General features: G+C 36.7%; 64 protein-coding genes (2 of these 64 running past the window's edge). 24 read left to right on the top strand and 40 right to left on the bottom strand.

Annotation, left to right across the window (positions count from 1 at the left end):
* On the bottom strand, positions 1-1,469 hold the 5' portion of the coding sequence (locus tag AVFI_RS18800) for a bifunctional acetate--CoA ligase family protein/GNAT family N-acetyltransferase (RefSeq protein WP_188863652.1). It extends 1,210 nt beyond the left edge of the window; the window shows 1,469 of its 2,679 coding nt (coding positions 1-1,469); it begins with the start codon at positions 1,467-1,469; its stop codon lies beyond the left edge, outside the window.
* Positions 1,470-1,693: 224 nt separating this feature from the next.
* On the opposite strand from AVFI_RS18800, the gene AVFI_RS18795 reads away from it, so the two are divergent.
* The 3 genes from AVFI_RS18795 to AVFI_RS18785 all read left to right on the top strand — a co-directional run bounded on the left by AVFI_RS18795 (position 1,694) and on the right by AVFI_RS18785 (position 4,627).
* Positions 1,694-2,260 (top strand): SPOR domain-containing protein, encoded by a 567-nt coding sequence (locus AVFI_RS18795; protein ID WP_012535643.1) that lies wholly within the window; start codon positions 1,694-1,696, stop codon positions 2,258-2,260.
* Positions 2,261-2,311: 51 nt separating this feature from the next.
* Positions 2,312-3,304: a D-alanine--D-alanine ligase gene (locus AVFI_RS18790; protein ID WP_054775763.1), complete on the top strand. Its 993-nt coding sequence runs from the start codon at positions 2,312-2,314 to the stop codon at positions 3,302-3,304.
* Positions 3,305-3,398: 94 nt separating this feature from the next.
* Positions 3,399-4,627, top strand: a protein-coding gene (locus AVFI_RS18785; protein WP_408580437.1) for an IS3 family transposase whose coding sequence is annotated in 2 segments (ribosomal slippage) — positions 3,399-3,762 and positions 3,762-4,627 — 1,230 coding nt in all. Because the reading frame shifts where the segments join, the coding sequence is not laid out codon by codon here.
* A 17-nt stretch (positions 4,628-4,644) separates the two neighbouring features.
* Here the strand turns inward: AVFI_RS18785 and AVFI_RS18780 are convergent.
* The gene (locus tag AVFI_RS18780; RefSeq protein ID WP_065624871.1) at positions 4,645-5,565 is read right to left on the bottom strand and encodes a tyrosine-type recombinase/integrase; all 921 of its coding nucleotides are present in this window, start codon (positions 5,563-5,565) and stop codon (positions 4,645-4,647) included.
* Between the two features lie 143 nt (positions 5,566-5,708).
* Between AVFI_RS18780 and AVFI_RS18775 the strand changes: the two genes are divergently transcribed.
* From AVFI_RS18775 to AVFI_RS18755, 5 genes are all read left to right on the top strand, one after another.
* A complete protein-coding gene (locus AVFI_RS18775; RefSeq protein WP_017019435.1) occupies positions 5,709-6,059 on the top strand; it encodes a DUF3319 domain-containing protein in 351 nt (116 codons plus the stop codon).
* Between the two features lie 39 nt (positions 6,060-6,098).
* Positions 6,099-6,410 (top strand): stress response translation initiation inhibitor YciH, encoded by a 312-nt coding sequence (gene yciH, locus AVFI_RS18770; protein ID WP_012534898.1) that lies wholly within the window; start codon positions 6,099-6,101, stop codon positions 6,408-6,410.
* A gap of 311 nt (positions 6,411-6,721) precedes the next feature.
* On the top strand, positions 6,722-8,080 hold the full coding sequence (locus tag AVFI_RS18765) for an ISNCY family transposase (RefSeq protein ID WP_199414927.1): 1,359 nt from the start codon (positions 6,722-6,724) through the stop codon (positions 8,078-8,080).
* Positions 8,081-8,181: 101 nt separating this feature from the next.
* Positions 8,182-9,369 (top strand): hypothetical protein, encoded by a 1,188-nt coding sequence (locus AVFI_RS18760; protein ID WP_188864008.1) that lies wholly within the window; start codon positions 8,182-8,184, stop codon positions 9,367-9,369.
* The gene (locus AVFI_RS18755; RefSeq protein WP_188864009.1) at positions 9,362-9,763 is read left to right on the top strand and encodes a hypothetical protein; all 402 of its coding nucleotides are present in this window, start codon (positions 9,362-9,364) and stop codon (positions 9,761-9,763) included. The genes AVFI_RS18760 and AVFI_RS18755 overlap by 8 nt, the downstream gene beginning before the upstream one ends.
* Positions 9,764-10,114: 351 nt before the next feature.
* Here the strand turns inward: AVFI_RS18755 and AVFI_RS18750 are convergent, their stop codons facing one another.
* The 6 genes from AVFI_RS18750 to AVFI_RS18725 form a co-directional block, all read right to left on the bottom strand.
* Positions 10,115-10,399, bottom strand: coding sequence for a hypothetical protein (locus AVFI_RS18750; RefSeq protein WP_054776349.1), 285 nt, complete (start codon positions 10,397-10,399; stop codon positions 10,115-10,117).
* Positions 10,400-10,479: 80 nt separating this feature from the next.
* On the bottom strand, positions 10,480-10,701 hold the full coding sequence (locus AVFI_RS18745) for a hypothetical protein (RefSeq protein WP_236782113.1): 222 nt from the start codon (positions 10,699-10,701) through the stop codon (positions 10,480-10,482).
* A gap of 870 nt (positions 10,702-11,571) precedes the next feature.
* Complete coding sequence (locus tag AVFI_RS18740; protein WP_054776352.1) at positions 11,572-11,841, bottom strand: hypothetical protein; 270 nt, start codon at positions 11,839-11,841, stop codon at positions 11,572-11,574.
* Positions 11,842-11,918: 77 nt separating this feature from the next.
* Positions 11,919-12,161: a hypothetical protein gene (locus AVFI_RS18735; protein ID WP_054776351.1), complete on the bottom strand. Its 243-nt coding sequence runs from the start codon at positions 12,159-12,161 to the stop codon at positions 11,919-11,921.
* Positions 12,162-13,064: 903 nt separating this feature from the next.
* On the bottom strand, positions 13,065-13,334 hold the full coding sequence (locus AVFI_RS18730) for a hypothetical protein (RefSeq protein ID WP_054776352.1): 270 nt from the start codon (positions 13,332-13,334) through the stop codon (positions 13,065-13,067).
* 77 nt (positions 13,335-13,411) lie between these two features.
* A complete protein-coding gene (locus AVFI_RS18725) occupies positions 13,412-13,654 on the bottom strand; it encodes a hypothetical protein (RefSeq protein ID WP_054776351.1) in 243 nt (80 codons plus the stop codon).
* Positions 13,655-14,636: 982 nt separating this feature from the next.
* On the opposite strand from AVFI_RS18725, the gene AVFI_RS18720 reads away from it, so the two are divergent.
* On the top strand, positions 14,637-14,915 hold the full coding sequence (locus AVFI_RS18720; RefSeq protein ID WP_012535165.1) for a hypothetical protein: 279 nt from the start codon (positions 14,637-14,639) through the stop codon (positions 14,913-14,915).
* Positions 14,916-14,978: 63 nt separating this feature from the next.
* Here the strand turns inward: AVFI_RS18720 and AVFI_RS18715 are convergent, their stop codons facing one another.
* A complete protein-coding gene (locus AVFI_RS18715) occupies positions 14,979-15,128 on the bottom strand; it encodes a hypothetical protein (RefSeq protein WP_017019437.1) in 150 nt (49 codons plus the stop codon).
* Positions 15,129-15,419: 291 nt separating this feature from the next.
* Here AVFI_RS18715 and AVFI_RS18710 point away from each other — a divergent pair, with 291 nt between their 5' ends.
* Positions 15,420-15,986, top strand: a complete 567-nt coding sequence (locus AVFI_RS18710; protein WP_005422752.1) for a PhnA domain-containing protein — start codon at positions 15,420-15,422, stop codon at positions 15,984-15,986.
* Between the two features lie 74 nt (positions 15,987-16,060).
* Here the strand turns inward: AVFI_RS18710 and AVFI_RS18705 are convergent, their stop codons facing one another.
* From AVFI_RS18705 to AVFI_RS18660, 10 genes are all read right to left on the bottom strand, one after another.
* Positions 16,061-16,678, bottom strand: a complete 618-nt coding sequence (locus AVFI_RS18705) for a hypothetical protein (RefSeq protein ID WP_236781468.1) — start codon at positions 16,676-16,678, stop codon at positions 16,061-16,063.
* Positions 16,679-16,850: 172 nt separating this feature from the next.
* Positions 16,851-18,227 (bottom strand): Re/Si-specific NAD(P)(+) transhydrogenase subunit beta, encoded by a 1,377-nt coding sequence (pntB, locus tag AVFI_RS18700; protein ID WP_005422758.1) that lies wholly within the window; start codon positions 18,225-18,227, stop codon positions 16,851-16,853.
* Between the two features lie 11 nt (positions 18,228-18,238).
* Positions 18,239-19,795, bottom strand: coding sequence for a Re/Si-specific NAD(P)(+) transhydrogenase subunit alpha (gene pntA / locus AVFI_RS18695; RefSeq protein ID WP_155662744.1), 1,557 nt, complete (start codon positions 19,793-19,795; stop codon positions 18,239-18,241).
* Positions 19,796-20,053: 258 nt separating this feature from the next.
* Positions 20,054-20,329 carry an HlyU family transcriptional regulator gene (locus AVFI_RS18690; RefSeq protein ID WP_017019440.1) on the bottom strand — a complete coding sequence of 92 codons (276 nt, stop codon included), beginning with the start codon at positions 20,327-20,329 and terminating at the stop codon, positions 20,054-20,056.
* 79 nt (positions 20,330-20,408) lie between these two features.
* Positions 20,409-20,963 (bottom strand): OmpA family protein, encoded by a 555-nt coding sequence (locus tag AVFI_RS18685; protein ID WP_017019441.1) that lies wholly within the window; start codon positions 20,961-20,963, stop codon positions 20,409-20,411.
* Between the two features lie 109 nt (positions 20,964-21,072).
* Complete coding sequence (locus AVFI_RS18680) at positions 21,073-22,197, bottom strand: ABC transporter permease (RefSeq protein WP_155662742.1); 1,125 nt, start codon at positions 22,195-22,197, stop codon at positions 21,073-21,075.
* 3 nt (positions 22,198-22,200) lie between these two features.
* Positions 22,201-23,316, bottom strand: a complete 1,116-nt coding sequence (locus tag AVFI_RS18675; protein WP_236781467.1) for an ABC transporter permease — start codon at positions 23,314-23,316, stop codon at positions 22,201-22,203.
* A 28-nt stretch (positions 23,317-23,344) separates the two neighbouring features.
* The gene (locus AVFI_RS18670) at positions 23,345-24,328 is read right to left on the bottom strand and encodes an HlyD family secretion protein (protein WP_065597499.1); all 984 of its coding nucleotides are present in this window, start codon (positions 24,326-24,328) and stop codon (positions 23,345-23,347) included.
* A 4-nt stretch (positions 24,329-24,332) separates the two neighbouring features.
* Positions 24,333-25,709, bottom strand: coding sequence for a TolC family protein (locus AVFI_RS18665; RefSeq protein WP_054776234.1), 1,377 nt, complete (start codon positions 25,707-25,709; stop codon positions 24,333-24,335).
* Between the two features lie 96 nt (positions 25,710-25,805).
* The gene (locus AVFI_RS18660) at positions 25,806-26,267 is read right to left on the bottom strand and encodes a TetR/AcrR family transcriptional regulator (protein WP_005422766.1); all 462 of its coding nucleotides are present in this window, start codon (positions 26,265-26,267) and stop codon (positions 25,806-25,808) included.
* Positions 26,268-26,726: 459 nt separating this feature from the next.
* On the opposite strand from AVFI_RS18660, the gene AVFI_RS18655 reads away from it, so the two are divergent.
* Positions 26,727-27,023: a YfcZ/YiiS family protein gene (locus AVFI_RS18655; RefSeq protein WP_005422768.1), complete on the top strand. Its 297-nt coding sequence runs from the start codon at positions 26,727-26,729 to the stop codon at positions 27,021-27,023.
* 52 nt (positions 27,024-27,075) lie between these two features.
* On the opposite strand, the gene AVFI_RS18650 is transcribed toward AVFI_RS18655, so the two are convergent.
* Positions 27,076-28,304, bottom strand: a protein-coding gene (locus tag AVFI_RS18650; RefSeq protein ID WP_408580437.1) for an IS3 family transposase whose coding sequence is annotated in 2 segments (ribosomal slippage) — positions 27,076-27,941 and positions 27,941-28,304 — 1,230 coding nt in all. Because the reading frame shifts where the segments join, the coding sequence is not laid out codon by codon here.
* A 101-nt stretch (positions 28,305-28,405) separates the two neighbouring features.
* Complete coding sequence (gene cspE / locus AVFI_RS18645; RefSeq protein ID WP_005422769.1) at positions 28,406-28,612, bottom strand: transcription antiterminator/RNA stability regulator CspE; 207 nt, start codon at positions 28,610-28,612, stop codon at positions 28,406-28,408.
* Positions 28,613-28,809: 197 nt separating this feature from the next.
* Here cspE and AVFI_RS18640 point away from each other — a divergent pair, with 197 nt between their 5' ends.
* Both AVFI_RS18640 and AVFI_RS18635 read left to right on the top strand, forming a co-directional pair.
* Positions 28,810-29,424, top strand: coding sequence for a hypothetical protein (locus tag AVFI_RS18640; RefSeq protein WP_017019446.1), 615 nt, complete (start codon positions 28,810-28,812; stop codon positions 29,422-29,424).
* 39 nt (positions 29,425-29,463) lie between these two features.
* Positions 29,464-30,387 carry a LysR family transcriptional regulator gene (locus AVFI_RS18635; RefSeq protein WP_005422771.1) on the top strand — a complete coding sequence of 308 codons (924 nt, stop codon included), beginning with the start codon at positions 29,464-29,466 and terminating at the stop codon, positions 30,385-30,387.
* Between the two features lies 1 nt (position 30,388).
* Here the strand turns inward: AVFI_RS18635 and AVFI_RS18630 are convergent, their stop codons facing one another.
* A complete protein-coding gene (locus tag AVFI_RS18630; protein ID WP_054776203.1) occupies positions 30,389-31,516 on the bottom strand; it encodes a 1-acyl-sn-glycerol-3-phosphate acyltransferase in 1,128 nt (375 codons plus the stop codon).
* 138 nt (positions 31,517-31,654) lie between these two features.
* Here AVFI_RS18630 and AVFI_RS18625 point away from each other — a divergent pair, with 138 nt between their 5' ends.
* Positions 31,655-32,317 carry a hypothetical protein gene (locus AVFI_RS18625; RefSeq protein ID WP_054776204.1) on the top strand — a complete coding sequence of 221 codons (663 nt, stop codon included), beginning with the start codon at positions 31,655-31,657 and terminating at the stop codon, positions 32,315-32,317.
* A 37-nt stretch (positions 32,318-32,354) separates the two neighbouring features.
* Here the strand turns inward: AVFI_RS18625 and AVFI_RS18620 are convergent, their stop codons facing one another.
* Together AVFI_RS18620 and AVFI_RS18615 are read right to left on the bottom strand one after the other, a co-directional pair.
* Positions 32,355-32,864 (bottom strand): hypothetical protein, encoded by a 510-nt coding sequence (locus AVFI_RS18620; RefSeq protein ID WP_017019450.1) that lies wholly within the window; start codon positions 32,862-32,864, stop codon positions 32,355-32,357.
* A gap of 6 nt (positions 32,865-32,870) precedes the next feature.
* Positions 32,871-33,383: a nicotinate-nicotinamide nucleotide adenylyltransferase gene (locus tag AVFI_RS18615; RefSeq protein ID WP_054776205.1), complete on the bottom strand. Its 513-nt coding sequence runs from the start codon at positions 33,381-33,383 to the stop codon at positions 32,871-32,873.
* Between the two features lie 154 nt (positions 33,384-33,537).
* Between AVFI_RS18615 and nadE the strand changes: the two genes are divergently transcribed.
* On the top strand, positions 33,538-34,368 hold the full coding sequence (nadE, locus tag AVFI_RS18610; RefSeq protein WP_065604625.1) for an ammonia-dependent NAD(+) synthetase: 831 nt from the start codon (positions 33,538-33,540) through the stop codon (positions 34,366-34,368).
* Here nadE and AVFI_RS18605 read toward each other — a convergent pair.
* Entirely contained in the window at positions 34,365-34,649 is a 285-nt protein-coding gene (locus AVFI_RS18605) for a GIY-YIG nuclease family protein (protein ID WP_065597492.1), read from the bottom strand. The two genes, nadE and AVFI_RS18605, sit on opposite strands and share 4 nt — an antisense overlap.
* Positions 34,649-35,302 carry a YceH family protein gene (locus AVFI_RS18600; RefSeq protein ID WP_188863895.1) on the bottom strand — a complete coding sequence of 218 codons (654 nt, stop codon included), beginning with the start codon at positions 35,300-35,302 and terminating at the stop codon, positions 34,649-34,651. The genes AVFI_RS18605 and AVFI_RS18600 overlap by 1 nt, the downstream gene beginning before the upstream one ends.
* Positions 35,303-35,453: 151 nt before the next feature.
* On the opposite strand from AVFI_RS18600, the gene AVFI_RS18595 reads away from it, so the two are divergent.
* Positions 35,454-35,873, top strand: coding sequence for a bactofilin family protein (locus tag AVFI_RS18595; RefSeq protein WP_005422780.1), 420 nt, complete (start codon positions 35,454-35,456; stop codon positions 35,871-35,873).
* Between the two features lie 99 nt (positions 35,874-35,972).
* On the top strand, positions 35,973-36,281 hold the full coding sequence (locus tag AVFI_RS18590; RefSeq protein WP_005422781.1) for a DUF496 family protein: 309 nt from the start codon (positions 35,973-35,975) through the stop codon (positions 36,279-36,281).
* Positions 36,282-36,346: 65 nt separating this feature from the next.
* Here the strand turns inward: AVFI_RS18590 and AVFI_RS18585 are convergent, their stop codons facing one another.
* The 4 genes from AVFI_RS18585 to AVFI_RS18570 form a co-directional block, all read right to left on the bottom strand.
* On the bottom strand, positions 36,347-36,790 hold the full coding sequence (locus AVFI_RS18585; protein WP_012535121.1) for a PAS domain-containing protein: 444 nt from the start codon (positions 36,788-36,790) through the stop codon (positions 36,347-36,349).
* Positions 36,790-37,794, bottom strand: coding sequence for a response regulator (locus AVFI_RS18580; RefSeq protein WP_012535315.1), 1,005 nt, complete (start codon positions 37,792-37,794; stop codon positions 36,790-36,792). The genes AVFI_RS18585 and AVFI_RS18580 overlap by 1 nt, the downstream gene beginning before the upstream one ends.
* 135 nt (positions 37,795-37,929) lie before the next feature.
* Positions 37,930-38,295 carry a hypothetical protein gene (locus AVFI_RS18575; protein ID WP_017019455.1) on the bottom strand — a complete coding sequence of 122 codons (366 nt, stop codon included), beginning with the start codon at positions 38,293-38,295 and terminating at the stop codon, positions 37,930-37,932.
* A 324-nt stretch (positions 38,296-38,619) separates the two neighbouring features.
* The gene (locus AVFI_RS18570; RefSeq protein WP_011263448.1) at positions 38,620-39,171 is read right to left on the bottom strand and encodes a DUF3332 domain-containing protein; all 552 of its coding nucleotides are present in this window, start codon (positions 39,169-39,171) and stop codon (positions 38,620-38,622) included.
* Positions 39,172-39,487: 316 nt separating this feature from the next.
* On the opposite strand from AVFI_RS18570, the gene AVFI_RS18565 reads away from it, so the two are divergent.
* From AVFI_RS18565 to AVFI_RS18555, 3 genes are all read left to right on the top strand, one after another.
* Positions 39,488-40,726 carry an L-lactate MFS transporter gene (locus AVFI_RS18565; protein WP_012534661.1) on the top strand — a complete coding sequence of 413 codons (1,239 nt, stop codon included), beginning with the start codon at positions 39,488-39,490 and terminating at the stop codon, positions 40,724-40,726.
* Positions 40,727-40,835: 109 nt separating this feature from the next.
* Positions 40,836-43,190, top strand: a complete 2,355-nt coding sequence (locus AVFI_RS18560) for a fatty acid cis/trans isomerase (RefSeq protein ID WP_155662739.1) — start codon at positions 40,836-40,838, stop codon at positions 43,188-43,190.
* 67 nt (positions 43,191-43,257) lie between these two features.
* On the top strand, positions 43,258-43,896 hold the full coding sequence (locus AVFI_RS18555) for a hypothetical protein (RefSeq protein ID WP_236782102.1): 639 nt from the start codon (positions 43,258-43,260) through the stop codon (positions 43,894-43,896).
* On the opposite strand, the gene AVFI_RS18550 is transcribed toward AVFI_RS18555, so the two are convergent.
* From AVFI_RS18550 to AVFI_RS18540, 3 genes are all read right to left on the bottom strand, one after another.
* Entirely contained in the window at positions 43,888-44,262 is a 375-nt protein-coding gene (locus tag AVFI_RS18550; RefSeq protein WP_054776206.1) for a hypothetical protein, read from the bottom strand. The genes AVFI_RS18555 and AVFI_RS18550 overlap by 9 nt on opposite strands.
* Before the next feature lie 192 nt (positions 44,263-44,454).
* Entirely contained in the window at positions 44,455-45,858 is a 1,404-nt protein-coding gene (locus tag AVFI_RS18545) for an FAD-dependent oxidoreductase (RefSeq protein ID WP_155662738.1), read from the bottom strand.
* 178 nt (positions 45,859-46,036) lie between these two features.
* Positions 46,037-46,270, bottom strand: coding sequence for a hypothetical protein (locus tag AVFI_RS18540; protein WP_012535185.1), 234 nt, complete (start codon positions 46,268-46,270; stop codon positions 46,037-46,039).
* A gap of 163 nt (positions 46,271-46,433) precedes the next feature.
* Between AVFI_RS18540 and AVFI_RS18535 the strand changes: the two genes are divergently transcribed.
* The 3 genes from AVFI_RS18535 (at position 46,434) to AVFI_RS18525 (ending at position 51,047) form a co-directional block, all read left to right on the top strand.
* A complete protein-coding gene (locus tag AVFI_RS18535) occupies positions 46,434-48,080 on the top strand; it encodes an ABC-ATPase domain-containing protein (RefSeq protein ID WP_155662737.1) in 1,647 nt (548 codons plus the stop codon).
* A 110-nt stretch (positions 48,081-48,190) separates the two neighbouring features.
* A complete protein-coding gene (locus tag AVFI_RS18530; RefSeq protein WP_065624874.1) occupies positions 48,191-49,213 on the top strand; it encodes an IS110 family RNA-guided transposase in 1,023 nt (340 codons plus the stop codon).
* A 466-nt stretch (positions 49,214-49,679) separates the two neighbouring features.
* The gene (locus AVFI_RS18525; protein ID WP_065621611.1) at positions 49,680-51,047 is read left to right on the top strand and encodes a YjiH family protein; all 1,368 of its coding nucleotides are present in this window, start codon (positions 49,680-49,682) and stop codon (positions 51,045-51,047) included.
* Positions 51,048-51,445: 398 nt separating this feature from the next.
* On the opposite strand, the gene AVFI_RS18520 is transcribed toward AVFI_RS18525, so the two are convergent.
* Complete coding sequence (locus tag AVFI_RS18520; RefSeq protein ID WP_005422827.1) at positions 51,446-51,694, bottom strand: DUF3297 family protein; 249 nt, start codon at positions 51,692-51,694, stop codon at positions 51,446-51,448.
* Positions 51,695-51,896: 202 nt separating this feature from the next.
* Here AVFI_RS18520 and AVFI_RS18515 point away from each other — a divergent pair, with 202 nt between their 5' ends.
* Positions 51,897-52,124: a PAS factor family protein gene (locus AVFI_RS18515; RefSeq protein WP_054776268.1), complete on the top strand. Its 228-nt coding sequence runs from the start codon at positions 51,897-51,899 to the stop codon at positions 52,122-52,124.
* 71 nt (positions 52,125-52,195) lie between these two features.
* Here the strand turns inward: AVFI_RS18515 and AVFI_RS18510 are convergent, their stop codons facing one another.
* From AVFI_RS18510 to AVFI_RS18485, 6 genes are all read right to left on the bottom strand, one after another.
* Positions 52,196-52,726 (bottom strand): beta/gamma crystallin-related protein, encoded by a 531-nt coding sequence (locus AVFI_RS18510; protein ID WP_054776267.1) that lies wholly within the window; start codon positions 52,724-52,726, stop codon positions 52,196-52,198.
* A 193-nt stretch (positions 52,727-52,919) separates the two neighbouring features.
* Positions 52,920-53,495: a hypothetical protein gene (locus AVFI_RS18505; RefSeq protein WP_065639681.1), complete on the bottom strand. Its 576-nt coding sequence runs from the start codon at positions 53,493-53,495 to the stop codon at positions 52,920-52,922.
* A gap of 299 nt (positions 53,496-53,794) precedes the next feature.
* Positions 53,795-54,397 (bottom strand): putative adenosine monophosphate-protein transferase Fic, encoded by a 603-nt coding sequence (locus tag AVFI_RS18500; RefSeq protein ID WP_054776266.1) that lies wholly within the window; start codon positions 54,395-54,397, stop codon positions 53,795-53,797.
* Positions 54,390-54,845, bottom strand: a complete 456-nt coding sequence (locus AVFI_RS18495) for a YhfG family protein (protein WP_236781465.1) — start codon at positions 54,843-54,845, stop codon at positions 54,390-54,392. The genes AVFI_RS18500 and AVFI_RS18495 overlap by 8 nt, the downstream gene beginning before the upstream one ends.
* 210 nt (positions 54,846-55,055) lie before the next feature.
* The gene (locus AVFI_RS18490) at positions 55,056-55,523 is read right to left on the bottom strand and encodes a hypothetical protein (protein WP_054776265.1); all 468 of its coding nucleotides are present in this window, start codon (positions 55,521-55,523) and stop codon (positions 55,056-55,058) included.
* A gap of 150 nt (positions 55,524-55,673) precedes the next feature.
* Positions 55,674-55,782: the 3' end of a ClbS/DfsB family four-helix bundle protein gene (locus AVFI_RS18485; protein WP_054776264.1), read on the bottom strand. It continues 407 nt past the right edge of the window; the window shows 109 of its 516 coding nt (coding positions 408-516); the start codon falls outside the window, past its right edge — the gene reads right to left on this strand; the stop codon is at positions 55,674-55,676.

Here is a 55,782-nt window from a genome sequence, read left to right as displayed (position 1 = left end):
AGGTTATGCGTAACACAGTTCTCTAACCATTCACGAGCCATTTGTGCGTCATGCTTACTAATGTGACCGGATGACACAGGAGTCTCTATTAATAACCCTTGGTTTCTATGGTATTCAACCAGATGCAAAAATGCAGATACAGCACTTTCAGGTGTTCTATATGTTGGTATTCCGGCTTGCGTAAAGAGTAATCGAGCTTCTTTTGAAGAGGTTTCTCCTGACCAGTTCGTCAATATGGTAAATTTTGCTTTTCGTTTATGGTTTTGAATCAAGCTTATTAATTTTTCAGACGTTTTTGTTGCGTTTGAAACCGCTGATGGGCTGTGCATAATGAGTATGGCATCACAATCATCACTGTCTAACAGGGCATTAACCGCATTACAATAACGTGTGTCATTGGCATCACCTCCAATATCAATAGGATTAGCGTGGGACCAGTTTTCAGGTAGTGTCTTATTTAACTTTTGGATTAATGTTTCACTAAAATCCGCTAATTTTCCACCTTGTTGCATGAGACTATCAACGGCCATGATTGCTGGACCGCCACCATTGGTCACTATTGCCAATCGATGACCTCTAAATGGAATAGGGTGTGCAAGTGTTTCTACAGCAGCGAAAAGCTCGTGAGTATTAGATACTCTAAGCATTCCAGCTCGTCTGATTGCAGAATCGTAAACCGCATCCAAACTCAATTGACCATTGGTATGTAATTGAGCCGCTTTACTTCCTGCGACAGAACGTCCACTTTTAACCACTAATATACGACGATTACGAGCGGCTGCACGGGCGGCGGACATAAATTGACGAGCATCTTTAATTGAATCTATATACAGAAGAATGGCTTCTGTTTTTGAATCGGTACAAAGGGTGTCGAGCAGTTCACTGAAATCAATATCAAGCCCATCACCTAGTGAAACAAAAGCTGAAAACCCAATGTTCTTTTCATTTGCCCAATCTAAAATTGTCGTACATACCGCAGCTGATTGCGATATGAATGCAATGTTTCCTTTGTTGGCGTTGATAGGTGAGAAAGAGGCATTTAAATTAATCCACGGAAGAATAATCCCTAGGCTATTAGGACCCAAGATCCGCATATTATATTTGGCTGCAATACGTTTTGCTTCATAAGGCAAAGGTTCACCTATTCCATTACAGTACAAATTCATATCTGACGATAAGATAATGGCGCAACGAACGCCTTTTTCCCCAAGTTCTTCAAGAATAGAGACGTTCTTTTTTGCTTCGGTACACAAAATGGCAAAATCAGGTGTAATAGGTAATTCAGAAATTTCTTTATATGCCAAGATGCCACACACAGATTTATAACTTGGGTGAACAGGCATTATTGGCCCATTAAAACCACCTTCTAATAAGTTACGCATTACAATATGTCCTGCTCTATCAGGGTGTGTGGAAGCACCAATAACAGCGATGGATTCGGGGCGCAGTAATTGTTTTAAATCTGGCATATAAACGTCCTTTATTCCTTTATATAAGAATAAGATAGCTGAGTAGTATAGATTTGACGCGAATGAAAGCAAATAAACGAAGACCAGCGCACAAAATAACCAAAAAAATCAAGTATTGAGCACAAAGATATGAGTAATTTGGTTCTTCATTAGCTAAAGACTTGATTGTATTTAGCATCGGGTGCAGAATTACGGTAACAGCATGACTATTATTGTGAATTAAAATGAAAAGAATCATTCCTATTACGTTAACCGCACTGCTAGCAGGATGTACAAGCAGTTCGTATACCACAAACATTACTACTGATTCATCTGAAGAGGTGTATCAAGTTTCTCAGCCGATTGAGCAAGAAGAAACCACTTTTGAAGAAACAGAGGTTGTTGCTGTAGCTGAAGCTGAAGTAGAGAAACCTGTTGTAAAATTAACACCAGAAGAAGCGGCTTCTCCTGAAGCAACAGACGCTGCTGTTAAGATTTTACCACCAACGGAAAAGCAACAAGATATGCATAACCGTTATGGTTATACACTTCAAATTTTGGCTCTAAGTCGTAAGACTGACCTTTCTACTTACGCTGCTAAACTTTCTGGCGAGCAGCCTGTGTGGATGAACCGTAAAACAGTAAACAATATGCCTTGGTATACAATTTTATACGGTGATTACGCAACACCTGCAGAAGCACGTGCTGCAATTAAACAACTTCCTGCTGACATTCAAGCGTACGGCCCGTTTGTAAGAAGTATTAATAGCATTAAACAATCAGATAATCCTGAATTACATAAGTTAAATTAATCATAATCGGTGCATCTAAATATGCACCGATTGCTTTTTATAGTGAAAATTATGACTCATATCCTTTTACTTTGTGGCGGTGGCGGCACTGAACACGAAGTTTCATTAGTTTCTTCAAAATATATCGCTCAACAACTTTCTGAACTTGATTCCTTTGAGATCACGCATCTTGAGATTAAAGATGAAGGTTGGTTTCATATTGAATCTGGCTTGAAGTACGAATTACGTTCAGACAAAACATTATTAAGCGGTGAGACAGTTAGCTCTCCAGTGGATTACGTTGTTCCGTGTATTCATGGTTACCCTGGTGAAACCGGCGATATTCAATCTATGTTAGATATGCTTAGCATTCCGTACTTAGGATGTGATGCAGAATCAAGTACAAATAGCTTCAATAAGATCACATCTAAGCTTTGGTATGATGCGCTTGGTATCCCAAATACACCGTACTTATTCTTAACTGAAAATAATGAAGAAACCCATCAGTCAGCATTAGCTGCATTTAAGCAATGGGGCGGGCTATTTGTAAAAGCGGCATGTCAGGGTTCATCGGTTGGTTGTTACAAGGTAACTTCTGAGGAAGAGCTAGCGCAAGCAATTAATGGTGCCTTCGGCTATTCACAACAAGTGTTGGTTGAAAAAGCGGTAAAACCTCGTGAACTTGAAGTTGCAGCATACGAAATTGATGGGCAACTATTTACGACGGCTCCAGGTGAAGTAACGGCACCTGATGGTGCTTTTTATACGTATGACGAAAAATACGGTAGCGGTAGCCATTCAACGACATCTTTAGATGCACAGAATCTTACAGAAGAACAAGTTAAGCTGATCGATCAATACAGCCGTAAAGTATTCACTCAAATGAAACTTAAAGACCTTTCTCGTATTGATTTCTTCCTAACGGATGATAATGAAATTTACTTAAATGAAGTGAATACGTTCCCAGGAATGACGCCAATTTCAATGTTCCCTAAGTTGTTAGAACATAATGGCGATTGCTTCAAAACTTTCTTGCAAAAAGCAGTGCTTAACGCAATTAAGTAAGTTCGTAAGACTTAAATAAAAAAGCCTGATAATTCAGGCTTTTTTTGTTTTAATGTCTCGTCCTGAAATGTGTTTACACATTTAGGACTTTTATATGACAAATCAAGAAAAAACAAAGAATAAGCGAACTCAACGCGATTATTCATTAGGCTTTAAATTGCAGCTTGTTGCCGCTATAGAAAAAGGCGATATGACCTATAAGCAAGCTCAAAACATTTATGGCATTCAAGGTCGATCTACCGTACTTACTTGGTTAAGAAAACACGGTAAGATGGACTGGTCTCAATCACCTAAGATTATTATGCCTAAATCCCCGAAAGCGAAAGAATCGCCTGCACAAAAAATTAAACGTTTAGAGCGAGAGCTTGATGATGAAAGAATGCGTAATTTATTACTTAATGAAGTAGTGAATATCATGGACGCAGAACATGGTGCAGGCCTTAGAAAAAAGTATATTGCCAAGGAGCAAGAAGTCTTCAAAAGCAGAAAATGATCAGCTTAGAGCGAGCTAGTCAGCTACTTGGCATTACAAGACAATGTATATACCAACAAGAACGTAGAGCTCTGAAACGTGCCGTTGAACTTTCACCGGTTAAAAATATGGTGCAAGAAATTCGTCGATATATGCCTCGTATTGGAGGTAAAAAATTATATTTTTTACTTAAGCCCAAATTCATCACTCATGGCATAAAGTTAGGCAGAGATAACTTTTTTTCCTATTTAAGAAATGAGTGCTTATTAGTAAAACCTAAACGAAGTTATACAAAAACTACCTATAGTAAGCATTGGATGAAAAAACATCCTAATTTACTTAAAGAAGTAACACCTCAAGCATCTGAAGAGGTTTTTGTTAGTGATATCACTTACGTTCAATCACAAAAAGGTATTCATTATTTATCTTTAGTAACAGATGCTTATAGTCGAAAGATAATGGGATATGAATTAAGTGATGAAATGAAAGCTACTGATGTAGTCAAAGCTCTTGATATGGCGATAGATAGCCGTCAATATCAAAGGAGTACGATTCATCATTCAGACCGAGGATTACAGTATTGTTCAAAGGTTTATCAGGAAAAATTGAATAAAAATGATATTAAGCCATCAATGACGGATGGTTATGATTGCTATCAAAATGCATTAGCAGAGCGAATAAATGGGATACTTAAACAAGAGTTTCTTTTGTATGACTGTAAAGATTTAGAGGAGTTAAGGCATTTAGTTGAAGAATCTATTTTTATTTATAATGAAATGCGGCCACATTTAAGCTTGGGAATGAGTACACCAAATCAAGTACACAAAAAAGCCAAGTGCGTACGCACTTAGCTTTCAATTAAAAATCGTCAACGTATTTTAGGACGAGACATAAATACAGATTTTTGTCTCTCTGAACGTTCATTATTACCAATATATTGGTTGGGCATTGCTGGGCTTACCCAACGTCCCATCTCTTGTATCTCATGAATTGAATAGCCACGCAGTGCGAGTTCTTTTGTTGCACCTACACGTGCAGATAAACCTGAAAAGTTTACTTCATGGTTCAATAACTCATTTGCTCGACGAAATATACGGTATATAGAAGAATCATTTAAACCGTTAATCGCCACATTTTGATGTCTGTCTATAGCTCTAAATAAATGACCATCATGGATATTTGAATGTTGAAGCCATCTATTGAGTAACTCGGTCGTTTCTTCTGAAATGGCGTAATAATTTTGATTGATTTGTACCAAGCATGAATTTGTCTCGTCGTTAAAACAAATATCGTCAAGTTGTAAGTCTCGAAGCTCTCCACGCTTTAGTAGTAATTCAAACATTAAATGCCAAATAGCAAGATCACGAATGTCTTTGAGTTCAACTGAGTTGAATAATTGATGTCTGAGTTCATCCAGCATATCAGAGGAAATACCTTCCGTTTGTTTATTATCATTAACCTTATCGACGCGTATTTTTCCTAGTGCAGACTTTACCTGAATGGATTGTGTTGGGTCTTTATACTCAAATGCAGTATGAATATGAGATATCGAAATCAATGCACGTTTTATTGAAGCAAGCTTTTTCACTTTTGCTTGTTTTTCTATGAAGATGCGTATAGCCGTTGTAGAGGCGGGTAGAGCAATAACATTATTCAACTGGCAAAATTCGACAAAATTATTCCAATCATTTTTGAAAGAAATAAGGCTGTTTTGAGAATATGATTTCGTCAAACATGCCGCTAATGTTTCAGTGTCTAATTGTGTTGATAGGAAGTGATTTTTATCCATTCTAATGCACCATAACTTCTTTGTTTTTATAAATATAACACAGTTTCATATTTGAGGTAAGATCACGAAAAACAAAGAATTAACTAGCATTTAGTACTGATTTATTTAACCCTTAACTTATGTTGAAACACGAAGAGAAAACTATGAAGAAGACATTATATAAAGGATTCTTTATTGAGAACAAAACAGGTATTCCGGATGATTGGAAGGTTTTGATAAGAACTCATGTGTTACACGGTCACTTAAGTGCGGTTAAAAAAAGCATCGATTGGTGGAATGAAACTGGCACGATTATCGATCCAAAAGAATTTGGAGACATGGGTGAATCCGCTCTTAATGAAAAGCGCAGTCAGTTTAAATCCGAAGAATATAAAGGATTTACTATTAAGAATGATACGGGTGAACCTAAGACTTGGTACTGCTTATATCAAGGTAAATTAGCAAAAGGCTCGTTAACTGCAATTAAAAGCTTTTTGGATAAACATGAAAAATAAATTACAATCTTAATATCTTTAAAAAATCCGAGATTAATTATGTCTTTAGTATATTCAACAGATGTTGGCCGAATTAAACAAGAAGAACCAAAAGTAGAACGTCCAAAAGGCGACGGCATTGTTCGTATTCAACGTGAAACCAAGGGTCGTAAAGGCAAAGGAGTTTGCGTTGTAACTGGTTTGGATATGGAAGATACTCAGCTTAAGTTACTTGCAGCTCAGCTTAAAAAAGTATGTGGTTGTGGCGGTTCTGTAAAAGATGGCGACATTGAAATCCAAGGTGATAACCGCGAAAAGATTAAAGACTTTCTAACCAAACAAGGCCACACAGTTAAATTAGCTGGTGGCTAACAAAACGTTGTTAGAGTTAAGCTAATAATCAAACGATGAATACGAAGTATTATTGAATGATTATTAGCTATTTTATGGTAAATAGCATTATGGTTAAATACCTTGAAAGCAATAAAGAACAAAGGGGATAATCTGCAATAACGTATTACCCATCACTAAATCCTATTTAACATAAGGTATATAATGCGCACTAGCTATGTAGGAGCAAAGTAGTAATGTCACTTTTTAGCAAGATTAAATTGTCTCTTTAGCGTACAGTAATGATTGTATATTATTTGTTCAGCTACGGAGTTAACGAGATGTTGATTACTATGAGTGACCAAGATATAAATCGTTTTAAAGTGATCCAAGATGTGTGTGAACGTCGATTAAAACGCGCTGATGCTGCGACTTACCTAAACCTCAGCGTTCGACAAGTTCAACGGTTAATGACTCGCTTGCGTGAATATGGTGCGGCTGGGCTTGTTCATTTGTCACGAGGAAAGCCGAGTAACCATCGTTATCCACCTGAGCACCGAGCAAAGATATTAACTATTATTCGTGAGCGTTATGCCGACTTTTCCCCGACATTAGCTCGTGAAAAACTCATCGAACTGCATGATATCCACATTTCTAAAGAAACGCTTAGGCAATGGATGATCGCAGAGCAACTATGGACCCCGCATTCACAGCGAAAACCTAGAGTTTATCAACCCCGTTATCGTCGAGATTGCCTTGGTGAACTGATCCAAATTGACGGCTCTCATCATGATTGGTTTGAAGGTCGTAGCTCAAAATGTTGTTTATTGGTTTTCATTGATGATGCTACGGGACGCTTGATGAATTTAAGATTCAGTGAAACGGAATCGGCTTTTGATTATATGATGGCCACACGTGAATACATTGATGAGCATGGTAAACCGGTGGCATTTTATAGCGACCGACATGCCATTTTTCATTCTAGTAATAAGCAAGCCGTTGAGTCTAAACATCCTACTCAATATGGTCGTATGCTGCATGATTTGGGGATTGAATTAATATGTGCGAATAGCTCTCAAGCAAAAGGACGTGTTGAACGAGCGAATTTAACACTACAAGATCGTTTAGTTAAAGAGATGAGATTGCAGCATATAAATACGATTGAGGAAGCCAATGCATGGCTACCCTATTTCATTGCTGATTTTAATCAACGATTTGCAAAACCTGCAAATTATCCTAAAGACATGCACCGTCCAGTACGCGAAAGTAAAGATGAACTCACTGATATATTCTCGTGGCAAGAAATAAGAAAACTGAGTAAATCATTAACATTTCAATATGATAAAGTCGTTTATTTAATTGAAAATACAGAAGAAAATGCTAAGTTAGTGAATGAAAGCGTTAAAGTGCTGGATTACCCTGATGGTACAATTTCAATTCGTTATGGATATCGAACCTTAAACTTTAAAGTATTCGACAAACTTGCAAAAATAGATCAAGGGCGTGTTGTTGATAACAAGCGTTTAGGGCAAGTGCTTAAATTTGCACAACAAAAACAAGAAGAGTTTGAAAAAAATCAGGCTCGTGAGCGCAGTAAAAATGCACCGAAAAGAACGGCACAAAAACGAGCCATCGCACAACAATTGAGGGCGTTAAATCCTGTACTTGCTGATCCTTCTACATTTAAGGCAAGTACTTCAAAGAAAGCATAACCATACAAAATGACAGGTAAAAAAGTGTTTTTGTTTGGTGTATTTAGGCGTTTTGATTTTTAGTTATCTGGTAGTATTAACTCTTTTATTGGAGTTTTAATATGCCGCCACCTAAAGGTCGAAGCTTTCCATTTGCCCCACGTCACTCTGCTGATTGGTTAGTGAGTCATGTGACGTACGACCAAGCCGTCGATATGTTTTTTAATCAGACAGCAACACAACAGAATTTAGGGCATGATCCTTTGGTTTACTCAAAGGTATTTAGAGGCGTGACATACGCAACGATCCAAGAAGCTCAACAAGTGTTTACTGAAACGATGAATGCAGAGTATGAAGCGAGAGAGCAAAGGGATTTAGCGGATGAAAATCGAGGGTGTAAAGCATCTAAAATTCTTAATGATAATATTCGAAATCGTATAGTACCAACTGAAGACGGTTTAGAGTCATTAACCGCATATCGAAAGCCATTTGGTGAAAAATGTTTATCTCCCCTTTCTTTGTTTACCCAATCGCTCGATGGTGAATCAAACAGTCATACTCAAGCGAGCCAGAGTTTTGTTAATAATGAGACTCAAGGTAATGCCTCTTTCCAGCCAGAAATTAATCCTAAAAATGCTTATTGGCCTCCTTATAATTTTCTCGCGGAAGACGGAGAAAAAGAAATTCATGTTACTTATACGCAAGATGTTATTGAGACAACCGTTCTTGCTCCTGAAGAATGGACAGAATTTTTTGATATGCTCGATAAAACTCAAAATATAGGTGGCGCGGCTACTGGTGTTTACGATGCGTTTGATACCGCTAAAAAATTAGGTGGATTTGGTGTCACTGCTTATGTAAAAACGCATAATGGCGTTGATTACTTAATATTGAAAGGCTATAAACAACACATGAAAACGTTACTCGCAGGTAATCGTTTTAAAGCCTCTAATCCTCAAGTTGTTAAACTGGGCTTGGGGGCTTTAGATTCCGTTAAGGGCATGGCTCGTTATGTGAAAGTTACCGCTCCAATGGAGATATTGGTGGGCTCAGCCATTAACGTTTTACAGTATGTATTAAACGATGAATATACCCTAAGAAAGTTAGGTGTTGATCAGGCTAAGTTGCTTATTAATGTTTTAGCTGTGGCAGGTACTGCTTTAGCTATAGGTACTTTGGCAGCACCTACAACTTTCTTAGGCAGCGCAATAATTTTAGTAACAGCTAGTTTTGGTATTTGGACTGTTGATCAGATTACTGATTTTGAAAAGAAACTTGTCAATTTTGTTTTAGAGAATTTCGATGCGTAAGTTATTATTATCACTGTTCTTAATTGTTCCATTTACTTATGCATCATATGGAACAATTGAGCCATTATTATTACCTATAGAACAAGTTAATAAGGTATTGTTTAGCAGTTTTGCTATGCCCTTGATAGCAACATGGGGGATTACTATTTTTGGTTTTATATCACTTTTAATGTCTGTAAAGTCTCTGATTACAAAAAATGAATATAAAAGTGCTATGAAATCGTTTTATATCTCTCTATTGCTTGGCTTTATTGTAGGAATAAGTGTTAACTATGCTAATTATTACTTAGTGATAAAGCCTAATAACATGATTGAATGTCCTAAGAAAATAGGCTACAAGAAAAATCTTATGCGCGATTACGTAAAAGACATTTCACAGTGTGAGAAATTTTAAGTATTACTGATACTCATTCATCTCTTCCCCCTCTAACTCAACTATCCATAAGACCTCTTTCATGAGGTCTTTTTCATACTCCCTATTCTTATTACTTTCAATATAAAGAATAAGGACATTTCTATCTTGCCCTAAAGAGGACATTTTAAAATAGGATTGACAAGCTAATAAATGGTTATGGGAGCTTAAAACGGCTCACAGAGCGTTTAAATGGCATTTATGCCAATACTCTTGCAAAAAAAAGCCCATCACATGGATGGGCCTATATACTATATGGATGCGTATTGTTGATTATATGAACACAACATGAACGCATATTCAAGTTCATCGAGTCATTTTCTATGAATGAAGCTACTGTGTTTTAAGTAAAGAATCTCCAGTAGAACCCAAAAAAGTTAATTTAAAACTGATGCTTTCAATTAACTCTAAACGTAATGTTTTTAATTCTAATTCGAGTGCATTTGGGATGATGTCCATTGAATCCAAGAATATATTCAAATTTTTCAACCTCTCAACTTCAATTTGAATATTTGAAAGATTAAATAAATTTTCGCATGATTTTTTTTCATGGATTAAAACTGACACATCTGTTGAAGCGTTGTTTTGTATTGCGTTATTTACCATACTAGTATTCATGTGATATTTCCTATTTATTAAGTGCGGATTGTCATTACATCTAGGGACGTTGGCGCGTCCCTAGATGAGTTTTAAAATATTTAAACGATCTTTGAAGACCTAATGCAAGAAAGCATATAGCGTTTCAAAACAGAACTTGTAGAAGCCTGGTTAGCTTTACATAATTGTTTAAATGCCTCTTTAAGCTCAGAATTGCATCTAAAATTAAAATTAGAATCAAGCTCATCACTAAACTCAATATCCCTTCTTGCGTCGGCCGCATTTGTCATGCGATGTATACGTTGCATAAAATCTTCAGACATGTTTTATATCCCATTTGTAAGTGCATTGCGATTACAAAAATAATAACCGAGTCTTTTTGCAATTGCAATGAAATTACAATGTAATTGCAAATTGATTTTTGAGAGAAATTTCACATTGAATAAACCATTGTTTTAAATGACTTTTTAAATTGCTAATGTCATATTTACACAAGAGTACACTATTAAAGATAGTGTACTCTCGAACACTTCTTCCTCCTCCTCGCTCAGCCTTCGCTCTTCGTCGGTCGTCGTTGCCCGTTCGTTTTCGTGAAGAATAAAGCTAGTTGGAAGTTGCTGGTCAAAGAAAAAAGCGCTTATTAGGGAATAGCTGTTTTCTTTGGAGAGTTAATCTCCAAATACACTAATCCTTAGTAGGCGCTTTTGTTTGGGCTGAACTAATTTACACTATGAAAGTTAGACTGGTGTGCAGTAGCTTTTGAGTTGGTCGGCGTTGCTGCATTGGCGATTCTGTATTGCTGCGCAATGTTCTCGATGGCCAAGAACGCAGCGACCCATTAACGAAATTTAGGCGCGGTATGTCATTTTTTAACATACTGGTATGTTATCGATGACAAACTAGCTCGCATTATACGATTTATGTTACGGGTTAACTTCAAAAAACGATTTTCACGATGAGCATTAAAAAGGCCTGCAAGCAGACCTCCTAATTAAAGCATATCCCTCACCCACGTTTTGTATTCAGTTAAGCAGAGCAAACCGCTCAACATAAATCATGGGATATAATGCGCACTAGCTAATAAATGGTTATGGGAGCTTAAAACGGCTCACAGAGCGTTTAAATGGCATTTATGCCAATACTCTTGTGAAAAAAAAGCCCATCATGGATGGGCTCTAATATATGGAAATAAATTAATGTGTATTATTTGTAACTTTAACGCCATATGAACATAACATTAATCTACATTCAAGTTCTTCGAGTAATTTATGTGCATCTTCAGAAATCGAATCCTTAGAATCACTTTCAGTGAATTCATAAAATGATTCTTTAAAATGTTCAAAACGCTCCCTAACTAAATCGATGCTTGATAACTTTTCGCATGATTTATTCTTATGCATAAATGGTAATGAGGTGCTTTCTGGGTTGATATCTGTAGTTTGATTAACGATACTATTTTTCATGAGTGATTCCTTTAATTTGCGTTAAGTGGTTTCATTTTTTAAAAGGGAGTGTTACAGCACTCCCTTTTTTGCTTTCTTTATTTTGGTAGTGACCAGGTTCTAATTGAATTTTCCATTAATGATCTAATTGCTGCTGAAACGGTAACTTTATTCTCCTTACATAACTTTTCAAAAGACTCCTTAACCTCAGAGTTACAACGAGTAAGAAACTTGTCATCCAATTCAGCTGGATAATCTTTCTGTTGCAAGTATTCAACGCCAAGAAGATATTCTTGACGTTCAGCTTGAAGCTTTTCCATTTTCTCAAAAAAAGAACTCATATTGCCCTCCATAGTGCGAATTTTAATTATTCAATAATGCAAATTTAAACAATTTGTATATCTCTTGTATATGCAAATAATATAAAACAAGGCGAATATAAACGCAATAGATATACATGAGATATACATCGCAAAAAATAAGGGAATTTAAAGAAAAAATAAGTAATTGTTTTAAAAGGTTTTAAGTGGTGGTTTTGTAAAATCCGCACAAGAGTACACTATTAAAGATAGTGTACTCTCGAACACTTCTTCCTCCTCCTCGCTCAGCCTTCGCTCTTCGTCGGTCGTCGTTGTCCGTTCGTTTTCGTGAAGAATAAAGCTAGTTGAAAGTTGCTGGTCAAAGAAAAAAAGCGCTTATTAGGGAATAGCTGTTTTCTTTGGAGAATTAATCTCCAAATACACTAATCCTTAGTAGGCGCTTTTGTTTGGGCTGAACTAATTTACACTATGAAAGTTAGACTGGTGTGCAGTAGCTTTTGAATTGGTCAGTGTTGCTGCATGGGCGATTCTGTATTGCTTCGCAATTTCGCTAAAAACAAAAAAGAACGTTTTTGAATCCCTACTTGCTTTAAAAACAAAGACTTAAAAAGCAAAAGACCAGGGGCAAACTAGCTCGCATTATACGATTTATGTTACGGGTTAACTTCAAAAAACGATTCTCAAGATGAGCATTAAAAAGGCCAGACAAGCTGACCTCCTAATTAAAGCATATCCCTCACCCACGTTTTGTATTCAGTTAAGCAGAGCAAACCACTCAACATAAATCATGGGATATAATGCGCACTAGCTAATAAATGGTTATGGGAGCTTAAAACGGCTCACAGAGCGTTTAAATGGCATTTATGCCAATACTCTTGTGAAAAAAAAGCCCATCATGGATGGGCTCTAATATATGGAAATAAATTAATGTGTATTATTTGTAACTTTAACGCCATATGAACATAACATTAATCTACATTCAAGTTCTTCGAGTAATTTATGTGCATCTTCAGAAATCGAATCCTTAGAATCACTTTCAGTGAATTCATAAAATGATTCTTTAAAATGTTCAAAACGCTCCCTAACTAAATCGATGCTTGATAACTTTTCGCATGATTTATTCTTATGCATAAATGGTAATGAGGTGCTTTCTGGGTTGATATCTGTAGTTTGATTAACGATACTATTTTTCATGAGTGATTCCTTTAATTTGCGTTAAGTGGTTTCATTTTTTAAAAGGGAGTGTTACAGCACTCCCTTTTTTGCTTTCTTTATTTTGGTAGTGACCAGGTTCTAATTGAATTTTCCATTAATGATCTAATTGCTGCTGAAACGGTAACTTTATTCTCCTTACATAACTTTTCAAAAGACTCCTTAACCTCAGAGTTACAACGAGTAAGAAACTTGTCATCCAATTCAGCTGGATAATCTTTCTGTTGCAAGTATTCAACGCCAAGAAGATATTCTTGACGTTCAGCTTGAAGCTTTTCCATTTTCTCAAAAAAAGAACTCATATTGCCCTCCATAGTGCGAATTTTAATTATTCAATAATGCAAATTTAAACAATTTGTATATCTCTTGTATATGCAAATAATATAAAACAAGGCGAATATAAACGCAATAGATATACATGAGATATACATCGCAAAAAATAAGGGAATTTAAAGAAAAAATAAGTAATTGTTTTAAAAGGTTTTAAGTGGTGGTTTTGTAAAATCCGCACAAGAGTACACTATTAAAGATAGTGTACTCTCGAACACTTCTTCCTCCTCCTCGCTCAGCCTTCGCTCTTCGTCGGTCGTCGTTGTCCGTTCGTTTTCGTGAAGAATAAAGCTAGTTGAAAGTTGCTGGTCAAAGAAAAAAAGCGCTTATTAGGGAATAGCTGTTTTCTTTGGAGAATTAATCTCCAAATACACTAATCCTTAGTAGGCGCTTTTGTTTGGGCTGAACTAATTTACACTATGAAAGTTAGACTGGTGTGCAGTAGCTTTTGAATTGGTCAGTGTTGCTGCATGGGCGATTCTGTATTGCTTCGCAATTTCGCTAAAAACAAAAAAGAACGTTTTTGAATCCCTACTTGCTTTAAAAACAAAGACTTAAAAAGCAAAAGACCAGGGGCAAACTAGCTCGCATTATACGATTTATGTTACGGGTTAACTTCAAAAAACGATTCTCAAGATGAGCATTAAAAAGGCCAGACAAGCTGACCTCCTAATTAAAGCATATCCCTCACCCACGTTTTGTATTCAGTTAAGCAGAGCAAACCACTCAACATAAATCATGGGATATAATGCGCACTATGTTGTGTTGTTGATAGAGGGTAATTTATAGCTTCTATCAGTGTTCAAGCACTTAATCTTATGGTTCTCTAACATTCATAATAATATGTACAGCCTTCACATAATTTAAAAATTGGCGTGATTATTTTGTCGCTTCTTCCAATACTAACTAAGCAACAACAATCATCCGTACGTAAATTATATGTGAGGTATACAAATGAAAAAATTACTTTTTACAATGCTGTTATTGATGTTTTCTAGTTATTCCTTTAGTGAACAAGAATCTGTGACTGTTCCAACTCAAGGACTTAGTACTATTTCACCAACGCTAACAGAGCCAATTGAAATGCCTTCCTGCTTAAAACAAGGCAAGGAAAATTTGCAAGGATTTGAACGTTCGAAAAAAACTGAGCACATGTCAGATGAAGAATTTTCAAGATCATGCAGCCTTTGGCCATGTGAACTTTGTTGCTATGCTGCATGTACTGGGTGTTAGTTATTAGTTAGCTAGTTAATTAGAGCCAGTGTTACGCTGGCTCTATCTTAGATTGAAACTATTTTAGTGGTGTTCTCCACAATCTGAGTCATGAAACAGATTAAAATGTGGCATAGAGATATCTACTCCATGACCTAGATGTCCATTAAATGCGTAAGCGGTTCCAACTGATAATGCAAAAACGGCAGCAATTATTACGATTATTTTTTTCATTATTTATTCCTTTTTTATGCAGATTTGACGTTTCATATTCATTATCCACGGTATTTTTCTGCATAAAAACGTATTTACTTTGCTTTACATAAGAATGAGATTGTTTACCAACAATGTCCGTTTTTAACCGCTTTTACCCATCTGGTTCACCTAATTGAAAACCACTGTTTACGTATAGGATACTTAAACCAAAAGAAATGAGAAAAATTACAGTATTCTCACCGCAATCCTTTTTCTTGTGGTATAAACTTGCCATAATATAAACATCACTAAACAAACAGGCACTATTTTATGAGCATTGCAAAAACTCTATTAACTCGTTGCGATTCTAAATGTGAACTATGTGGTTCAACTAACTCACTAGCTCCATTTGCAGTTCCGCCTAAAACAGATATCACGGTTGATAACTGTGTAATGATTTGTGATACATGTACAGCACAAATCGAAGACGCTGATAAAATGGATGTTAACCACTGGCGTTGTTTAAACGACTCTATGTGGAGCCAAGTACCAACTGTTCAAGTTATTTCTTACGTTCTTTTAAGCAAACTTGCTTCTGAATCTTGGGCTCAAGATGCGCTTGATATGATGTACGTTGAAGAAGACGTTAAAGAATGGGCTGAGAAAGCACTTCTTTCTGACGGTGAAAAACCACGTGATGTTAACGGCGTTGAACTGAAAAAAGGTGACGACGTAACAGTAATTAAAGACCTACCAGTTAAAGGTACTAACCAAGTAATCAAACAAGGTACAGTTATCCGTGGTATCAGCCTTGGTGACGATCCTCGTTTAGTTTCTGGTAAAGCTAACGGCGGTCAATCTATGTATGTAATCGCTGAGTTCTGTCGTAAAAAGTAATTGATTAATTACTAAAAGACATAAAAAAGACGCGAATATGCGTCTTTTTTTATGCCTGTATATTATTAAAATAGTTAATCCCTACTCCATTCATACACGTCACTCTGACCTTTCTTTTTAAAGAAATTAGAATGTTGTTGTATAAACTGATCCTTCTTTAATTCATTAATTGGCCACTCAGAAAAGTTTTCTTTTAGCTCAAATTTATCTGATTTGATTTGTACTGATGTAAGTTGATTTGCGGTACGTCTAAATAGATAACCTCGGCCATTCTTCTCACATTGGAAATTGATCTGTTCTTGCGGAGTTTGATTTAACTTTAGCTTAGCAGGAAAAAATGAGCCAGATAGACACGAGTCTTCATACGTCACTATGATTTCTAGCTTATTGGTATAAGTAATATTTACCACAGTAGTGAGTTTTGAACTGGTATCCACGCGTCTAAATAACAGCTGCTTAGTGTCTTTAGTACGTGTTGTTTGAATTCCATTAGAAAACGGTTCGTAGTACATCCATGACCATTCCCAATCCATGTCTCGTGATGCGTAATTAAGTTGAGTTGATGAGTGTTGCCATAAAGCAAATAAAATAGCGTAGGCACTTAAAATGAGTGCAACAGAGAAAGCTTTAAAAAAAGAAGTGGCTGAAAACATGATGATACTGATTAATGAACGATCTTGAGAGTTTATCATATGGAAGATATAGGAACTAATTTATTCACTAAAGTGCATGAATACTCAGAATTTTTTGTATAACCCCGGCAATTTTTCTAACCAACTGAATTTTTATGTTCATTAATATAGTACAGATACAAAAAAGCCGAGACATTACATCTCGGCTTATCGACTCTATCAGATTAACATATTAGATATGTTTGCTGATTTCCACACAACTTTCTTTAGCATCACCGAAAAGCATTTCAGTGTTTTCTTTAAAGAACAGTGGGTTTTGAACACCAGCATAACCTGTGTTCATAGAACGTTTGAACACGATTACGTTTTTCGCATTCCACACTTCTAGAACTGGCATACCAGCGATTGGGCTGTTTGGATCTTCCATTGCTGCAGGGTTAACTGTATCGTTAGCACCAATAACTAGAACGGTATCTGTTTCAGATAAGTCATCGTTGATCTCATCCATCTCTAGAACGATATCGTAAGGTACTTTAGCTTCTGCAAGAAGAACGTTCATATGACCAGGTAAACGACCCGCAACTGGGTGGATACCAAAACGCACTTCAACACCTTGAGCACGAAGTTTTTCAGTGATTTCATGAACTGGGTATTGAGCTTGAGCTACTGCCATGCCGTATCCTGGAGTGATAACAACAGACTTAGAGTTTTTAAGCATTTCTGCTACTTCTTCAGCTGTTGTTTCACGATGCTCGCCCTGCTCTTCATCACCAGATGAAGCAACAACGTCTTGACCGAAACCACCAGCAATTACGCTGATGAAAGAACGGTTCATTGCTTTACACATGATGTAAGACAGAATTGCACCTGATGAACCTACTAATGCACCAGTAACAATCAGTAGATCGTTTGATAGCATGAAACCTGCTGCTGCCGCTGCCCAACCAGAGTATGAGTTAAGCATTGAAACAACCACTGGCATATCTGCACCACCGATTGAAGCAACCAAGTGATAACCGAATGCAAATGCGATCAGTGTTACTAGAATAAGAGCGAACATGCTGCCTTCAACACTTACAAAGTGGTAAAGAAGACCTGCAGATACAACTAATGCTAGTAAGTTCAGCTTATGACGGTGAGGTAATTGAAGTGCAGATGAGTTAATCACTCCACGTAGTTTGCCGAATGCAACTAAAGAACCGGTGAAAGTAACCGCACCAATGAAGACGCCTAAGAATACTTCTACAAGGTGGATATTTAGCATAGCACCAACAAGAACACCGTGATCGATGTAACTGTTGAAACCAACAAGAACCGCAGCCATACCAACAAAGCTGTGAAGAATTGCCACAAGTTCTGGCATTTCAGTCATTTCAACTTTTTTCGCATAGTAAAGACCAATCGCGCCACCCATAGCCATTGCTACGATGATCCAACCTGTTCCTGTTGAGTCAGGGCCAAAGATGGTTGCGATAAGTGCGATAGCCATACCAGTAATACCGTAGTAGTTACCGCTACGAGCTGTCTCTTGTTTAGACAGACCTGCTAAACTCATGATAAATAGAACGGCAGATACAATATACGCTGCTTGAACTAATCCTGCTGACATTGTCCTACTCCTTATTTATCTTTACGGAACATTTCAAGCATACGCTTGGTTACAGCGAAACCGCCAAATATATTAATACTTGCGATAAGAACTGCGATAAATGCTAAAAATGAAACGACGCCATTACCCTGACCTACTTGCAGTAATGCACCTACAATGATGATGCCTGAGATAGCGTTTGTTACTGACATTAGTGGTGTGTGAAGTGAATGACTTACATTCCATACCACGTAATAACCAACCACACACGCAAGTACGAATACAGTAAAGTGTGCTAAGAATGCTGCTGGAGCTACAGACGCAACCCAACCAAATGCGGCAATACCTGCACCGATCATCGAGAACTTTTTAACTGGTGATGTTGGCTCTTCAACTTTTGGCTCAACCTTAGCTTTTGGAGCTGCTTTCGCTTGTGGTTGTGCTGAAACTTGAATTGGTGGCGCAGGCCAAGTTACTTCGCCTTCTTTAACAACCGTTACACCACGAAGAACAACGTCTTCAAAATCGATGTTGATGTTGCCATCTTTTTCTTTACATAAAAGTTTTAGAAGGTTTACTAAGTTTGTACCGTATAGCTGAGATGATTGAGTTGGTAGACGACCAACCATATCAGTATAACCAACGATCTTAACGCCGTTTTCAGTTACGAAAACTTCGTCTTTTACTGTGTATTCACAGTTACCGCCGTTCGCTGCCGCTAAGTCGACAATAACACTGCCCGCTTTCATGCTATCAACCATTTCTTTGGTGATTAGCTTCGGTGCTGGACGACCTGGGATCAGTGCTGTTGTAATGATGATATCAACGTCTTTAGCTTGAGCTGCATATAGCTCTTCTGCTTTTTTGTTGAACTCATCAGACATTTCTTTAGCGTAGCCATCACCTGAGCCAGAGTTTTCTTTGAAATCAACTTCAAGGAATTCTGCACCCATTGATTGCACTTGTTCTTTTACTTCTGGACGAACGTCAAATGCACGAACGATTGCACCAAGGCTACCAGCAGCACCGATAGCGGCAAGACCCGCAACACCAGCACCAGCAACAAGTACTTTAGCCGGTGGCACTTTACCAGCCGCTGTAATTTGACCTGTAAAGAAGCGGCCAAATTCATGCGCAGCTTCAACTACAGCACGGTAACCTGCAATGTTTGCCATTGAACTTAGGGCATCAAGCGCTTGAGCTCGAGAAATACGAGGAACCGAATCCATAGCAAGAACGTTAATGTTCTTTGTTGCTAACTTCGCTAGTAGTTCTTCATTTTGTGCTGGCCAAATAAAGCTGATTAAGCTTGCGCCATCTTGAATTAAATCGAACTCATCAACACCCGTTGCTTCATTTACTTGAGGTGCATTTACTTTCAGAATCAGTTCTGATTTCCACACATCATCTGTTGAAACAACGATTGCGCCAGCTTGTTCAAAAGCTGAATTATCAAAGCTCGCTAAGATACCAGCGTTTGATTCTACAGCAACAGTAAAACCAAGCTTGATAAGCTGCTCAACCGTTTTAGGCGTTGCAGCAACACGGGTTTCACCCGCGAAGACTTCTCTAGGTACACCAATTTGCATAGTAATTCCTTGACTATTGGCATGAATTTGTCAGTTAGTTTTATCCAAGCTAACCGATTAATTCAAGTGTTTTGTAATAAAATGACATATTTTCATTACTTAAAATTTTATACGACCTTATTCTCACCGCTATTTAGTAAAAAAACAACATTTTGGTGACAAAAAAGAGGTCAAACCACTAATTGTTACTTATTGATTTTCAAGAATAAGTCGAAAAAACAATCAAATTGTTTATTTTTTAATATCAATCTAGTTACATTATTTAAATAATGAATCACCAAGTTGATCGATCAGTACTTTTGCTTTACTTACCATAAGTTCATCGGCGTTGGCTTTTGATGAGATAACATCAGAGCGAATAAAGCGATGTTCTTTTAATTCGCCGTTGATTTCTTTGGTGAGTTTTCCAGCAATTCGAAATTGCGAACCATCAGGTTCTGAATTTGGATAGATGAGAAAAGATTTGTACTCAACTGGTTCAACAGTAGATTCAGTTGCAGTTGATGAGCCAAATAAACGTGAAAAAAGCCCCATTTCATTTTCCTTTTTGAAATAAGGCTTATTATACATGAGAGAGTTAATTATTAAGTAGACTTACTCTAATAAACTGAGATCATTCTTTGTCAAAGAGCTCAGATATGGGGGTTATTCTGATCTCAATACGGCGGTTCTTTTTGCGCCCTTCTGCATTTATGTTAGTGGCAATTGGTTCTGATTCACCAAAACCATAGGTATTGATTCGATTACCATCAACGCCATTTTCTTCTAGTAAAGCCAGAACAGAATCAGCACGTTGATTGGAGAGAGACATATTGAATTTTTTGCTGCCACGGCTGTCAGTATGACCTGCAATAAACACTTCTGACTCTGGTTTATCATTCAGTAATTTGGCTAACTGTGATAGTACAAGTTTGCTCTCATTTTTTATTTCTATACTGCCAGAATCGAAGCTCTTATCACCATTTAGTAAAATGATAATCTCTTCATTTGCTTGAGCAACACTACCAATATCTTCTGTAACAAATTGTTGTAGTTGTTGATTGTGGTAATCAACAAATGATGCAACGGTTGGTGTTTCTGCAATATCTGCCATTTCATCATCTGATGTGCTCTGACACCCCATTAATAAACTTGCTGATATGATAATTCCAAGTAGCTGTTTTTTCATTATAAGTATCCCTAGTCCAAACTAAGAACAATTTACCAAACTTCTTATACAGTTACTCACTCAGTAAAAATGAAATCGAGTCACTTCATTTACTTTTGAAATTATGATGTTACTCAGTATCACCTTTGAGATTGTTTTTATTTCGAGTAATGAAAAATAGAAAAGCATAAAGGATACACAGTGCGTATAGACCACTTAAATTCGTTAATACACCGCTTAACCCTGCCCCTTGCTGATTCAGTTTTAAAAATCCGTTAATGGCAAAACCACTAGGTAATAGATGCATGATATCGGTAATAACACTTGGCACCATCTCTGCAGGCCAAATAAAGCCCGCACTAAATACAATTGGCATAGAACTAAACAAAACAAGTAATAAAATACTTTCTGACGTTGGAAGTACCTTACCAAGGAATAAGCCAAGTAAAATCACAGACGATATGAATGGTACCAATAAAACCAGTATTTCTAATGGTGTGCCAAATCGACTGATAGAATAAAAATCAAAGAAATAACCAAAATACAAACACGCTAGTAATAACTCGGTAAAGAGGAATATTCCAAACCTAACGATCAGATGTGTTGCTGTATTTTCATTAGTTGATGCTTGTTTTTGTCTTACCCCAACAGCCATTAATAAGGTTTGCTGAAGAATAAGCACAAATACTGCGGGAACGACATATTGTACATACCCCATGTAATGGTTAAATACAGGAATGTAATTAGATTGGAATGGCCTAAATGAATGAATAGCCGCATTCATCGGTGTACCATCTATAGCCAAGTGAGCAACTCGATATTCAGCAGAAATAGTTCCACCAGCGGTCATTAATCCTTCTACTATGGTTCCGTAAATCAAAAAATAAGAGGCGTCACCTGCATAGCCAACGGTTGGTGCTTCACCTAACTGTAATTTTTTTGAAAATTCAGATGGGATAACTAAAAAACCGGTTATCTCATTGTTTAAAAATTGACTTTTAGCCTGTTCAATACTGTTTGCTTGTTCCACCACATTAACTTGTTGTGAGGTATTGACCATTCGAGCAAACTTTCTACTTAGCTCAGATTTATCGAGATCCACCACTGAGATCTTTTGTTCTTCAGGGCTTTGATGCTGATACGGTAATGGATACAAGAACGCATAAAAAAGTACACCACCAATCATTGCTAGTACAATCGTAGTGTTACTGAATATGGCTTTTGCTTCTTTTTGAATAAGTAGAAATAGCGACATAATTTATTTCTTTAGCTTAAGAGAAAGTAATAACAAAGGAAGAGTAAATAAAGTCAGCCCCCCAATGTTAGGAAATGCACTAACTAAAGAGTCTCCGTAATTTGATAATTCAATTTGAGCTCGAACAAAATGACTTGCTGGTAAAATAGAATGCCAAAACGTGGCTAATGAGTTCATATCCGTTACAGGAAATGTCACCCCTAAAAATGCAAAACTAGGTGCAGTATAAGCACCAGAAATGCTCATTGCTTTTACAATGTCATTTGTACCATAACCGATGGCAATACCTAAACTGATGCAAGCAAAACTCATCAAACTCATGTTTAAAATAAATGCCGTGATTGAACCATTAAATGGAAATCCAATTACACCGTATAAAAAATAAAACAGCACAGCGCCTAGCATCATCGCTATGCAAAAATAAACCAAGGTAAAGTTGAATATACTTAGCCGATTTTGCTTATCAAACCACTCACGAAGCGAGTTACATCCTGTTCGCATAGATTCATTTTGCATAGCCCAAAGCATGCCAACAATAACCGCCATTTGCCAAATAGCAGGTAAGATGGCAGAAACAAGGAATTGATTATAATTACTACCAAGGTTAAACAATGGCGTCACTTGCACCTTAATCGGAACGGCTGCATTAATGGCTTGAGTCCAGGTAGTTTCTTTAATGCTTAATTGTTTAATTACTGACAGTTTGGCTTGTGCTGTCATGTCTGTTTGCATTAATGCTGAGTTTATTTGCTTAGCGATAAGAATGAACTGACCATTGTAAAAGCCTGTAATTTTCGGGCTTTTACCAAGCATTACGTTCTTTTCAAAATCATGAGGGATAATAATATAGCCATAATTATCACCTCTGGTTAATGCTTGGTTAGCTTTTTCTTTATTTGGTTGAATACTTTTAACTGAAAGTGTTGGCGTTGCATCGTAATCTCGGATCATCATTCTAGATAAATGAGATTGATCGAGATCGACGACATCAATGGGTAGTTCTCTAACGACATTTGAAGAGAATATCCACCAAATCACAAGCGAGATCAGTAGCGGTAAAACAAAAGTCACCGCCATAACCCAAGGGCTTGTAAAGTATGAACGCCAATATGTTTTCATTGATATCATCGTATTCTGCACTTGATTCTTATTTACTTTCAACCGTAACAATGGCACTCATGCCAACTCGAAGATCGGAAATAGGGTTAACCGGGTGCGCTTCTATTTCAAAGGTTTTAAGATCAAAGCCCTGACTATTATCGGTTGCACGCCATGTAGCATAATCACCTAAAACGGAAACATGAGTGATTTTGAAATCTTCAGTGCGATCAAGTGCAGGAAGGTAAACTTTTAATACCTTACCTTTTGTGTAATTTTTTAGTTTGTCTTCACGAACATGAAAAAGTGCCCATGCTTCATTCATATCAATGACACTAACAACAGGGAACCCTTGTGGCGCTATTTCACCTGCATTTAATAGGACTTGTGAAACTTCACCTTGATACCAACTGTCAATTTTTGTATCAGCAACATAAGCTTCAACTTCTGCTACTGAACCCATCGCCATTTTTACTTTCTCGTTAGCTGCACGTTTTGTCTCAGTACGTGCACCTTCTTTGGCCATTTGATACATTTGATAAGCTGCACTTTCCGTGTATTTAGCTGCTTGCCATTGTGTGTAGGTTTCGTCTTTTTTCTGCTCAGCTACAACACCGTCTTTATATAAGTTATTTACACGAGCGTAGGTTTTTTCAAGCAATTGACTTGCCGCTTTTGCTTTACGCCATTGATCTTTTGCTGCGGCAACTTGTTGAGTTCTTGCTCCTTGTTCAGCTTCTTCTGCTAATGCGCTAGCTGCAGCTTCTCCCGCTTTTGCTTGTGCTAATTTAGCTTCGATTTCAGGGCTATAAAGTGAAAATACCGCTTGGCCTTTTTCAATCATATCGCCCTTTTTAACGTAAATGTTTTCAATACGTCCAGGGACTTTGGATGAAATATTGTATTGTTCAGCTTCAATTTGACCTTGAAGTAATTCAGGACGAGGTTGATATGCGGCCCAAAAGCTGTAGCCAATCCATCCAATAACAACCGATAAAGTAACAATGCTAATAATTTTTTTTGAGTTACTCATGAGTTTACCCTTGTCTTGCTTGTAGTTGATATTGTACAAAAGTGTCTGTTTGATTGCTTAACGCCAGCAATTTAACTAAAGAAATCACATAATTAAATGAAGCTAAAGAACGTTGGGTTTTAATGCTAGCAAGATAAAGCTCAGCATCGACCACATCTAGTGACGTGGATAGCCCTTGTTTAAAGGCTTTTTCACGAAGTTCCACATTTTCTTTCGCAAGCTCTAAACTGGAAGCCAAGCCGTTATATTCATCAATCGCTTGCAGTGCTTCTCGGTAGGTTTTCTCCACCAATAATGCGAGATCTTGCTTTGCTTGTGTTTTTAAATATTGAACCTGTTGAATGGCACTGTGTGCTGCCACCACTTTATCCGAACGCCCCTTGTTATCGATTAAAGGAACATTAACCCCTACTCCTACAAGCCAATCAGGTGTAATTTCTGCAGATAAACTGTCCCCTTCATATAGATTGTAGTTACCATACAGATAAACTTCAGGGTAATAGCTTCCTTTTTCGGCTTTCACTAAACTTTTTGCTTGCAGCTCTTTTGCATCTAGGAGCGCTAACCCCGGATAAGTATCTAATGTGCTATCCACAAATGCATTTAATTGAGGCAATGATTTATTGATGAATAATTGAGTTTCAGGAGTGACGGTTTCTGTTGTTTGTAGCATGCTAACCAATGCTGCATTAGCGATGTCGTAATCTTGCTGTGCTTTTCGCAAGTCGACTTTTGCTTTGTCGTAAGACGCATCTGCTTGAAGGCGCTCTACTTTAGCAATTTGCCCTTGTTGTTGTAGTTTGATTGCATTATCACGGTGTTTCGCTAAGCCTTGCTCTACTTCACTATACGTATTAACCACTTCTTTCGCTAATACGGTACTAAAGTAATATTTTGCCAAATCTTCATAAGACGCTTGTTGTTTCATTAATAGTTGGCTACGAGCTTCCGCTGTTTTTCCTTCAGCGGCACTTTCTGCTGCTGAAATTCTACCACCAGTAAAGATCGGCCAAATAGCACGAATCGAACTGGTAAAAATATCACGCTCAGTAAGTGTTGAAGTGACTGGACCTACTAATTGTCCAAGTAATCCAGCTATTGCAGGGTTTGTATTTGTGCTATCAATTAACTGTTGTCCAGAGACGGTAACATCATCATCAAGGTAAGTGTAATTTGCACTTAACGTAATTGAAGGAAGATTGAGATCTGACGTTCCTGATGCCAACGACTCTTGTCTCTGTACATTCATTCGTTCAGCAGCAATACCGTTGTGATTATTTAATACATTTTTCCAAGCGGAATCGAAATCAACAGATTTAGCCTGTACTGATATAGATAGTAATGTAGTAATTAAGATTGAGACACGTGTCATTTTTAGCATAAACCCTCCGTTAAATAGAGTATATACTCTAAATAAACTTAGATGCAAAAAAAAAGCTTATCACTAAGATAAGCTTTTTAATGCAATTAACCAGATTTATTTTGCCATTCGGATAAGAGATAGACCTATTAACCACTCTAGATCTTTACGACTCTCTTCTCCATATAGGTCTTCAACCATGCTATATAGACGCTCAATACCGTTATGTGCAAATTCATGTGCATTTGCTGATGTTACGATATGGTGGAACAAAAGGCGTAAAATAGCTCGGAATTGTTCATCTTCTAGAGATGAAATCCAGCTATCAATAAATTGTTGTTTGTCACCTTGCATATCAAGGCGCTCAGCAAAAAGACGGAAAATACGACCATCTAGCGCTGCTGTAAAATCCGTTTTCTTTGGAAAATGATGGCTAATGCCGGTTCTTGAAACACCAGTCTGTTGACTTAGTGTTGTGTACGACATTTTGTCATAGCCTAAGCGTAATAGTTGATCAATAACCGCATCCATGATTTTCTGGATGGTGATTTCAGTATCTTCTTTACTTCTTTTTGGCATAATAAAGCTCTTCTAAGTGGTTAGTCCATTAAGAAATCAATCATAAAAATGTACTAATAGTGAAATCTAGTAGATTTGTAAGATTCAAATCCTTTTATTAATTTATTTTTATCGTGTATTGCTTTCTAAACATCATATAACAACTTGTCCGTTAAATTCGTTCTCAAAAGTAAGAAATAAAAAATGTAACGTAAATACGAAGTTGTGGCCTAAGAAAGCGTTTAGAGTCTAGTTTGCGGTATACAGTATTGAATTACAACAAACGCCTGCTGATTCTTACAAAAATTTGTCATATGGGTGCGTTTTTTGAGAAATTCATCCCAAGTTAAGTAACTGTGCGTAATTCTTTGTTCAGATGTTATCTTTTATGCAACTAGATATTCAATATGATAAAAATGGTAGAGTTCTGATAAAAAGCAGCATAGTATTACCCTACTACTACTATTGAGGATACAAGCAATGAGTTCTGAAGTTGAACAAAACGTACCATGTGAAGCATGTGGTTGTAGTGCAGAAATGGGTTTTGTGATTAAAGAAGGTGATGATGTTGCTGAAGTAAGCATCTTCGCTGACAATAAAGTATTATTAGAATCCGAATTTTCTAACTACCTAGCATTGGCTAAAGAAGTATGTGCAGACGTTGAGCACAGTATTGTAATTACCGAAGATGAAAAAGAATTGCATGCGCGTCTTAAGTTTTCATGCAGTGCAGAAAAACTAATTTATGAATTAAAAACACGTTCTTTACGTCGCTAATTTTAGTTCAAATGTCTCGTCCTAAAATACGTTGACGATTTTTAATTGAAAGCTAAGTGCGTACGCACTTGGCTTTTTTGTGTACTTGATTTGGTGTACTCATTCCCAAGCTTAAATGTGGCCGCATTTCATTATAAATAAAAATAGATTCTTCAACTAAATGCCTTAACTCCTCTAAATCTTTACAGTCATACAAAAGAAACTCTTGTTTAAGTATCCCATTTATTCGCTCTGCTAATGCATTTTGATAGCAATCATAACCATCCGTCATTGATGGCTTAATATCATTTTTATTCAATTTTTCCTGATAAACCTTTGAACAATACTGTAATCCTCGGTCTGAATGATGAATCGTACTCCTTTGATATTGACGGCTATCTATCGCCATATCAAGAGCTTTGACTACATCAGTAGCTTTCATTTCATCACTTAATTCATATCCCATTATCTTTCGACTATAAGCATCTGTTACTAAAGATAAATAATGAATACCTTTTTGTGATTGAACGTAAGTGATATCACTAACAAAAACCTCTTCAGATGCTTGAGGTGTTACTTCTTTAAGTAAATTAGGATGTTTTTTCATCCAATGCTTACTATAGGTAGTTTTTGTATAACTTCGTTTAGGTTTTACTAATAAGCACTCATTTCTTAAATAGGAAAAAAAGTTATCTCTGCCTAACTTTATGCCATGAGTGATGAATTTGGGCTTAAGTAAAAAATATAATTTTTTACCTCCAATACGAGGCATATATCGACGAATTTCTTGCACCATATTTTTAACCGGTGAAAGTTCAACGGCACGTTTCAGAGCTCTACGTTCTTGTTGGTATATACATTGTCTTGTAATGCCAAGTAGCTGACTAGCTCGCTCTAAGCTGATCATTTTCTGCTTTTGAAGACTTCTTGCTCCTTGGCAATATACTTTTTTCTAAGGCCTGCACCATGTTCTGCGTCCATGATATTCACTACTTCATTAAGTAATAAATTACGCATTCTTTCATCATCAAGCTCTCGCTCTAAACGTTTAATTTTTTGTGCAGGCGATTCTTTCGCTTTCGGGGATTTAGGCATAATAATCTTAGGTGATTGAGACCAGTCCATCTTACCGTGTTTTCTTAACCAAGTAAGTACGGTAGATCGACCTTGAATGCCATAAATGTTTTGAGCTTGCTTATAGGTCATATCGCCTTTTTCTATAGCGGCAACAAGCTGCAATTTAAAGCCTAATGAATAATCGCGTTGAGTTCGCTTATTCTTTGTTTTTTCTTGATTTGTCATATAAAAGTCCTAAATGTGTAAACACATTTCAGGACGAGACAAAAATGAAAAAAAGGCCCTAACTAGTTACCTAGAGGGCCTTTTTTATTAATTCTGTTTTATTAAAGAGCTACGATATTAGCTGCTTGCGGGCCTTTTTGACCTTGCTCAACATCGAAAGACACTGCTTGGCCTTCTTTTAACGTTTTGAAGCCTTCTGATTGAATTTGGCTAAAGTGAGCGAACACATCAGGTCCATTCTCTTGAGCAATAAAACCAAAACCTTTTTCTTCGTTAAACCATTTAACAGTACCAGTTGCTTTAGCCATGATGTTTCCTTAAACCTTAAAAATTTGAGTTTACTAGTGACACATTTGTCGCTTCGGTATCCATTACCGAATTTCACTATAACAAAAGTAGTTTCATAAATGAAACGTAAAATAAGGACCTATATCACTGATTTGAGATTAAACTTATTTGCAAATTTGTCGATAATATAGGAATAGATTCATTTACCGTGAAAATTATGTCTAAATTCAATTACCTGCTGACTGGCCTTATTGGCTGTGTATTTTTAAGCAATCCAGTTTATGCAGAAAAGCTAAATAAACATCGTTTAATTAATCATATTGATAGTTATGGAAATATTACGCTTAGAAACACAGATTACACAGAGTTGCCTGATGACCTTGTTCTTAAAGGTAATTTGAACCTTGCAAATAGTAAAATCAAAAAATTACCAAAGGGTTTAGTTGTAAAAGGCAACTTAAATTTGGCCAATACGGTTATTAGAACCATTCCTCGTGGTACGAAGGTTGAAGGCTACTTGAACTTGGCGGGTACAACGGAACTAAAACGTTACCCTCGAGGTATTAAAGTCGCTGGTTTTATTAATTTTGCTGGCTCTAGTATTACAGAGCTTCCACAACGTTTAACGGTGAATGGTGATTTAAGTGTGATTAGAACTCCCCTTACTCAATTACCTAAACAGTTAACGGTTACGGGGAATCTATATTTAGGTCATTCAAAAATTACAACACTTCCTGACGATTTGGTTGTAAAAGGTAATATCTATTTAGGCGGTCAACAAATTACTGAATTTCCAAAAACCATAAAAGTTGATGGTTATATTTTTAAGTAGCATTACAATAAGCTCATAAAAAATATTATGGGCAGTATTATGTTAGACAACCTACACGAGATGGTCATTTTTGCTACGGTAGCAAATGAATTGAATTTTACTCGAGCAGCAGAAAAACTTGGTATTTCAAAATCTCATGTATCCAAACAAGTAAAAGCACTAGAAACCCGTTTAGATTGTCAGTTGGTTCAACGTAATAATCGCTCGGTTTCTATTACTGAACTTGGTAGTCAATACGCAGAATATTGTCAGAAATTAATTGATATTGCGTATGAAGCTGACGCTTTATTAGATGCTCATCACGGTAGAATATCAGGTGTCTTTAAAGTTGGGATCGCTCAATCGTTTGGTAACAGCCACATTATTCATGCTTTAGCTGAATTCCAAGCACAGTTTCCTGAAATTGAACTCGAAGTGAGTCTTTTTGATCATAAACCAAAACTACTTGAAGATGGTTTAGATTGCTGGATTGCAATTCATGATGATTTACCAGAAGGTATGGTCGCAAGAAAAATAGCCGATTGTCGATTTGTTGTTGCGGCTTCTCCTGGTTACATTGAGCAACATGGCTGTCCTACACGTCCTGCTGAATTGGTAAAACATAAATGCATTACTTATCAAAGTAACGAACGAAGATTTAATGATTGGGAGTTCACTCGTGATGGTGTACACCAAGTGGTTAATGTTCAAAGTAACTTTAAAATTGATAATGCTTCTGCCATTTTAGACGCAACAAAAGCCGGTGCAGGTATCGCATACTTAGCAAGCTATTTATTAGAAAATGAATTTGATAATGGCAGCTTAGTTCGATTATTAAAAGAATGGCAGGCAGATATGAAGTTACCGATTTATGCGGTATACCCAAGGAGACAGCATTTGCCTCCTAAGGTAAGAACGTTTATTGACTTCTTATCCCAACAAGTTGGTAATCCTCCTCATTGGGATAAAAAGCTATTTAACTAATTTATAATGTAGGTTCAGTTTTGCTTTTCCGTGCGTTATTAACCGGATTAGCATAAAGCGCACGCAAATAAGGCTTTTCTTCTTCTGTTAATTGAGCGAGTTTTTCATTCAACTCGCTGATTACGCTTTTATTAACATCATTTGATTCAACATTTGCAGCAGCGTAATTGATTGGAAATAAGTGGTAGTTCTGTGTGATTTGCTTATCCATCTCAACCGCTAATTCATCTGCATTTTCAGGTGCGCTAGTTACAACGTCACCAAAATGAATGTGGATGCGTTTTTTATTGCCGATGATACCTTTAATAATGCTATCGATATCTTCAAATTCGCCTTTTTCATAAGAGCCTTGAGTTGCTAACGCATTCAGTTCTTTCGCCTTTTGAAGATCCAGTGGGTCATTTTCGTATGAAATTGATACAGGAACAATATTTAAACCGTTCATGTAATCGGCGAAACTTTCTTTACGCTTACGCCCTTCTACATGAAACATTTTTAAAATAGCTGGATCAGTAAAATCATTACCGTCTTTCGCTCGACCTTCTTTTTGGGCAATCCAAATTGAATTATTGGTTTCTAGCGAATGTTTGATATATGAAGACAATAAACCTAACGCTTGTAGCATTTGGCGAGGCGCTTTTGCTGAACGTTTAACAATGAAACTTTTATTCAGTTTCATTAATTCAGTGCTGCATGCTTTCTTTAATAGGTTGTCACCAATGGCAATGCGTACCGTCTGCATTTTATTGTTATATAAAACCCAGTTCATTAATGCAGGATCCATTGCAATATCACGGTGATTAGAAACGAACAAGTAAGATTGTTCTGGATCTAATTTATCAAGACCTGAATGAGTAATACCACCTGTTGTGGTTTTGATGGTTTTATTCAAATACTTAGCAACATTAATTTGCACATCTTCAACTGTTTTGATTTTTGATAATGTGCTACGTAATTTGTAACGTAGTAATGGAGCAAGAAGCCAAAACAAAAACTTAGATGCTGATGGAAATTTGTAGTGAAGAATGGCTGTTATAAATTCATCATCAGAAATTAATCGCTCAATAGCCGCAGGCACTTCGTTGTCGTTATATGGACGAATTTCTTGATAGATATCTTGTGTGGTCATGTTTGGACTTCTGGTTACCGAAAATAGAATAAGCGCATATTCTACTTGATTTTTATGTCGTTGTACGTGATCAATTTCAGAGGTCGTACCATTGGAGCTTAAATCAATGATAAAGCATGAGAATGCATTGATTTTTTAATGGAAACCAGTAAAGTTACGCACTTCAATTTAGAGGTCGATATGAAAAACGTAATTACTTTTGAGTCAGACACACTTACTACGCTTTTTTACACTGCTCGTAAGAAGAAAAATCATTACGAACTGGTTTCGGTTGAATCTGGCGCAATGCTAATTCGTCTTGGCAAATGGGAATATTTAGTTGAAGCTGGAGAGATGTTTTGGCTGCCGTTCGACTCTTTAATCTCAGAAACGGTGGTTCCTAATTCGACCATTTCTAGAATTTGTTTTTCTATAAGAACTCGTGAAAACTTACCGCACCAAGGTGGCTACCTTCACTCGACTCCATTACTTTGTGCTGCTTTAAATAAGCTTCAAACGAAAACTATCAGCAACGAAGCACAGCAACGTCTATTATCTGTAATTCAGGATGAGATTTTGGATTCGACTTGTCACACATCACTTTCTGATAAATCCAATTCGATAACGCGTTATGTTGCAGAATTAGGGAAAAGCACAATTCCAGAAGACGTCGATTTATCTGCCGATATGATGATGCTATTAAAAGTTCGTGAAGCAGACAAACTGAGAAAATCCGGTGGTAAAATGGATGTTATTGCTGAAAGGCTGTTTGAGGGTAATGTTCAATTAATGGAGCAGGCTTTTGCTATTTTAAGTGAATAACTGCCTGCTTTAACAAAGGTCTTTATGAATTAGATGGTTACTGAAAAGGCACTTCAAATTGCATAAAGACCTGATCATCTGCTTTATCGTGCCAGCGATAATCAATACGAAATCGTGCACTTTTGCCTTTTTTCTCGCCACCAAACGCCAAGCTCAACTGTAAACCGTGGCTTTCAAGCCATTCGCCATACGATTCAAATTCTTCAATTTTTTTATCATAATACTCTTCTGGTTGCCAAACGGTAAACCCAACAGCACTATCGCTTAAATAACCCGTTAGTAATGGGTCATCACCTGTACTGTAAGCCCAGCTTTCCCAGAATGTAGGTTCTTCAAATACTTCGCTTTCGATTCTATTGGTCATACTGGTCAGTTGATTAATGAACTGGTTTACTTCAAACAGTGGAATTAAGCATGATGAGGTTGAAGAGTAAATTTCACGAGAATAACTATCGTAACTTTCCTGAAAACAAGTGGCCTTATTCCCTGCACTCACATTTAAAGGCAGTAAGAAAAGTAGACTAAGTAAACTTACTTGTTTCTTCATTTATTGTTACTCGTATAATCGATGTTTCTTTATATAATCCGCAACATGCGGTGTTGTTAAGTGGCTAATTTCCATATTGTCACCAATTGCATTCCTTATGTCTGTGCTGCGGATCGCAACTGTTTCAGGACATGCCATGACAGACCAACGTTTTACTATTTCGTCTGACTTATGAAACTTAGCAAATTGTAATAGGTTGTCTGGTCCTATTATGAAAGTTATATCGGCGTTTTTTTCACTTTCTTGAAGCTTATTTAGCAGTGAAAATGTAGTTACGCTCTGATCTGGAATGTAAATCTCTTTTTCCAATGTCGAGATTTCGACATTTTTGATAATTAAATCTTTAGCAAATTCATTCAACATTTCTACACGAGTATCAAATGAAAGCATGGTTTTTCCCCACGCATGGGCAATACTCGGTACGAGCAAAACTCTATCAAAATGCCCAAGACGCTCGATAACGCTTTTATGACCAAGAGATGGCGGATTAAACGCGCTTCCAAATACAGCAATCTTCATACAAACTTCCTATCGACTTGATTATAAACAGCATAAGTGAAAATTTTGTCAAAGGCTATGCCATGTATCATTTCTCTATTATTAATTACATTATTTCAGTATTATTAATCAACATTAATCGTAAATAAGACTCGAATGAGCAAAGGAATGAGTAATGCAGCAGCAAATTGTTGAAGAAATGAAAGTAAAGGTGTCAATTGACCCTGTTGAAGAGATCAAAAAACGTGTGGACTTTATTAAAAGTAAATTGCTTGAAGCTCACTGTAAATCGTTAATTCTTGGTATCAGTGGTGGTGTTGATTCGACAACTTGTGGTCGTTTAGCTCAACTTGCCGTAAATGAACTTAACCTTGAGACTCAAAGTTCTGATTATCAATTTATCGCAGTTCGTCTTCCTTATGGTATCCAAAAAGATGAAGATGAAGCACAATTGGCACTTCAATTTATTCAGCCGACCCACTCTATTAGTATCAATATTAAAGAAGGTGTTGATGGTTTGCATTCTGCTAATCACATCGCACTTCAAGATACGGACTTATTGCCAACAGACAGTGCAAAAATTGATTTTGTAAAAGGTAACGTTAAGGCTCGTGCTCGTATGATCGCTCAATACGAAGTTGCAGGTTATGTCGGTGGTTTGGTATTGGGTACTGATCATTCTGCTGAAAATATTACGGGCTTTTATACTAAATTTGGTGATGGTGCGTGTGACTTAGCGCCTTTATTTGGTTTAAATAAGCGCCAAGTTCGTGAGGTCGCAGCACAATTAGGTGCGCCTGAACAGTTAGTTAAAAAAGTGCCTACTGCTGATTTAGAAGAGTTAGCACCACAGAAAGCGGACGAAGATGCTTTATCTGTTAGCTATGATCAAATTGATGACTTTTTGGAAGGTAAAAAAATTGATGCTGATGCAGAAGCTCGATTAATTAAAATCTACCAAATGTCTCAGCATAAACGTAAGCCTATCCCAACCATTTATGATTAATCATTAATAGTTGGTAATGGTATTTGATTAATGACTAAGGCTTCTTTTGATGCTTTAGTCATTTTTTTTATACGATATTCGTATTTTAAAGCAATGGATTTATTTTCAACGTCGCAATGCCAAACTAAGGTCAAAGGGCCTTTTCCTTTAAGGTATTTTGCCCCTTTCCCATCTTGATGCATTTTAAAGCGTCGTTCTAAATTATTAGTAATACCGCAATACAAGCTACCTACCCGAGTTCTTATCAGGTAGATAAACCATGTGTTCTTTTCTTCAATCATTATTTATCAAGTAAATTGTTGATAAGTTTCTTTAGTTCTTCTACTTCAAGTTTTAAATCAGCCACGTCTGATTCGAGTGCCACAATACGTTCATTATCACGTGACTCTGAAGGCACCTGTTGAAACGTTGCTGTTGCTTGACTGATTTCCCCACAGAATAAATGAGCAAAACGTGCCTCTCTTTTACCTGGTTCTTTTTCTAATTTGATCACTTTAGGGTTGTGTTCATCTGCAGAAAGACCATTTAATACATTTTCAACTTGAGCTACGTTATCAAATTCGCATAAACGCTGTGTTCTTGTGCGAAGTTCGCCTGGTGTTTGCGGACCACGCAAAAACAAAACACATAAAATAGCAAGTTCTTGCTTAGAGAATTTAAGACTACCAAATTCGGTATTACAGAAACGATGTTGGTATTTCGCTACGCGTGAATTACCTCGAGTTTCATCAGTAATGATACGTTCTTGGATCAGTGCATTCACACTATCTAAGACATCAGAATCCGTTAGTGAGGTTACGGGGTCACGATTGCTTTTTTGATTACAGGCGGTTGTTAATGCATTGAGAGTTAATGGATATTGCTCTGGCGTTGTGATTTCTTTTTCAATTAAACAGCCGATAATACGGATCTCAGTCTCGCTAAATATTCTCATTTTATCTTTTCCTTGCTTATAACCGCCCAAAATGACGTAAGTGTGAGCTAAGCGGTTAAAATATGTTATTAACTAATCAATTAGTAGATACGCTATATTCTATTCATGATAGTATTCTTTAGTTAAATTAATATCAATTGGAGAAACACTCATGGGCCTTTTTAGTAGTCGGTCTACCTCGGCATCTTTATCTATCGTTGCAAAAGGTTGCCGTATCATCGGTAATTTAGAATCAGAACAAAGCATCCAAATTGATGGTTATGTTCAAGGTAATATTGCAACTGAAGCTGAAGTGATTGTTACTCCTACTGGGAGAGTTCAGGGCGATATCAAAGCGGGATTAGTTTTGATTAATGGTTTGGTTGAAGGAACTTGTCAAGGTGGCGAAGTGAATATTCAAGCTAAAGGTAAATTTAAGGGAACCATGCAAACCCAGCACCTTACTATCGATAAAGGTGGTTTGTTAATTGGTGAAAACCTTGAAGTTGTTGAAGTTGAAAACGTCACTAAGATTTCTCCAAACAGAGACCTAGACAAAGAAGCAAGTGAAGATAGCTCAAAATCTGCGTAATACCATCTTTTTAACACTGTATTGATCTTGTTATTGTTTTCGCTATCGCATTTATGATTTAATCAAGATAGAAGCTATTAAATATTATAGGAAATTGAAATGAACAACGTTTTTGAAATCATCAACCAAGCTCGTCGTAAAAACAAACTGAAGCGTGAACTTCAAGACAACCAAAAGAAAATTCGTGATAACCAAAAGCGTGTAACGCTTCTAGAAAACATGCTTGATTACATTCACCCTACTATGACTACAGCAGAAGTTATTGCAGTTGTTGAAAACATGAAAGCAGATTACGAAGACCGTGTTGATGACCACATCATCAAAAGTGCTGAAATCTCTAAATCTCGTCGTGATATCAGCCGTAAGATCCGTGAACTAACAGAAGCTGATAAAAAAGCGAACAAATAATCGCTTGTTTATTTTGTAAAAAAGGAGGCTAAATTAGCCTCCTTTTTTCTGTTTAGATTTTTGTATTATTTTTGGTTTAATCGCTCAGCCAAAGCTTCCGCAGTTACGTCTTCAACCGCTAGAAACATTGATTTGATTTCCCCTGTTGTACTTCGCATTGGGTTCAATGTGACATTCTGATACATAAACTCACTCTGCTGAGTAATTGGCCGAACATTACGGCAACGAAATAAATACGGTTTTTGACGCCAAGTAATGAAACTGCGCGTGCCTAATTCAAAAACAGGTTTAGATTTTGCTTTAAACCAAGCGTCATTTATTTCTGGAAATAAATCGAACAATGATTTTGTCATCACATCATGAGCTTGTTTCCCACTATGATGTGTCATGAATCCATTCCATAAGTGCACATTAAATTCTTTATCGACTACAATAAGTCCGATATCGACGTTTTGCACCATGTCGACCATCCAATGAAACTGTTCAAATTCAGCTGGGATCCCATTCATTATTCGTCATCCAATAGGTAAGCAAGTTTGTTGTCTAAAATTGGTAGAGATTCGTCTACTATCATCAATAGCATGTCACATTTAATTTGTGTGCCATCAATGTTATAGCTGACCTCAAAAGCCATGATGCGGTTGAATGTCCCTTTGGTTGATTCAACGACACTATCTATAGAAATATGCTGACCAAGCAATACTGGTGCACTTTGGAAAAAACGCACCTCTGCTTGCTCACCAATTCCCTTAAGGAAAGCACCAACCAAAATGTTTGAAACATCCATTAATAGCTCAAGCTCTAAACTTGCATCGTCACTTTCTGGATAATCCATTAAGGTTAATAAATCGGATACGCTTGAATCACTTAATAAAATCAAGGCTTCACCAGCGATACCTTCGCCACTAAATCCTTGGCACACTCCGGACATATGTTCATTAGTCGCTAGGTGGCGTAATGTCATTTGCAATTCACTCATTTCGAATAAATTGACGTTTGGTAGTGGCATGTGCACAAATACATCAAAGTGTCTTGCTAATGAATCTGCTGCTCGCCCTATTGCTACATTAGCCACCTCAAGATACACATCTCGACGTCGCAACTGAATTGGTTGAACCGACTGCACTTGATAGCTTGCAGGCTTTTCTGGTTGAATACCAATATTCTGTAAGGTTGAGATTAAAGTTGCTTTATCTAATGGTTTTTTGATGAAGGCTTTTGCACCCAGTTCAGCAACTCGTTGTTGTGCTTTAGGTTGTATATCACCAGAAACAACAACGGTAGAAATAGCAATGTTACGTTTTTGAATCTCTTCAAGCGTACCGTAGCCATCTAACTCAGGCATGGTTAAATCAAGGAAAAGAATATCAAAGGTATTGGCTTCTAATTTATGAATCGCTTCCCAACCATGTTGAGCAAACTCAATATTTGCTCCCCATGATACAGGTATTACACGGGATAATTGTTTACGAGCCAGAGCGGAATCGTCACAGATTAAGATGGAAATGGCCATCTATTTGAACCTTAATTAATAAATCTATTACTGCACTATATCAAGGATTATAGGCCATGAATACGGTAAAGAATATATAAGACATGAAAAAGGAGCCTTAAAAGCTCCTTTGTCGTCAGTTACTTGATGCTTTGTTTAGGCTGTCTTCAAGTACTTCTTTAGCAATGGCTTAGAAATTTTTGCATCTTTAATCTTAAACCAAAGGTAAGTGGCAACAATGGAAAAGAATAAATATGAAACAGCAAAAATAAACGGTGATGAGATTAACTCTGCGTTCATACTAATGATCACGCCCGTTATGGTTACTGTGATTTTTGCGAATAAGCCTAAAACCAGCATTAACATTGCAAGTTGAGGATACTTTGTCGTTCGAAATGCAAACCAGTGGCAGCACCCTACAGCTAATGTAGCGATACTTAACCCTAAAATGAAAGAATGAAAATGCTCAGCAGCTGCAACACCACCGATGGTTGATATTAAAAAAATCAGAAGTAATTTCATAAACACCTCAAATGAAAAATTGGAGCATCCTTTCAAATTTGAAATCTTTGTTTCCGCTGCATTCTATCGCTTTTAATTCAAAATTCAAGTATATGAAAAATGCACAATTGTTACGCAAATGTTTCAGTGATGATGAGTTGAAATAAGCAACAAACCATAGACGTGATAGTTAATAGAAAAGTCTTATTAATGACGCATTAAATGTTAATGGTTAGTTAATTTTAATGGTATTGAGAAGAGAAATATATTTATAAAATATTTGAAATAAAGCACAAAAAAAGCACCCTATTACTAGAGTGCTTTTAAAATTAGATAAAACGTAGATTAAGCTTGAGTCGCTGCTACGTAGTTTTCTAATTCTGAAATTTGTACTGTAGTGATGTGTTTACCGTCTAGGTAGAATGCAACGCTATCATCTACTTTTTCGCCACGAAGTACTTGTTGAGTACCATCCAGTAATGCAACGTGCATTTCTAATGTGTTCGCATCGATTTGTTCAACCGTTGTGCTCTTAACGTTGTTGTTAACTTGTAGAGGTGCAACTGGTGCTTTTGTCATTGATGCATCGATTTTGTCGTTAACTTTAAATACAGCACCGCCAACATCTTTATCTACGATCGCAGGGCTCTTACCTGTGATGATGTTTTTACCAGTCCAGAATTCGATTGAGTTAAAGATAAATAAGTCAGCTGCAGCTGAAATACCATAAACAGGTGCAAGTAGAATATAAAGTCCAGCACGGCCGTAACGGTTATCAACTGCTTTCAAGTTACCAAAAGTAACAAGTTGAGTAACACCCATTTGACCCATACAACCAGTTAAAGTAGTTACGCCTAGCGCCACTGCTACAGCTATTTTCATCTTTTTAAAGTTCATAATATTCTCTATTTATTAGTGTTGTTGTTAACGCGGCGCATATTATCAAGTAATTATTTGTAAAAATAGACCCAACATCAATATTTTACAAAGATATGACAGAATAATGCCGCTTGACCGTCAATTGTATGACGCCAATAAAAGTGGAATATTAGATTGAAAAAATGTGGTGTAATTTTCATACAAGCTATTCCAATAAATAAAAAGTGCTGATAAACTCCGCGCAGTTTTACGTGACACATGTCTTATTTCTAAAAAACAGCAGTTAATTCATTCAAAATTAATTGTAATAAACTTTCAACTCACCGAGAAAACGATGAAAAATATCGATAAAGCAATGCGTATCCTGCTTGCAGGCTTTTGTATCAACCTATGTTTAGGAATTCTTTACGCATGGAGCGTATTCAATAAAGCACTTGTAACTGATATGGGATGGACAGCGTCTCAAGCGTCTCAACCTTATGCGACTGCAACGATCACTTTTTCAATCTGTCTTTTAGTTGCTGGTATTCTTCAAGATCGCATGGGACCACGTTTAATTCTTATTTTCGGTACGATTCTAGTTGGTCTAGGTATGATCGCTTCTAGCTTTGCCGAAACCGTGTTCATGCTTAATATTACTTTCGGTATCATGACTGGTGCTGGCATTGGTTTTGGTTATGCATGTCTAGCTCCATCTGCTATGAAGTGGTTCCACCCTTCTAAGAAAGGTATGGTAAACGGATTAATTGCTGCTGGTTTTGGTTTAGCTGCTATTTACTTAGCGCCTGTTACATCAGCTCTTATTTCTATGTACGGTATTCAAACTAGCTTTTTAGTTCTTGGTGTAGCCATTCTTATTATCGCTGTTCCTTTAGCAACAACGATCAACAACCCACCAGAAGGTTACCAACCAGAAGAACCTAAAGTTAAAGCGGGTAAATCACCAGTGGCAACTCGTAAACCAATGGATCTAAATTGGAAAGCGATGCTTAAAACGCCACAGTTTTATTCTCTATGGATTATGTACGCATTCGCTGCATCTGCTGGTCTTATGATCATTGGTAACATCACAACAATTGCAAGCATGCAAGCAAATCTACCAAATGCGGTTTATCTAGCTTCTCTTCTTGCTGTATTCAATTCAGGCGGTCGTGTTGCTGCTGGTATGCTTTCTGACAAGATTGGTGGCGTAAAAACACTGCTTATCGCATTTGTTCTTCAAGGTGCGAACATGGCTCTATTTAGCATGTACGACAATGAAGTAATGCTAATCATTGGTACGGCTGTTGCTGCAGTTGGTTACGGTACATTACTAGCTGTATTCCCATCACTTACTGCTGAGTTCTACGGCCTGAAAAACTACGGCACTAACTATGGTGTTCTATACACTTCATGGGGTATTGGTGGTGCTATCGGTGCTGCAGTTGTTGGTTTCTCAATGACTCAAGGTGGTGACTATGCTCTAGCGTACACTATCTCTGCTGCAATGGTAGGTGTTGCTATTATTCTAGCTCTAGTTACTAAGCCGATCTCTGAAGAGAAAGCACAACAACTAAGTCCAGCTACAGTTTAATATTATTCAATAAAATCAAAGCCCGTTTGCAATTGTAAACGGGCTTTTTTTGTTTTTTTCGCCTTTTATTATTACAATATAACTTATCTTGAATTTATTGGATTTGCCTATGTTTTCTAAACGCTCGTTATTGATTGCCTTTGTTGTTATTTTCTCAGGTTGTGCCACGTACGCCACATATAACTACGATCAATTATTTGGAGAAGAGCAAGTCCAGAATCGCATTCATGAGTATAAGTCACCAGAAAGCATTGATTACCTTGAAGAAGTAAAACCTCTTATCGATAAACGCTGTGTAGTATGTCACGCCTGTTACGATGCACCCTGCCAATTAAAAATGTCTTCAGCGGAAGGTATCGATCGTGGTGCGCATAAATCGAAAATTTATGAAGGAACACGTTTAGTTGCTGCAAATCCTACCCGCTTATTTGAGGATGCTCAAACAACGCAAGAATGGCGTGATATTGGTTTCTCCCCTGTGCTTAATGAGCGTGAACAAAATGAAATAGCAAACACCGAAGCTGGTGTTATGGCACGCATGCTGACTTTAAAACAAACGAATCCATTGGCTAAAGAAACGCAGTTAACGGGTTATGATTTCTCTATCGATCGTGACCAACAATGTCCGACAATCGAAGAAATGTCGGATTATGAGAGTCAATATCCAAGCTGGGGTATGCCTTATGGTATGCCTGAGTTGTCTAATTCTGAACACGACTTACTAATGAATTGGTTAGAGCAAGGCGCTCATATGAGTGATATTGCTCCGCTATCGGATTCAGATATCGCAAATGTTGAAAAATGGGAAACCTTCTTCAATGGTAATTCATTAAAAGAGCAGCTTACCGCTCGTTACCTATATGAACACCTGTTTTTAAATCATCTATATTTTACAAAAGATCCTAATACGTTACGCTTCTTTAAAGTTGTACGTTCAGCAACGCCTCCAGGTGAACCTTTATCGCTTATCGCAACACGTCGACCATATGATGACCCGGGTGTAGAGCGTGTTTATTATCGCGTTGTTCCTGTCAGAAGTAGCATTGTTGATAAAACACACATGCCCTACTTACTTGACCAAGAACGTTTTCAAAAATGGAATCAGTGGTTTGTTACTGCAGATTATCAAGTAACGTCGCTACCAAGTTACTCAACTGAAATTGCAGCTAACCCTCTGGTTACTTTTGTGGATTTACCGGTTCACTCACGTTATAGCTATTTGTTGGATGAAGCTCAAGATACAATTCAAGGCTTTATTAAAGGTCCTGTTTGTCGTGGTCAGTTAGCCTTAAATGTGATTAATGATCATTTTTGGGTTTTCTTTGTCGATCCTGACAAAACAGACAGTCCTGATGTAGTTAAGTTCTATAGAGAACAAAAAGAGAATCTTGCTTTACCCGCAGAATTAGACAGTACAACCGTACCAATTACGAGTTGGATTCAATATTCTCGAAATCAAGCTCGCTACTTAGAGGCGAAGAATACTTATTTAAATAGCATTTTTGCTGACGGAAAACACTTAACACTTGATCTAGTGTGGAATGGTGATCAGAAAAACGATAATTCGGCATTAACTATCTACCGTCACTTCGATAGTGCATCGGTGATTAAAGGGTTAAATGGACCTACCCCAAAAACCGCTTGGGTAATTGATTACGCTCTATTAGAACGCATTCATTATTTATTAGTTGCTGGATTTGATGTTTATGGCAATTTTGGCCATCAATTAATGACCCGTATGTACATGGATTTCTTAAGAATGGAAGGTGAAAGTAACTTTTTAGCTTTATTACCTAAGAAAATGCGTAAAACAGAATTTGAAAGTTGGTATCAAGACCCATCACCACAATTAAGCCGTTTTTTACAACGTGATGTTCAACCGTTTGAACAGCCAACACAGATCACTTATACGTCTGACAACCCAAAAGATGAGCTTTTTGCTAAGTTACGTAAGCGTATGGGCAAAGGTCTATCAAATCGTTACAGCGTAACTAATGCAGATTTAGATAAGTCTTCACATATTGCGTTAAACAATATTGATCGTATCCAAGGTGATGGCCTTCAATACCTTCCACAAATTATGACGTTGAAAGTCGTGTCGAGTAAAAGGAACAGTGAATTTTTTACTTTGTTAAATACAAGTGCACATAAGAATATTTCTTCTTTATTTAATGAAGAAGGAAATCGTATTCCTAAGCTTGACCGTTTGTCTATCCTATATGGTGTTGTGGGTAGTTACCCTGCAGCCTTTTTAGAAATTGAAGAATCTAAATTATCTGATTTTGTTAAACAATTAAGCAAAGTGGGTTCTGAAGAAGATTACGTAGCATTACTTGATAGCTATGCAATTAGACGCAGCTCAAATAAATTCTGGGCTTATAGTGACGAGTTAACAGAATGGTATAAAATGAAATATCCAATCGAAGCGGGTCTTCTGGACTACAATCGTTTTGAAAATAGATAATTCTTATTTTTGAATATTGAAAAGTGAGTGTACACAGGAGACACTCACCTTTTTAGGGGTATTTTACTTGTTGGAACAAATATTTATACAATGCCTTAATGCATTTAGTGATGATTACAAAACCATTTGTAAGCATCATTACCCTACTATTCATAATCGTGGAATGTCGCCAGCACATCTAAGCTCTGCTTTTCATCGTCGATTAAAAGCAATCATTCAAGCTGAAGGTCACTCTTGTGAAATAACGCTTTTTTCACATGATGCAGAACATCAATTATATGTTTTTTCATTAATAATCAATGATGAACGTATATGGATGAGCTATCCTCAATTTTTAAATGCAAAAACAGAAGCCAAAACACAAATATATGTGGCTATAGAAGCGCTTAAGAAAAATGATGCTTTATTATTGAATGACCACTTAGTGGTATTGTGTGATCACTGGTTTGATAGAACAAGAAGCAGTAAAGAATTGTATTTTTGGTGGACCGGTAAAATGCCTGAAGATAATTCAGTGTATACTCACCAAGGTATTCATAACTTAATCTCTGAAACCACACTCGATAAGCAATTAAATAACTTAAGCATGACATGTTTGAATCGCTCTATATACCACCCCTTAGAGTCGAATCAACAACATGTCTTACTTAAATACTTTTTATGCTTTGGTTTATTCCGCTATATTCACAACAGTTTTTTATCCTAGAGCCTCATCATCGTCTTTGTTGGCGTGCTCAATATGGATAACCCCTTTACAGCCTAGGTTTTCTATCTGCGTTTTATGTAGTTGAGTACTTAAATAAAAGCCGTATTGGTAAAGCGTTTCACCTTTTACTGATTTTATTTCTTTTCGATACACAATATCGCCAATCATTGCAGGAAATGAACGAATTCTAAGTTCACAACTGCCTTCTTGTAATTTACGTTCACTTGTAAAACCAAACCCTTTTTTAGATACATCCATTAATTTAACGCTAACAAAAGGCATCAATCTATGTGCCCAAAATATTTTAGCATTAACAGATTTTTTACACTCAAATCTGGGCCAACGGCGCTTTAATAAAAATTCCACATCTCACCTTGAGTTTGTCTTTATGCGCTTATTCTCAACAAAAACCGAGGATATTTCAACAAGATTATCAGTAAAATTATCATGAATGATACACTGTATAATGGATTATTTTTGATTTTAGCACGATTATACAAACCATATATGTAAACAGCTTTTTATATTCACCGATATAAATAACTGAACATTAGGTCTTTAATACGTTTGTGCAAGCTCAACTGGATACCCTCTTTCTATGGCAAACTGTTCGGCTAAGTGACAAACGGCATCATTAGATGGTTGAGTGAGTGTATTGACTTCTTTGCTTAATTTTATTTGTTGTGCTATTTGTTTTGCGCACTCAATAGCAGATGAGGCTTTTACTATCTCTGCTCTAAAATAACCATGACCATCATAATCAATCGTCGCGGCTCTTAGTGTTATATCATCCCCTGGAATTTGTTGAGCACCATATAGCGGTTTACCAGCTGTGGATGCGGTTTCAAACGAAGCAATAAATTGTGATAAATGTTTGATGGCCTTTTCAGTTCGTTCTTGCTGAATACTTTCTTTCCAACCGTTCGTAATTTTATTGATGAATTTTTCTGGTAACTGCGGTTGAGACGATAGCTCTGATGAACGAGATAACCCATCTTTAAATAACGTAATCTCTTCTGTCATACCGTGTAATTGAAAATAGCCATTAGGATACGGGGTTAACTGTGCCATTCCTTTTGGTGTGCCTCTTTCTCCATGAAATATTACTTCTGGCCATTTCCCAAAAAAATCACTATTCCAATGTGTTACGTAAGCAGCTTTAAATTCAACTAACCTTTTGGTCTGCTGTTGTGCAAGGTCATCTATGATACCGGTGCGAAATCCGGCACAATTGATGACATAATCAAAGTTACAATTAGTGACGGTGTCACTGTTTGAAAAACTCAAAAACCAACTGCCATTATCTTGCTTATTTAATTTTTCAACTCGACTTGAAAGGTGCAGGTTTACATTGGATTGTTCACTGAGAATTAATTGTGCGGTTGATGCCATTCTAAATACACTTAGCCCATACTCTTGCACAATGACTACTGGGTATTTTATTTGCTCTAAATCTGTGGTTTTAGCGAATGGGATCATCCACTCTGTCATTGAGCGAGGTTGATTTGTTGGTTCAAGTTTTGCAATCTCAAATAATTCTTGTTTAGTAAACGTCGTGAAATAATCTTCTGGTCTACCAAACACTTCATTCTTTTTAGATTGTTCAATGAGTTGCTGATAGTGCTTTTGCAATAAATTTAAACGCGGTAAAAGATCGCTCGCTTCAGCTCTATCATCTTTAGGTACAGCGATAATTGTCGGTCGAATATTTAATGAATGAGGGAAAAATTGAGCGGTTTGAATTGACTCTGTTAATAAGGCGATACATTGCTCATCAGAGATCTCACGGTACAAATTACCGCCGGCGTGTAAATGACAAATAGGTGGGCCATTAACTAAACTGGTTCCTTGCTCAAAAAGATCAATTTCAATATCAAATTTTGACAGATACATTGCAATTGTTGAGCCTGCAACGCCACCACCAATGATGGCTACTTTCTTTTTTGAAGGTTTTTTGTCCATTATTTTCCACAATCCAAGCAATATTTATATTAACTTGGCTATTTTACTTTGCGTCACAAAAAAATAATAGAATAGAGAAAGAAAAAGCTTGATCTATATGTATTGTACTTATAATTCAATAAGTTAAACTGTTATTCAAACAGTTACCCACAGAAATTGTGGATAACTGTGGGTAACTTTAACCCCACAAGGTTAATTTAATAATTCTGATAGCAACACCTAAGATAAGTACGCTAATTCCAATTCGATACCACTTATATTCATTAACAGACATTTCAATTCGCTTTACAAACAGCATAAATGCACCACTTATGTCTGATGTTCTTCGAGAATACTGGGTTATTGAGACTAGTATGCTCACAATACCAATCAACATAAATAAATACTGCGCTATATCAATGAGAAGTTCCATATTTAAGCTCCTTATGTGTTCTATGTAACTATCTCTTTTTTCATTGATTAAAGTAAATTAGCAAATAGTCTTATATATTTTCAGTATGCTGTTATAAAGAGGTACTTATTCATCCTTGTATTTTGTTATACTGCTCACAACTTTATTAGATTATGTGAATGTAATGGAACAGCTTGAAGCCAAACTAAAAAAATTAGAAAAACGAAACTACCGTAGTTATACCTCTATTAAAGGGGAATACGATTTTACCGACTTCACTCTGTATATCGATAATGTTCAATCTGACCCTTATGCACCACCAACACGTATTCGTGCAAAACGTGCTTGGTCGTTAACCCATCTTCAATGGCTTCAAGAAACCTCACTTGATTATCAACGTGCCGCTCGTGATTTCTTAGCTCGCCACTTTAGTGAGTTATTAGAAAAAGATGCAACGCTTTCAATTGCGTTATCTGGTCAAACGGTTTTGGACCACACTTCAGTAATTTTTGATGATGAAGGTATTGAACTTCGTTACAACATTAATTTACCGGCTGAAGGTCGTGAGATTTTAGCGAAAAAAGCGATTAATATTTTAACTTTCCATATGCCAAAATATGTACGCCGTACACTTTTAGCTCGTGAACTTCCTATTGAGGAGTTAAAAGAACATTGTAAAGTTATCGTAGACCAAGTCGCTCTTCGTCGTCAGCTTTCTGAGCACGGTTTAGTTGCTTTTGTTGCTAATGGCAGTATTTTACCTCGAATTGCTGGTAATAATGATCGTCCAATGAAAGATGCGATCGCATTTCAGAGCCCTGAATCGTTAGAAGTCGAGCTAATGACACCTAACCGTGGTCCTATTAAAGGAATGGGTATTCCAAAAGGTATAACGCTAATTGTTGGTGGTGGTTTCCATGGTAAATCCACGTTACTTAATGCTTTAGAGCGTTCTATTTATGATCATATCCCTGGTGATGGTCGTGAGTATATTGTAACGGAAGAGTCGACAACAAAAATTCAAGCAGAAGATGGTCGTTGTGTTCATAATTTAAACTTATCGAATTATATTAACCATTTACCTATGGGTAAAGACACAACATGCTTCTCAACTCAAGATGCGTCAGGCTCTACATCACAAGCAGCATGGCTTCAAGAATCACTAGAAGCTCAGGCTAAAGCCCTCTTAATCGATGAAGATACGTCTGCAACCAATTTCATGATCCGCGATGAACGTATGCAAGCATTAGTAAATAATGGTGCAGAACCCATTACTCCTCTTGTCGATCGTATTGGTCAATTACGGGATGAAATGGGCGTATCAACGATTCTTGTTATGGGTGGCTCTGGCGATTATCTTGATGTCGCAGACACAGTTATCCAAATGCATGATTACCAAGCTGTTGATGTGACTTCAAAAGCAAAAGAAGTGGTTGCTTCACACCCTACAACACGTGTTCGTGAAGGCTCTGACAATTTGCTACCAACGGAAACGCGTCAATTAAACCGTTCTTCTCTTCAAGCGATTCTTCAAGAAGGCAAGTTCCGTATTCAAGCTAAAAATAAAGATTCATTACGTTTTGGCCGTGAATACATTGATATTACCGCTATCTCGCAACTTCAATCTTCTGCGCAGGTTCATGCTATTGGTTGGATGTGGTTTCAGTTATCACAAACTCCAGGTTGGGAATCGAATCCTGTTGAGTTTATTGCTCAGCAACTTCATGATAATTGGCATGAAATGATGCCAAAACACGGCGATTTGGCGAAACCTCGTGTTATTGAGGTAATGGCTACACTTAACCGTATGCGTGTAGCTGAATTTAAATAGTAAATCACAACTTTTATCAGGCCTCCTTCTATAGGGGGCTTAATTATATGGTCCGCCTCACTCTCAAACTCCTATGCTTAGAGTAGGCATGCAGAAATGAGGTGAACCATATGTCTTCCATCCAAATTTTAGGTATCGATTTAGGTAAACATAGCTTTCACGTGGTTGGTCATAACCACTTGGGAAAAGAAGTTTTACGGAAAAAATATAGTCGTAATCAATTAATCTCTTTTATTGCGAAGCTAGAACCAACAATAATTGCTTTTGAAGCATGTGGTGGCTCCCATTGGCTCGCTCGAAAATGCATAGACTTAGGCCATCAGGCCAAACTTATCCCGCCTCAATATGTAAAACCTTATGTGAAAGGTAATAAAAATGACTTCATTGATGCGGCTGCGATAGCAGAAGCAGCAAGCCGACCATCTATGCGTTTTGTTGCGGTAAAAACAGAAGATGCACAAGTTATAGCAACCATTCATAGAATTAGAGATGGTTATATAAAAGAACGAACGGCATGTATGTCTAGAATTGGCGCCATTCTACTCGAATTTGGGCTGAGCCTGCCCAAAGGGCATGCGAAGATGAAAGCTCTTTTTCAATGGTTAGCAGAGCAAAATCAAGAATTACCCCCGAGTTTACTCAATGAGTTATGCAGTATTCATGAGCATTACTCTTATTTGAGCCAACAAATAAAGGAACAAGACATTAAGCTTCATGATATTTCTGAAAATAATGAATTAGCTCGGTTATTAAAAACAATTCCTGGTATTGGAGATTTAACATCAACGCTTTGTATCGCTGATGTGAGTTCTTCAAATAACTTTGCAAATGGTCGTAATATGGCAGCATGGCTAGGTCTTGTTCCTAGGCAGTTTTCGACAGGAGGTAAACCCAAGTTATTGGGTGTTAGTAAACGAGGAAATAAACAGCTTCGAACCTTATTTGTTCATGGTGCTAGAGCGGTGCTATCTAGACCTGACACCACAGGGAAAGTATTTGGTCAGTGGTTGGTCAATTTGAGGGCAACCAAGCCGTTTAATGTTGTAGTGGTAGCGCTTGCCAACAAGCTAGCAAGAATAGCTTGGGCGGTGTTACAACACCGCCAAGCTTTTAAGGCTGCAAAGCAGCCATAACCGAGTTTGCAACGTCAATGAATGTGATGACAAAAACGGTCAATCGGCCAGATTAAAAACCTGATACAAAAAACAGCATAAAAATGCTTTCGGCTTTTTAAGGATAATCTGGCGCGGATATCATCGTGGAGCTGGTAAGCCATGGGCTCACCAAACGTGACTCCGAATACATTAGCGCAAACTAACTCCGTCATTAATTAATTGTAGTTGCAATTAAGAGGCGGACCATACATTTTTGTATATAATGCTTTTCTTTTAACAAATAACAATCAATTTGATTACAAATAAAGCATTCAATAATGATCATCTACTGAATAAAAGTGAATAATTACTTTTTTTTAATGAATAGTATTCCACTTCATTAGAAAACAGTGTAATCTCCACTTTATTGAATGAATACGGAAATTTAGTGAATAATAATGCTAAGGAATAGCAGTTTATTAACTAGTGGTAATTTGAGAGATTTATGCAAAATTCAAGTGAGAGTATACCTATGAGCAAGAAGAAGAATCTTCTAATGTTTCTTATCCCGTCATTAATCGGCTTGTTCCTTTTTATGGCCCCAATAACCTATAACGGTGATATTACTATCCCAGTTGCCGTTTTAGCTAAATCAATTCAGGCTTTATTCGGTGAACACCTAGTAGCTATGGTTACAGGCATCACTATGTTTATGGCAGTAGTAACTATCTTGTTTAAACTATTCAAACCAAGTTTTATTACTAAAAATGAATTCCTATTTGGTTTGTTGAACCCAAGCCCACTTTGGTTCGTCGTTCGCCTAATTGGTGGTGCAGCGGCAGCAATGGTATTTTTTCAATTTGGCCCTGAGGCCATTTGGGAACCAAATACTGGTGGTTTAGTATTAAACGATTTACTTCCTGTTCTTTTTTCTGTATTCATTTTTGCAGGCTTATTATTACCTCTTCTTCTTAACTTTGGTTTACTTGAACTATTTGGTGCTTTGTTAAGTAAAGTGATGCGTCCTGTTTTCAATTTACCAGGTCGTTCTGCTATTGACTGTATGGCATCATGGTTAGGTGATGGTTCTGTTGGTATTCTTTTAACAAGCAAGCAATATGAAGGTAAGTTTTATACTCAACGTGAAGCCGCTGTTGTTGGTACTACTTTCTCTGCAGTATCAATTACTTTCAGCCTTGTTGTTATTGCTCAAGTTGAATTAGAAAGTTATTTTTTACCATTTTATTTAACAGTATGTCTTGCAGGTGTTGTGGCTGCGATTATCATCCCTCGCCTACCGCCATTAAGCCGTAAAAAAGACCTGTTCATTGATGGCACCGAGCGTGATGCTGATGCTGAATTAATCCCAGAAGGATATACAACATTTTCATGGGGTTTAGAGCAAGCGATGAACAAAGCCGCTAAAGTAACTTCTATTAGAAACGTATTTGGTGAAGGCGTTAAGAATGCAGTAGATATGGTATTTGGCGTATTACCAGTGGTTATGGCATTAGGTACTGTCGCTCTTGTTATTGCTGAATATACTTCTGTTTTTACTGTGTTAGGTCAACCGTTTATTCCGTTCCTTGAATTGCTAGGTGTTCCTGAAGCTGCGGCTGCATCTCAAACGATTGTTGTTGGTTTTGCTGATATGTTTATTCCATCAATCTTAGCGGCTTCAATCGATAGTGAAATGACTCGTTTTGTAATTGCTGCAATGTCAGTTACACAGTTAATTTATATGTCTGAAGTTGGTGCTTTATTACTTGGTAGTAAGATTCCAGTAAACATTTTTGAACTGTTTGCTATCTTCATCTTACGTACTATTATCACACTTCCAGTAATTGCAGGTATGGCACATTTAATTTTCTAATTAAACGTCACTCTCACCTATTTAAAGCGATCTCTTATGAGGTCGCTTTTTTTTGACTTAAATACTCATAGAAGACAAATGATAATATTGGCGTGAATAATAATGAGAAAATGAATGCTATTAGACCTGAACGATCATAGCTTTTAGCTATAACGGCTACCCCAAATGATAATGAAATATATATCCATAATGAAAAGTAAATCATATAAGACCAACATGTTACTTAATAAAAACAATGATAGCTTTATATATCTTCTACACTATTAGTGATACTTGATTTAGAAAGATGTGCTGATTTATCAGCAATTATAGGATTTAACAAATTGTGTTAGATTATTAGATAAAAAAAAGGCTTAGTAATAAACCTAAGCCTTTCAACACTTATAATAAGTAAATGCTTATTTATAAAAAGCTTCAACTGTGCCTTTTAATTTAATTAGCATTGGTTGTCCACGACGGTCAAGTGCTTTAGGTGAAGGGATCTTAACCCAACCTTCGCTGATGCAATATTCTTCAACATCAAAACGCTCTTTACCATTTAAACGAATACCAATGTGATGTTCAAAGCATTCAGCAACGTGGTGTGGGCTACGAGGGTTGCCAGAAAGATGATCTGGTAAAGTTGGTTGAGTTTTAGCGTCGTTCATGTTCATGACCTATAAAATAAAAGTGCGTCATTGTAGTCAATCTAAGACTAAGTCACAAGTGCTCTTCATCAATATCATTAGTGATACTTACTTAGTGGTTAATTTTTATTATTTTGTGTTCTAGCTGTTTTGTGATGGGATTCCATAAATCTTTTTTCTATACTAGTCATAATATTAGATGAACTACATGGAGATAATGCAAATGGATACAACGTCACTCATCTATGACACGCTCACAAACTTAGCAAGTGCTGAACCGACTCAATGTGCTCAAATTCGACAAAAATTGTATGATGAACTTAATCTGCCATTTGATAAGAAGTTCGCATTATATTCGGGTGTACTTGGTCCGGTAAGCGCAGGAAGGATTGACGATCTTAATGAGGCGGTTAATAAAGCTCGTGCTATTTTAGAAGATAAAAACTATTGATGCTGTAATATATGATTCTAGCCTTTTAATTAAGGCTAGAAATTCGTTTATAAATAATGTGGTTTATCTTGTTAAAAAGTGCTCAATATTTTTATCGAGCTAATTTTATTATCAAACCCTTTCGCGTTCCCTTCCCCACTTTTACGAGTGTAAAAGTCACCAGTGTAATTTTTACCTTCATAAAAACGAACAATCCAACCTGATGGGATATCATAAGAAGACATTCTATCGTCAAAATTGTAATCACTTAAATCGGGCTCATTATGCTCAATACTTATCGATGACCCCATTTGATTACTCTGACTGTAAATCTCCACGCTCTTATTTGTGTTTGCTTCTAGACCAAGTACGATAGTTGATTGATTGCATTTCGCTTCACGAGACTTACAAAAAATACTATCTTCACCTTGAGATTTTTCACAGCGCCGTTGCACTTTATAACGAGCAATATCCTCTGTTATTCCTGCTTCTGCAAAAATGTCTTGGAACGGTTGAAGAGTACAGATATATATCCGACTTTCGTTATCTGAATCAAAATTAAATCCAGCATGAGAAGCTGAACTCAAACCTAAAAGAGTGGTTAAAATGATTATTTTTTTCATGATTACTATCTACCACAGCAAATACATTGCCATCATAAAGCACCAAAAAAGCCACCAAAAAACTGGTGGGAAGATTATCGTAACGCAAGATATATTAGAACAATATGACTGAATTTCAAACGGTTATATTATTAATTATTCGATACCTAGAGACACATCAACATTACACTAGGAGAATTAAATACTCGCTTTGTTAAATTGGTCTTGTCATAATTAACGGGTTTGGATTTAGTGTTTCACAATCTTTATATAAATCAGCAGATAATTGGCGAAAAGCCGCTTGTTTAATATATGAGGTTTTAAAGGCAATCATTGCTTCTTCTATCTTATTAGAATATATAGGGGTAATAGACACATTATTCCACTGATAATTAACATCAGTAACGTAGACATTTAACGCATCATAAGGTAATTGAAATACTAATGTTTGATTACAAGGTGTAAAGGTTCCCAAAGGCGTCCCACTTGCATCTTGTGCTTTAGTGGACGTAATAGCGATAAAACTCCCCGCTTTAGCTGAACCTACAATATACCTTCTATCTTCTGTATATTGATAAGATAAAGAGGAAAACCAATCTTCTTTAAAAATCGCATTTTCAAAGTCAATTTTACCTAATGACAATTTTATATCATAAATACTCGTAATGTTACCTATAACAAAGTTCACATTATGTAATTCTGTTTCTTTTTCAGTTACCACTTCGGTTTTCGTCGTTGAACATCCACTTAGGGCCAAGATCAGGGCTAAATTAAACATCCTTGCTAACATGAAGCCACCTTATACGTATAAAAGCTCATTGATTTAAATTAATTAAATCTTATAACATTGTTAAATACCCAGCAGGTATAAAAATGTGAACTGATTCGAATATCTTCTTTCTGTTATATCTAATTAAGGTTTAGCTCTTTTAATAATTGAATTGCGGCGTCTCTGCTCGTATTTACTGTTACAACGTATCTCATAAATTCATGAATCATAAGAATACTCATACAACACGGTCACTACCAACTAATAATGACTTAAAACAAGTCCTCCCTCAACAACCTGAGATCGTGTTGATGCATTTGTTAACTGCGCTTTTCAGCTTTAGTTACACAAACAGAAAACAGCTCTTTCATTGGCACATAATTACAATGATAGCCATGGATATTTGCGGCTACCCACTGCTCAGAAGTAATGCCTGAAAAATTAATATTGTAACCACAGTTGATTGCAATATGCTCAAACAACAAACGTTGGGCACGACCATTTCCTTCACGGAATGGATGTAAAACATTAATATCGCAATAATACTCAGCTAACTTAGTAAGAAATTCATCGTATGGTAGTTCTACTAAATACTTATCTTTTTCTAACATTGAAAATAGATTATTTGCTTCTTTTTCAATCCTAGCTACATTACAGAAACGTGTATTTCCCTTTGAAATATCAATCGTTCTTAACTCGCCAGCCCATTCAAATAGATCGGAGAATAACATATGATGAATTGAACGCAGATAGATGAAATCGTAAGGAGGCAATTGAAACTCTACATACATTGCAGCTAACGTTGTTAAATCACGTTCTGCAGCCTCTAATACCGCTTCATTGTTGATATTGAGCTTATTAACAAGAACCGTACTATTTTCGTAAGTATAAGGATCTTGTGTTGTGCCATATTTATCAACCATTGAGCGCCTCTAACGAATTTACGTTTGAGTATTTGCTTAACAAAATTTGACGTTGTTGCTCTCTGTCGAGTGATAAATCGAAATTACTAGCAACATCATGCCCTTCTAAACGCATACTTTCTTTAAAGTTATCCATTTTAACTTGCTCGAAATAGGCATGCTTTTCTTCGTAAGAAGAAAGCATTGAATTACTTGGCATAACTAAATCAATATCATTAAGTTGAGACTGGATCGCTTTTCCTGATTCAAAAACACCCCAGCTATTAATAGAAAAACGGAAGGTTCGACCTTGACGCTCTCTTTGAATATTTAAGCCTAAATTTTTAACTAATGAGTTAACTACGGATTGTACTTTACGTTCAGAAATCCCAGTTGCAGCCACGATAGCTTGAGTATTTGGAGATTCTAATCGTGTCATTGCAGCTAAAACTAATAATTCGTATTTCATGCTTACCTCGCACATTTATGCGGAAATAATATTAGTTTACTACTCAAAGGGAATGATTACCATATTTGAAAACTAAATTAACAAAGAAGCAGTTAACGCCTGCATAACACGTTTACTACTATGCAATTATACTTAATATTGATGCCTTAAAACGAGAAACACTCGGCAAACTGAGATTGCCGAGTGTAGTAAATCGTGTTGATGCATTTGTTAGGTGTGTTTATTTAATTCTTCGATAAGTTCTGGAATAAGAACTTTAACCTTTATAATTAAGTTACTTCTTTCACTTTGATCTTTACGGTTAAAATACTTTAAGCTTGTTTCTCCTGTCCCAGCAAGCGCTATTTCATATGCACTCTCTTCCTTTGTTATATCCTCAATACGCGATAAATCATGGGATAATTCTTCCAATTTTAAAGCTGTTACTACAGGAACTAATTTATAACCACCTTTTATTGTAAAAATATTTAAACTTAAAAATCGTGGAATATAAGTATCACTACGTTCAAAAACGACTTGAATTGCCTTTAAATCAACAACTATAGCTGAACAAATTATCCCTAATTCAGTCTTTAATAATCGTTGATCACGACTAAAACTAAGTGCATAAGTGATAATCACACCTAACAACGTAGACAGCATACCGAATAAACCGGCAAATATGACATCATTATTCATTACGACCTCCGAAACACCTAACGCCGCAATAACACGTTTATTACTACGACGACTTAGCTGAATTTTACTACCTTAAAACACCGAAACCAAAGACAAACCTACAACGGCGAATGTAATAAATCGTGTTGATTGCTTTGTTATGTGAATTGCCTAATTGATCCCATGAGCCTTTTTAAAACGTCTTACTTTTGTTCTCATATTTTTCATTGGTGACGATGTATTAAATTGGATCATTCGTCCTAACGTCCATTGCTCATAC

Source organism: Aliivibrio fischeri ATCC 7744 = JCM 18803 = DSM 507 (genome assembly GCF_023983475.1).
Lineage (GTDB): Bacteria > Pseudomonadota > Gammaproteobacteria > Enterobacterales > Vibrionaceae > Aliivibrio > Aliivibrio fischeri.
This window is presented reverse-complemented; position numbering and strand designations above follow the sequence as displayed.

Excerpts from the sequence above, each read along its gene's own strand:
- AVFI_RS18795 (WP_012535643.1), top strand. The coding sequence starts at position 1,694 with ATGAAAAGAATCATTCCTATTACGTTAACCGCACTGCTAGCAGGATGT.
- AVFI_RS18790 (WP_054775763.1), top strand. The coding sequence starts at position 2,312 with ATGACTCATATCCTTTTACTTTGTGGCGGTGGCGGCACTGAACACGAA.
- AVFI_RS18780 (WP_065624871.1), bottom strand. The coding sequence starts at position 5,565 with ATGGATAAAAATCACTTCCTATCAACACAATTAGACACTGAAACATTA.
- AVFI_RS18775 (WP_017019435.1), top strand. The coding sequence starts at position 5,709 with ATGAAGAAGACATTATATAAAGGATTCTTTATTGAGAACAAAACAGGT.
- yciH (WP_012534898.1), top strand. The coding sequence starts at position 6,099 with ATGTCTTTAGTATATTCAACAGATGTTGGCCGAATTAAACAAGAAGAA.
- AVFI_RS18765 (WP_199414927.1), top strand. The coding sequence starts at position 6,722 with ATGAGTGACCAAGATATAAATCGTTTTAAAGTGATCCAAGATGTGTGT.
- AVFI_RS18760 (WP_188864008.1), top strand. The coding sequence starts at position 8,182 with ATGCCGCCACCTAAAGGTCGAAGCTTTCCATTTGCCCCACGTCACTCT.
- AVFI_RS18755 (WP_188864009.1), top strand. The coding sequence starts at position 9,362 with ATGCGTAAGTTATTATTATCACTGTTCTTAATTGTTCCATTTACTTAT.
- AVFI_RS18750 (WP_054776349.1), bottom strand. The coding sequence starts at position 10,399 with ATGAATACTAGTATGGTAAATAACGCAATACAAAACAACGCTTCAACA.
- AVFI_RS18745 (WP_236782113.1), bottom strand. The coding sequence starts at position 10,701 with ATGTCTGAAGATTTTATGCAACGTATACATCGCATGACAAATGCGGCC.
- AVFI_RS18740 (WP_054776352.1), bottom strand. The coding sequence starts at position 11,841 with ATGAAAAATAGTATCGTTAATCAAACTACAGATATCAACCCAGAAAGC.
- AVFI_RS18735 (WP_054776351.1), bottom strand. The coding sequence starts at position 12,161 with ATGAGTTCTTTTTTTGAGAAAATGGAAAAGCTTCAAGCTGAACGTCAA.
- AVFI_RS18730 (WP_054776352.1), bottom strand. The coding sequence starts at position 13,334 with ATGAAAAATAGTATCGTTAATCAAACTACAGATATCAACCCAGAAAGC.
- AVFI_RS18725 (WP_054776351.1), bottom strand. The coding sequence starts at position 13,654 with ATGAGTTCTTTTTTTGAGAAAATGGAAAAGCTTCAAGCTGAACGTCAA.
- AVFI_RS18720 (WP_012535165.1), top strand. The coding sequence starts at position 14,637 with ATGAAAAAATTACTTTTTACAATGCTGTTATTGATGTTTTCTAGTTAT.
- AVFI_RS18715 (WP_017019437.1), bottom strand. The coding sequence starts at position 15,128 with ATGAAAAAAATAATCGTAATAATTGCTGCCGTTTTTGCATTATCAGTT.
- AVFI_RS18710 (WP_005422752.1), top strand. The coding sequence starts at position 15,420 with ATGAGCATTGCAAAAACTCTATTAACTCGTTGCGATTCTAAATGTGAA.
- AVFI_RS18705 (WP_236781468.1), bottom strand. The coding sequence starts at position 16,678 with ATGATAAACTCTCAAGATCGTTCATTAATCAGTATCATCATGTTTTCA.
- pntB (WP_005422758.1), bottom strand. The coding sequence starts at position 18,227 with ATGTCAGCAGGATTAGTTCAAGCAGCGTATATTGTATCTGCCGTTCTA.
- pntA (WP_155662744.1), bottom strand. The coding sequence starts at position 19,795 with ATGCAAATTGGTGTACCTAGAGAAGTCTTCGCGGGTGAAACCCGTGTT.
- AVFI_RS18690 (WP_017019440.1), bottom strand. The coding sequence starts at position 20,329 with ATGGGGCTTTTTTCACGTTTATTTGGCTCATCAACTGCAACTGAATCT.
- AVFI_RS18685 (WP_017019441.1), bottom strand. The coding sequence starts at position 20,963 with ATGAAAAAACAGCTACTTGGAATTATCATATCAGCAAGTTTATTAATG.
- AVFI_RS18680 (WP_155662742.1), bottom strand. The coding sequence starts at position 22,197 with ATGTCGCTATTTCTACTTATTCAAAAAGAAGCAAAAGCCATATTCAGT.
- AVFI_RS18675 (WP_236781467.1), bottom strand. The coding sequence starts at position 23,316 with ATGAAAACATATTGGCGTTCATACTTTACAAGCCCTTGGGTTATGGCG.
- AVFI_RS18670 (WP_065597499.1), bottom strand. The coding sequence starts at position 24,328 with ATGAGTAACTCAAAAAAAATTATTAGCATTGTTACTTTATCGGTTGTT.
- AVFI_RS18665 (WP_054776234.1), bottom strand. The coding sequence starts at position 25,709 with ATGCTAAAAATGACACGTGTCTCAATCTTAATTACTACATTACTATCT.
- AVFI_RS18660 (WP_005422766.1), bottom strand. The coding sequence starts at position 26,267 with ATGCCAAAAAGAAGTAAAGAAGATACTGAAATCACCATCCAGAAAATC.
- AVFI_RS18655 (WP_005422768.1), top strand. The coding sequence starts at position 26,727 with ATGAGTTCTGAAGTTGAACAAAACGTACCATGTGAAGCATGTGGTTGT.
- cspE (WP_005422769.1), bottom strand. The coding sequence starts at position 28,612 with ATGGCTAAAGCAACTGGTACTGTTAAATGGTTTAACGAAGAAAAAGGT.
- AVFI_RS18640 (WP_017019446.1), top strand. The coding sequence starts at position 28,810 with ATGTCTAAATTCAATTACCTGCTGACTGGCCTTATTGGCTGTGTATTT.
- AVFI_RS18635 (WP_005422771.1), top strand. The coding sequence starts at position 29,464 with ATGTTAGACAACCTACACGAGATGGTCATTTTTGCTACGGTAGCAAAT.
- AVFI_RS18630 (WP_054776203.1), bottom strand. The coding sequence starts at position 31,516 with ATGACCACACAAGATATCTATCAAGAAATTCGTCCATATAACGACAAC.
- AVFI_RS18625 (WP_054776204.1), top strand. The coding sequence starts at position 31,655 with ATGGAAACCAGTAAAGTTACGCACTTCAATTTAGAGGTCGATATGAAA.
- AVFI_RS18620 (WP_017019450.1), bottom strand. The coding sequence starts at position 32,864 with ATGAAGAAACAAGTAAGTTTACTTAGTCTACTTTTCTTACTGCCTTTA.
- AVFI_RS18615 (WP_054776205.1), bottom strand. The coding sequence starts at position 33,383 with ATGAAGATTGCTGTATTTGGAAGCGCGTTTAATCCGCCATCTCTTGGT.
- nadE (WP_065604625.1), top strand. The coding sequence starts at position 33,538 with ATGCAGCAGCAAATTGTTGAAGAAATGAAAGTAAAGGTGTCAATTGAC.
- AVFI_RS18605 (WP_065597492.1), bottom strand. The coding sequence starts at position 34,649 with ATGATTGAAGAAAAGAACACATGGTTTATCTACCTGATAAGAACTCGG.
- AVFI_RS18600 (WP_188863895.1), bottom strand. The coding sequence starts at position 35,302 with ATGAGAATATTTAGCGAGACTGAGATCCGTATTATCGGCTGTTTAATT.
- AVFI_RS18595 (WP_005422780.1), top strand. The coding sequence starts at position 35,454 with ATGGGCCTTTTTAGTAGTCGGTCTACCTCGGCATCTTTATCTATCGTT.
- AVFI_RS18590 (WP_005422781.1), top strand. The coding sequence starts at position 35,973 with ATGAACAACGTTTTTGAAATCATCAACCAAGCTCGTCGTAAAAACAAA.
- AVFI_RS18585 (WP_012535121.1), bottom strand. The coding sequence starts at position 36,790 with ATGAATGGGATCCCAGCTGAATTTGAACAGTTTCATTGGATGGTCGAC.
- AVFI_RS18580 (WP_012535315.1), bottom strand. The coding sequence starts at position 37,794 with ATGGCCATTTCCATCTTAATCTGTGACGATTCCGCTCTGGCTCGTAAA.
- AVFI_RS18575 (WP_017019455.1), bottom strand. The coding sequence starts at position 38,295 with ATGAAATTACTTCTGATTTTTTTAATATCAACCATCGGTGGTGTTGCA.
- AVFI_RS18570 (WP_011263448.1), bottom strand. The coding sequence starts at position 39,171 with ATGAACTTTAAAAAGATGAAAATAGCTGTAGCAGTGGCGCTAGGCGTA.
- AVFI_RS18565 (WP_012534661.1), top strand. The coding sequence starts at position 39,488 with ATGAAAAATATCGATAAAGCAATGCGTATCCTGCTTGCAGGCTTTTGT.
- AVFI_RS18560 (WP_155662739.1), top strand. The coding sequence starts at position 40,836 with ATGTTTTCTAAACGCTCGTTATTGATTGCCTTTGTTGTTATTTTCTCA.
- AVFI_RS18545 (WP_155662738.1), bottom strand. The coding sequence starts at position 45,858 with ATGGACAAAAAACCTTCAAAAAAGAAAGTAGCCATCATTGGTGGTGGC.
- AVFI_RS18540 (WP_012535185.1), bottom strand. The coding sequence starts at position 46,270 with ATGGAACTTCTCATTGATATAGCGCAGTATTTATTTATGTTGATTGGT.
- AVFI_RS18535 (WP_155662737.1), top strand. The coding sequence starts at position 46,434 with ATGGAACAGCTTGAAGCCAAACTAAAAAAATTAGAAAAACGAAACTAC.
- AVFI_RS18530 (WP_065624874.1), top strand. The coding sequence starts at position 48,191 with ATGTCTTCCATCCAAATTTTAGGTATCGATTTAGGTAAACATAGCTTT.
- AVFI_RS18525 (WP_065621611.1), top strand. The coding sequence starts at position 49,680 with ATGCAAAATTCAAGTGAGAGTATACCTATGAGCAAGAAGAAGAATCTT.
- AVFI_RS18520 (WP_005422827.1), bottom strand. The coding sequence starts at position 51,694 with ATGAACGACGCTAAAACTCAACCAACTTTACCAGATCATCTTTCTGGC.
- AVFI_RS18515 (WP_054776268.1), top strand. The coding sequence starts at position 51,897 with ATGGATACAACGTCACTCATCTATGACACGCTCACAAACTTAGCAAGT.
- AVFI_RS18510 (WP_054776267.1), bottom strand. The coding sequence starts at position 52,726 with ATGAAAAAAATAATCATTTTAACCACTCTTTTAGGTTTGAGTTCAGCT.
- AVFI_RS18505 (WP_065639681.1), bottom strand. The coding sequence starts at position 53,495 with ATGTTAGCAAGGATGTTTAATTTAGCCCTGATCTTGGCCCTAAGTGGA.
- AVFI_RS18500 (WP_054776266.1), bottom strand. The coding sequence starts at position 54,397 with ATGGTTGATAAATATGGCACAACACAAGATCCTTATACTTACGAAAAT.
- AVFI_RS18495 (WP_236781465.1), bottom strand. The coding sequence starts at position 54,845 with ATGAAATACGAATTATTAGTTTTAGCTGCAATGACACGATTAGAATCT.
- AVFI_RS18490 (WP_054776265.1), bottom strand. The coding sequence starts at position 55,523 with ATGAATAATGATGTCATATTTGCCGGTTTATTCGGTATGCTGTCTACG.